At 44.4% G+C, this 57,671-nt stretch carries 60 protein-coding genes, 1 riboswitch and 1 other annotated feature (2 of these 62 running past the window's edge); of the genes, 20 read left to right on the top strand and 40 right to left on the bottom strand.

The annotated features are described in order from the left end of the window. On the top strand, positions 1-579 hold the 3' portion of the coding sequence (locus R7E42_RS09485; RefSeq protein WP_005378126.1) for an oligopeptide/dipeptide ABC transporter ATP-binding protein. The gene continues 417 nt to the left of window position 1, outside the view; 579 of the gene's 996 nt are visible here — the last part of the coding sequence; its start codon lies off the left edge, out of view; its stop codon occupies positions 577-579. Then, positions 576-1,367: an ATP-binding cassette domain-containing protein gene (locus tag R7E42_RS09480; protein ID WP_005393308.1), complete on the top strand. Its 792-nt coding sequence runs from the start codon at positions 576-578 to the stop codon at positions 1,365-1,367. Before R7E42_RS09485 ends, R7E42_RS09480 begins: the two co-directional genes overlap by 4 nt. 82 nt (positions 1,368-1,449) lie before the next feature. Here R7E42_RS09480 and R7E42_RS09475 read toward each other — a convergent pair whose 3' ends face one another. Both R7E42_RS09475 and R7E42_RS09470 read right to left on the bottom strand, forming a co-directional pair. Continuing rightward, on the bottom strand, positions 1,450-1,839 hold the full coding sequence (locus R7E42_RS09475; RefSeq protein ID WP_062730703.1) for a DUF2750 domain-containing protein: 390 nt from the start codon (positions 1,837-1,839) through the stop codon (positions 1,450-1,452). Between the two features lie 68 nt (positions 1,840-1,907). Further along, complete coding sequence (locus R7E42_RS09470; RefSeq protein WP_318072600.1) at positions 1,908-2,813, bottom strand: manganese-dependent inorganic pyrophosphatase; 906 nt, start codon at positions 2,811-2,813, stop codon at positions 1,908-1,910. 186 nt (positions 2,814-2,999) lie between these two features. On the opposite strand from R7E42_RS09470, the gene R7E42_RS09465 reads away from it, so the two are divergent. Then, on the top strand, positions 3,000-4,214 hold the full coding sequence (locus R7E42_RS09465) for a putative manganese transporter (RefSeq protein WP_064368040.1): 1,215 nt from the start codon (positions 3,000-3,002) through the stop codon (positions 4,212-4,214). Positions 4,215-4,291: 77 nt separating this feature from the next. Here the strand turns inward: R7E42_RS09465 and R7E42_RS09460 are convergent, their stop codons facing one another. From R7E42_RS09460 to torE, 4 genes are all read right to left on the bottom strand, one after another. Further along, entirely contained in the window at positions 4,292-6,031 is a 1,740-nt protein-coding gene (locus tag R7E42_RS09460; protein WP_318072599.1) for a glycoside hydrolase family 36 protein, read from the bottom strand. A 198-nt stretch (positions 6,032-6,229) separates the two neighbouring features. Continuing rightward, positions 6,230-8,692: a trimethylamine-N-oxide reductase TorA gene (gene torA, locus R7E42_RS09455; protein ID WP_318072598.1), complete on the bottom strand. Its 2,463-nt coding sequence runs from the start codon at positions 8,690-8,692 to the stop codon at positions 6,230-6,232. A 26-nt stretch (positions 8,693-8,718) separates the two neighbouring features. Further along, positions 8,719-9,903 (bottom strand): pentaheme c-type cytochrome TorC, encoded by a 1,185-nt coding sequence (torC, locus tag R7E42_RS09450; RefSeq protein WP_005378139.1) that lies wholly within the window; start codon positions 9,901-9,903, stop codon positions 8,719-8,721. Between the two features lie 50 nt (positions 9,904-9,953). Continuing rightward, positions 9,954-10,133 carry a trimethylamine N-oxide reductase system protein TorE gene (torE, locus tag R7E42_RS09445; RefSeq protein ID WP_005378141.1) on the bottom strand — a complete coding sequence of 60 codons (180 nt, stop codon included), beginning with the start codon at positions 10,131-10,133 and terminating at the stop codon, positions 9,954-9,956. Between the two features lie 462 nt (positions 10,134-10,595). Here torE and R7E42_RS09440 point away from each other — a divergent pair, with 462 nt between their 5' ends. Beyond that, positions 10,596-11,408, top strand: a complete 813-nt coding sequence (locus R7E42_RS09440) for an ABC transporter permease (protein ID WP_256901045.1) — start codon at positions 10,596-10,598, stop codon at positions 11,406-11,408. A 354-nt stretch (positions 11,409-11,762) separates the two neighbouring features. Beyond that, positions 11,763-11,900 (top strand): hypothetical protein, encoded by a 138-nt coding sequence (locus R7E42_RS09435; protein WP_005378145.1) that lies wholly within the window; start codon positions 11,763-11,765, stop codon positions 11,898-11,900. An 85-nt stretch (positions 11,901-11,985) separates the two neighbouring features. Here R7E42_RS09435 and focA read toward each other — a convergent pair whose 3' ends face one another. Then, a complete protein-coding gene (gene focA / locus R7E42_RS09430) occupies positions 11,986-12,846 on the bottom strand; it encodes a formate transporter FocA (RefSeq protein ID WP_005378146.1) in 861 nt (286 codons plus the stop codon). Between the two features lie 299 nt (positions 12,847-13,145). Between focA and R7E42_RS09425 the strand changes: the two genes are divergently transcribed. Continuing rightward, positions 13,146-13,379: a TIGR02647 family protein gene (locus R7E42_RS09425; protein WP_005387662.1), complete on the top strand. Its 234-nt coding sequence runs from the start codon at positions 13,146-13,148 to the stop codon at positions 13,377-13,379. Positions 13,380-13,422: 43 nt separating this feature from the next. Here the strand turns inward: R7E42_RS09425 and R7E42_RS09420 are convergent, their stop codons facing one another. Further along, entirely contained in the window at positions 13,423-13,869 is a 447-nt protein-coding gene (locus R7E42_RS09420) for a PACE efflux transporter (protein ID WP_042522041.1), read from the bottom strand. An 89-nt stretch (positions 13,870-13,958) separates the two neighbouring features. On the opposite strand from R7E42_RS09420, the gene R7E42_RS09415 reads away from it, so the two are divergent. Genes R7E42_RS09415 through R7E42_RS09405 form a run of 3 tightly spaced genes read left to right on the top strand, consistent with a single transcriptional unit; the run spans position 13,959 to position 16,318 of the window. Further along, complete coding sequence (locus R7E42_RS09415) at positions 13,959-14,837, top strand: LysR family transcriptional regulator (RefSeq protein WP_256901043.1); 879 nt, start codon at positions 13,959-13,961, stop codon at positions 14,835-14,837. An 18-nt stretch (positions 14,838-14,855) separates the two neighbouring features. Then, positions 14,856-15,683, top strand: coding sequence for an NAD-dependent epimerase/dehydratase family protein (locus tag R7E42_RS09410; RefSeq protein WP_017634682.1), 828 nt, complete (start codon positions 14,856-14,858; stop codon positions 15,681-15,683). Then, positions 15,680-16,318 carry a YdcF family protein gene (locus tag R7E42_RS09405; RefSeq protein ID WP_005389814.1) on the top strand — a complete coding sequence of 213 codons (639 nt, stop codon included), beginning with the start codon at positions 15,680-15,682 and terminating at the stop codon, positions 16,316-16,318. Before R7E42_RS09410 ends, R7E42_RS09405 begins: the two co-directional genes overlap by 4 nt. A 60-nt stretch (positions 16,319-16,378) precedes the next feature. Here the strand turns inward: R7E42_RS09405 and R7E42_RS09400 are convergent, their stop codons facing one another. Together R7E42_RS09400 and cysS are read right to left on the bottom strand one after the other, a co-directional pair. Further along, complete coding sequence (locus R7E42_RS09400; protein ID WP_042522050.1) at positions 16,379-16,957, bottom strand: thymidine kinase; 579 nt, start codon at positions 16,955-16,957, stop codon at positions 16,379-16,381. A gap of 87 nt (positions 16,958-17,044) precedes the next feature. After that, positions 17,045-18,427: a cysteine--tRNA ligase gene (cysS, locus tag R7E42_RS09395; RefSeq protein ID WP_318072597.1), complete on the bottom strand. Its 1,383-nt coding sequence runs from the start codon at positions 18,425-18,427 to the stop codon at positions 17,045-17,047. Between the two features lie 202 nt (positions 18,428-18,629). Between cysS and R7E42_RS09390 the strand changes: the two genes are divergently transcribed. The 4 genes from R7E42_RS09390 (at position 18,630) to R7E42_RS09375 (ending at position 21,838) form a co-directional block, all read left to right on the top strand. Continuing rightward, positions 18,630-19,124, top strand: coding sequence for a peptidylprolyl isomerase (locus R7E42_RS09390; RefSeq protein ID WP_005378156.1), 495 nt, complete (start codon positions 18,630-18,632; stop codon positions 19,122-19,124). Positions 19,125-19,184: 60 nt separating this feature from the next. Then, positions 19,185-19,922: a UDP-2,3-diacylglucosamine diphosphatase gene (gene lpxH, locus R7E42_RS09385; RefSeq protein ID WP_005378157.1), complete on the top strand. Its 738-nt coding sequence runs from the start codon at positions 19,185-19,187 to the stop codon at positions 19,920-19,922. 98 nt (positions 19,923-20,020) lie between these two features. Next, complete coding sequence (locus tag R7E42_RS09380; RefSeq protein ID WP_017821720.1) at positions 20,021-21,235, top strand: EAL and HDOD domain-containing protein; 1,215 nt, start codon at positions 20,021-20,023, stop codon at positions 21,233-21,235. A gap of 87 nt (positions 21,236-21,322) precedes the next feature. After that, positions 21,323-21,838 (top strand): YchJ family protein, encoded by a 516-nt coding sequence (locus R7E42_RS09375; RefSeq protein ID WP_031812834.1) that lies wholly within the window; start codon positions 21,323-21,325, stop codon positions 21,836-21,838. Positions 21,839-22,113: 275 nt separating this feature from the next. Here R7E42_RS09375 and hisIE read toward each other — a convergent pair whose 3' ends face one another. The 8 genes from hisIE to hisG form a co-directional block, all read right to left on the bottom strand. Next, on the bottom strand, positions 22,114-22,749 hold the full coding sequence (gene hisIE, locus R7E42_RS09370; protein ID WP_053307441.1) for a bifunctional phosphoribosyl-AMP cyclohydrolase/phosphoribosyl-ATP diphosphatase HisIE: 636 nt from the start codon (positions 22,747-22,749) through the stop codon (positions 22,114-22,116). After that, positions 22,746-23,519: an imidazole glycerol phosphate synthase subunit HisF gene (gene hisF / locus R7E42_RS09365; RefSeq protein ID WP_004749837.1), complete on the bottom strand. Its 774-nt coding sequence runs from the start codon at positions 23,517-23,519 to the stop codon at positions 22,746-22,748. The genes hisIE and hisF overlap by 4 nt, the downstream gene beginning before the upstream one ends. Then, positions 23,501-24,238: a 1-(5-phosphoribosyl)-5-[(5-phosphoribosylamino)methylideneamino]imidazole-4-carboxamide isomerase gene (gene hisA, locus R7E42_RS09360; RefSeq protein WP_318072596.1), complete on the bottom strand. Its 738-nt coding sequence runs from the start codon at positions 24,236-24,238 to the stop codon at positions 23,501-23,503. Before hisA ends, hisF begins: the two co-directional genes overlap by 19 nt. A gap of 12 nt (positions 24,239-24,250) precedes the next feature. Further along, positions 24,251-24,865, bottom strand: coding sequence for an imidazole glycerol phosphate synthase subunit HisH (gene hisH, locus R7E42_RS09355; protein ID WP_017821716.1), 615 nt, complete (start codon positions 24,863-24,865; stop codon positions 24,251-24,253). 26 nt (positions 24,866-24,891) lie between these two features. Continuing rightward, positions 24,892-25,965 carry a bifunctional histidinol-phosphatase/imidazoleglycerol-phosphate dehydratase HisB gene (hisB, locus tag R7E42_RS09350; RefSeq protein WP_053307443.1) on the bottom strand — a complete coding sequence of 358 codons (1,074 nt, stop codon included), beginning with the start codon at positions 25,963-25,965 and terminating at the stop codon, positions 24,892-24,894. 71 nt (positions 25,966-26,036) lie between these two features. Further along, positions 26,037-27,077 (bottom strand): histidinol-phosphate transaminase, encoded by a 1,041-nt coding sequence (gene hisC, locus R7E42_RS09345; RefSeq protein ID WP_053307444.1) that lies wholly within the window; start codon positions 27,075-27,077, stop codon positions 26,037-26,039. 18 nt (positions 27,078-27,095) lie between these two features. Further along, positions 27,096-28,388 (bottom strand): histidinol dehydrogenase, encoded by a 1,293-nt coding sequence (hisD, locus tag R7E42_RS09340; RefSeq protein WP_033905089.1) that lies wholly within the window; start codon positions 28,386-28,388, stop codon positions 27,096-27,098. 5 nt (positions 28,389-28,393) lie between these two features. Further along, positions 28,394-29,290, bottom strand: a complete 897-nt coding sequence (hisG, locus tag R7E42_RS09335; RefSeq protein WP_005378180.1) for an ATP phosphoribosyltransferase — start codon at positions 29,288-29,290, stop codon at positions 28,394-28,396. Between the two features lie 53 nt (positions 29,291-29,343). Then, positions 29,344-29,481: a sequence feature (His leader region), on the bottom strand. 369 nt (positions 29,482-29,850) lie between these two features. On the opposite strand from hisG, the gene R7E42_RS09330 reads away from it, so the two are divergent. Further along, positions 29,851-30,804, top strand: a complete 954-nt coding sequence (locus R7E42_RS09330) for a sigma-54 interaction domain-containing protein (protein ID WP_005388056.1) — start codon at positions 29,851-29,853, stop codon at positions 30,802-30,804. Between the two features lie 324 nt (positions 30,805-31,128). Here the strand turns inward: R7E42_RS09330 and tet(35) are convergent, their stop codons facing one another. Beyond that, entirely contained in the window at positions 31,129-32,730 is a 1,602-nt protein-coding gene (gene tet(35) / locus R7E42_RS09325; protein WP_005378182.1) for a tetracycline efflux Na+/H+ antiporter family transporter Tet(35), read from the bottom strand. Positions 32,731-32,839: 109 nt separating this feature from the next. After that, positions 32,840-33,022: riboswitch (Lysine riboswitch) on the bottom strand. A gap of 582 nt (positions 33,023-33,604) precedes the next feature. Between tet(35) and R7E42_RS09320 the strand changes: the two genes are divergently transcribed. Beyond that, the gene (locus R7E42_RS09320) at positions 33,605-34,012 is read left to right on the top strand and encodes an H-NS family nucleoid-associated regulatory protein (RefSeq protein WP_005378185.1); all 408 of its coding nucleotides are present in this window, start codon (positions 33,605-33,607) and stop codon (positions 34,010-34,012) included. Positions 34,013-34,139: 127 nt separating this feature from the next. Here R7E42_RS09320 and R7E42_RS09315 read toward each other — a convergent pair whose 3' ends face one another. Then, positions 34,140-35,444, bottom strand: coding sequence for an inosine/guanosine kinase (locus R7E42_RS09315; RefSeq protein WP_005378187.1), 1,305 nt, complete (start codon positions 35,442-35,444; stop codon positions 34,140-34,142). A gap of 117 nt (positions 35,445-35,561) precedes the next feature. Next, positions 35,562-35,831, bottom strand: coding sequence for a hypothetical protein (locus R7E42_RS09310; RefSeq protein ID WP_005378190.1), 270 nt, complete (start codon positions 35,829-35,831; stop codon positions 35,562-35,564). A gap of 188 nt (positions 35,832-36,019) precedes the next feature. Between R7E42_RS09310 and mnmA the strand changes: the two genes are divergently transcribed. The 3 genes from mnmA (at position 36,020) to purB (ending at position 39,296) form a co-directional block, all read left to right on the top strand. Further along, complete coding sequence (gene mnmA / locus R7E42_RS09305) at positions 36,020-37,144, top strand: tRNA 2-thiouridine(34) synthase MnmA (RefSeq protein ID WP_005378192.1); 1,125 nt, start codon at positions 36,020-36,022, stop codon at positions 37,142-37,144. 10 nt (positions 37,145-37,154) lie between these two features. Beyond that, positions 37,155-37,772 (top strand): high frequency lysogenization protein HflD, encoded by a 618-nt coding sequence (gene hflD, locus R7E42_RS09300; RefSeq protein ID WP_318072595.1) that lies wholly within the window; start codon positions 37,155-37,157, stop codon positions 37,770-37,772. 153 nt (positions 37,773-37,925) lie between these two features. After that, positions 37,926-39,296, top strand: a complete 1,371-nt coding sequence (gene purB / locus R7E42_RS09295; RefSeq protein WP_031781168.1) for an adenylosuccinate lyase — start codon at positions 37,926-37,928, stop codon at positions 39,294-39,296. A 133-nt stretch (positions 39,297-39,429) separates the two neighbouring features. On the opposite strand, the gene R7E42_RS09290 is transcribed toward purB, so the two are convergent. The 9 genes from R7E42_RS09290 to htpX form a co-directional block, all read right to left on the bottom strand. Beyond that, positions 39,430-39,963, bottom strand: a complete 534-nt coding sequence (locus R7E42_RS09290; RefSeq protein WP_005378200.1) for a DUF3833 domain-containing protein — start codon at positions 39,961-39,963, stop codon at positions 39,430-39,432. Further along, positions 39,963-40,556, bottom strand: a complete 594-nt coding sequence (locus R7E42_RS09285) for a chalcone isomerase family protein (protein ID WP_053349498.1) — start codon at positions 40,554-40,556, stop codon at positions 39,963-39,965. Before R7E42_RS09285 ends, R7E42_RS09290 begins: the two co-directional genes overlap by 1 nt. Further along, positions 40,516-41,028 (bottom strand): DUF2878 domain-containing protein, encoded by a 513-nt coding sequence (locus R7E42_RS09280; protein WP_005388078.1) that lies wholly within the window; start codon positions 41,026-41,028, stop codon positions 40,516-40,518. The genes R7E42_RS09285 and R7E42_RS09280 overlap by 41 nt, the downstream gene beginning before the upstream one ends. 6 nt (positions 41,029-41,034) lie before the next feature. Then, complete coding sequence (locus R7E42_RS09275) at positions 41,035-42,291, bottom strand: SAM-dependent methyltransferase (RefSeq protein WP_005388080.1); 1,257 nt, start codon at positions 42,289-42,291, stop codon at positions 41,035-41,037. Further along, a complete protein-coding gene (locus R7E42_RS09270; protein ID WP_213912169.1) occupies positions 42,285-43,103 on the bottom strand; it encodes a DUF1365 domain-containing protein in 819 nt (272 codons plus the stop codon). Before R7E42_RS09270 ends, R7E42_RS09275 begins: the two co-directional genes overlap by 7 nt. Position 43,104: 1 nt before the next feature. Beyond that, positions 43,105-44,415 carry an NAD(P)/FAD-dependent oxidoreductase gene (locus R7E42_RS09265; protein ID WP_151514671.1) on the bottom strand — a complete coding sequence of 437 codons (1,311 nt, stop codon included), beginning with the start codon at positions 44,413-44,415 and terminating at the stop codon, positions 43,105-43,107. A gap of 12 nt (positions 44,416-44,427) precedes the next feature. After that, positions 44,428-45,153: an SDR family oxidoreductase gene (locus tag R7E42_RS09260; RefSeq protein WP_047100788.1), complete on the bottom strand. Its 726-nt coding sequence runs from the start codon at positions 45,151-45,153 to the stop codon at positions 44,428-44,430. Beyond that, on the bottom strand, positions 45,150-45,569 hold the full coding sequence (locus R7E42_RS09255) for a nuclear transport factor 2 family protein (protein WP_005378211.1): 420 nt from the start codon (positions 45,567-45,569) through the stop codon (positions 45,150-45,152). Before R7E42_RS09255 ends, R7E42_RS09260 begins: the two co-directional genes overlap by 4 nt. Positions 45,570-45,778: 209 nt before the next feature. Next, positions 45,779-46,648 carry a protease HtpX gene (htpX, locus tag R7E42_RS09250; protein WP_005388085.1) on the bottom strand — a complete coding sequence of 290 codons (870 nt, stop codon included), beginning with the start codon at positions 46,646-46,648 and terminating at the stop codon, positions 45,779-45,781. Positions 46,649-47,121: 473 nt separating this feature from the next. On the opposite strand from htpX, the gene R7E42_RS09245 reads away from it, so the two are divergent. Then, the gene (locus tag R7E42_RS09245; protein ID WP_054575128.1) at positions 47,122-47,325 is read left to right on the top strand and encodes a hypothetical protein; all 204 of its coding nucleotides are present in this window, start codon (positions 47,122-47,124) and stop codon (positions 47,323-47,325) included. 82 nt (positions 47,326-47,407) lie between these two features. Here the strand turns inward: R7E42_RS09245 and bioD are convergent, their stop codons facing one another. The 4 genes from bioD to bioB are packed head-to-tail and all read right to left on the bottom strand — an operon-like array spanning position 47,408 to position 51,102. Further along, a complete protein-coding gene (bioD, locus tag R7E42_RS09240; RefSeq protein WP_005378217.1) occupies positions 47,408-48,094 on the bottom strand; it encodes a dethiobiotin synthase in 687 nt (228 codons plus the stop codon). After that, positions 48,091-48,912, bottom strand: coding sequence for a malonyl-ACP O-methyltransferase BioC (gene bioC, locus R7E42_RS09235; protein ID WP_005388087.1), 822 nt, complete (start codon positions 48,910-48,912; stop codon positions 48,091-48,093). The genes bioD and bioC overlap by 4 nt, the downstream gene beginning before the upstream one ends. Beyond that, on the bottom strand, positions 48,912-50,063 hold the full coding sequence (gene bioF, locus R7E42_RS09230) for an 8-amino-7-oxononanoate synthase (protein ID WP_198556796.1): 1,152 nt from the start codon (positions 50,061-50,063) through the stop codon (positions 48,912-48,914). The genes bioC and bioF overlap by 1 nt, the downstream gene beginning before the upstream one ends. Then, positions 50,050-51,102, bottom strand: coding sequence for a biotin synthase BioB (gene bioB / locus R7E42_RS09225; RefSeq protein ID WP_151514668.1), 1,053 nt, complete (start codon positions 51,100-51,102; stop codon positions 50,050-50,052). Before bioB ends, bioF begins: the two co-directional genes overlap by 14 nt. Positions 51,103-51,232: 130 nt before the next feature. Here bioB and bioA point away from each other — a divergent pair, with 130 nt between their 5' ends. Next, complete coding sequence (gene bioA / locus R7E42_RS09220) at positions 51,233-52,513, top strand: adenosylmethionine--8-amino-7-oxononanoate transaminase (RefSeq protein WP_318072594.1); 1,281 nt, start codon at positions 51,233-51,235, stop codon at positions 52,511-52,513. A 69-nt stretch (positions 52,514-52,582) separates the two neighbouring features. Here the strand turns inward: bioA and R7E42_RS09215 are convergent, their stop codons facing one another. From R7E42_RS09215 to lolA, 6 genes are all read right to left on the bottom strand, one after another. Then, positions 52,583-52,849: a DksA/TraR family C4-type zinc finger protein gene (locus tag R7E42_RS09215; RefSeq protein WP_318072593.1), complete on the bottom strand. Its 267-nt coding sequence runs from the start codon at positions 52,847-52,849 to the stop codon at positions 52,583-52,585. Positions 52,850-52,986: 137 nt separating this feature from the next. Continuing rightward, positions 52,987-53,427, bottom strand: a complete 441-nt coding sequence (locus R7E42_RS09210; RefSeq protein ID WP_213874688.1) for a hypothetical protein — start codon at positions 53,425-53,427, stop codon at positions 52,987-52,989. After that, positions 53,421-53,993, bottom strand: coding sequence for an ATPase (locus R7E42_RS09205; protein WP_318072592.1), 573 nt, complete (start codon positions 53,991-53,993; stop codon positions 53,421-53,423). The genes R7E42_RS09210 and R7E42_RS09205 overlap by 7 nt, the downstream gene beginning before the upstream one ends. Before the next feature lie 365 nt (positions 53,994-54,358). Then, positions 54,359-55,666, bottom strand: a complete 1,308-nt coding sequence (gene serS / locus R7E42_RS09200; RefSeq protein WP_213874686.1) for a serine--tRNA ligase — start codon at positions 55,664-55,666, stop codon at positions 54,359-54,361. 91 nt (positions 55,667-55,757) lie between these two features. Next, positions 55,758-57,113 carry a replication-associated recombination protein A gene (locus tag R7E42_RS09195; protein ID WP_038889531.1) on the bottom strand — a complete coding sequence of 452 codons (1,356 nt, stop codon included), beginning with the start codon at positions 57,111-57,113 and terminating at the stop codon, positions 55,758-55,760. After that, positions 57,114-57,671, bottom strand: partial view of an outer membrane lipoprotein chaperone LolA gene (gene lolA, locus R7E42_RS09190; protein ID WP_005388103.1) — the 3' portion only. Its footprint extends 69 nt past the window's final position; the window shows 558 of its 627 coding nt (coding positions 70-627); its start codon lies beyond the right edge, outside the window; the stop codon is at positions 57,114-57,116.

Genomic DNA, 57,671 nt, shown 5'->3' with positions numbered 1-57,671 from the left:
TTGCATAAAGTGGGTATTAAAGATCACAAGCGTTTAATGGGTAGCTACCCTTATGAACTGACTGATGGTGAGTGTCAAAAAGTCATGATTGCCATGGCGATTGCGACCAAACCTAAATTGCTGATCGCAGATGAGCCAACCAACGACTTAGACCCGATTACTCAATCGCAAATTTTGCGTCTGTTGAGCCGCATGAACCAACTTAATAACACAACCATTTTGCTTATCGGCCACGACTTAGCGACCATAACACAGTGGGCAGGGCGTATTACGGTAATGTATTGTGGTCAGTCGGTGGAGTCTGCCGATACCAGTAAAATCATTGCGGCACCCAAGCACCCGTACACCGATGCCTTGCTTAAAGCGATGCCTGACTTTAATGATTGGGTACCACACAAGCAAAAACTCCAATCCCTACCGGGCTCGATTCCGCCATTGCAGCATCTGCCTATCGGTTGTCGCCTCGGACCACGTTGCCCATATGCGCAGAAACAATGTGTAGAAATTCCACACACCAGACGAATTAAGAATCATAAATTTAACTGCCACTTTCCATTGAACACGGAGAAAAAGTCATGAGTGCGTTACTTGAAGTCGATAATTTATCGAAGCAATTTGTTACGCGCTCCCGTCTGTTCAAACGTCAGGTTAATGAGGCAGTTAAACCGGTAAGCTTTACTTTAGAGCCAGGACAAACTATTGGTTTTATTGGTCAAAACGGGTCAGGGAAATCCACACTAGCTCGTATGCTTGCTGGCGTTGTTGAACCAAGCTCCGGAGAGATCCGTGTGAATGGCGAACGATTGGAGCACAAAGATTACGCGACACGCTGCAAGCTCATCCGCATGATTTTCCAAGATCCAAACACATCGTTAAACCCACGAATCCAGATTGGTCGTATTTTAGAAGGTCCGCTAAAGCGAAATACCAACATGCCGCCAGATGCACGCATGCAGCGTGTAAAGAACACCCTGCTCCGCGTAGGATTGCTGCCTGAGCACGCCTATTTTTATCCACAAATGCTAGCTGCCGGTCAAAAACAGCGCGTGTGTTTGGCTCGTGCACTTATTCTTCAACCTTCCATCATTGTCGCTGATGAGGCGTTAAACGGTTTGGATATGGCAATGCGCTCGCAGATCATTAACTTATTCCTCGAGTTGCAAGAAGAGATGGGATTGTCATTTGTGTACGTGTCTCAGCATATTGGCATTGTTAAGCATATTACTGATAAAGTGATGGTGATGCATGAAGGTGAAGTGGTCGAGTTTGGCGAGACCAACCAAGTATTGACTCATCCCGAGCATCCTATTACTCAACGACTAGTCGAAAGCCACTTTTATAAAGCGCCAAGCCATCAAACAAAATAGCTTATCAAAGATGTAATCGTGCAAATGTAAAGAAGCCTGCTTTAACGCAGGCTTCTTTATTGCATGGGTACTAATCAAAAAACTAACGGCGGCTCGCTTGTTTGCGCAGTTCAAAATCAAACTCGTCAGGAAACAATACGACCCCTTCTTCATTTTGATTTGGGAATACAACAATCGATAGCTCGTCATCCTCTAGACCAGAGGTCCAACGGCTGTGCCACTTGTTTAGAGAGATCGCTTCTGGCTCGCAATCTTCCCAATCACCATTCGCCCATTGCAAAGCGAACTCTTCGTTTGGCCATACTGGTACACAATCATCATCTTCTGTATTTAACATGACACAGCCATGTTCGTCTTTCAGAATCCAAACCTTACGATTCGCCACAATCTCTTTTACGCAGTACTTTAAACGTTGCTCTTCGTTGTAGCGATTAATGGTATCCATCAGCTCTTGGGTCAGTTGCTCAGACATATTCGTCTCCTATTTCCCATAGAAAAATGCCCGCAGCTAGGCGGGCATTTAAAGTATATGCTAGAAAATTAAGCTAGCTCAGTTTGAAGCCAAGGCCAACCTTGCTTCTTACGGCTTAGCGTGTTTTCCATCATTAGCATGCCGTCTTTTTCGTGCTTAACAAGCTTCTCAGCCCACTCACCTTTGTATAGAAGACGAGTTTGAGCAGTCGTGATGTCTGTTAGCATTACAGCAGCGAACGCTAGGTTATCTTTCTCACAACGAGATTCTAGGTCTGCTTCTAGTGCTTCGATCATACCGTCAACTTGCTCAAGAGTTGCAAGTTCAACTTGACCAACCACTACGTCACGACCGTTGAATGGGTAACCTTTAAGGTCTTTCTCAACAAGCTCAGCCGCTGATAGACCTTCGATGTTTGTTTTAGCAATTAGAAGATCTTTAGTGAACGCGTCAACATCTTGTACGTCTGCGATTGCCGCTAGTTCAGCAACGGCATCTTTGTCTTTTTGTGTACAAGTTGGAGAAGCAAAACCTACTGTGTCAGATAGAATTGCTGACATCATTAGCTTAGCAATTTGTGGAGTAATCGCGTGACTTTCAATCTTGAACATGTTGAATAGAACAGTGTTGGTACAACCAACAGGCCAGATCCATGCTTCCATTGGGTTTACTGTCATCACGTCACCTAGACGGTGGTGGTCAACAATACCCGCAATTTCAGCTTCTGCGATATCGTCTGGTGCTTGTGCTAGATCTGAGTAATCTACTAGCCAAACGGTCTCACCCGCAACTGATGTGCGAAGCTCAGGAACTTCAGCGCCAGCAACTTCTAGGATGTGCTGAGTTTCACGGTTGATTTCGCCTTGGCGAATTGGCATAGCTTCAACGCCACGCGCTTTTAGAAGTTCAGTTGCAACGAGTGCACTACAAATACTGTCACTGTCTGGGTTCTTATGACCTACAACTAGAATCATGTTTCTTCCTATTCAAGTCAATTTTATACGCCGCCTAATACAGTTAATTAGGGCGTGTTTGCTCACAAAGGCCGATACTTTACCTGATTTCAGAGAGTTTGACACGAAGAAAAGTTCACAATGCTATTGCGAATAAATCTCATTTACATATAATGATAATTATTCCTATTTGCATTTGAGTAAACGATGAACGCGACCCAATTATTACACTCTGCACAACAGTTGTTTCAGCCTACTCAGTTTCGTTTAGCTTATAAGCGATTGCTGATCCCTATCGTCATGCTCATTTTGCTAGGCAATGAAAATACACGTGACGTAGCCGTACAGACGCTATCCGACTCATTCTGGGCAGTGTCATGCTATGTTGCTGCCACATTGGCTATTTATCATTATCTTTCAAACTTTATGTCGAAAACCAATCGAATTACCGAGCTCTACCATCGCTCGCGTAATCATCAGGTTTTCTTTGCTTCTTTATTGGGTGCTTTGCCTGGCTGTGGTGGCGCTATTGTTGTGACAACGCAATTTATTAGTGGCCGAGTGGGATTTGGTGCGATTGTCGCGGTACTTACTTCAACAATGGGTGACGCTGCCTTTTTACTTCTTGCCGCCAAGCCAAGTGTTGGATTAGGCGTGGTTGTATTAGGCATTATCGTGGGTACTCTTTCAGGGTTAGTCGTTAATGCTTTTCATGCTGATAACTTTCTGCGACCAGAACCAAAAGAAGCACCTCAGACACATGCTTGTTGCCAACACCAGACAGACCGACACACACCCCTTGAACAACGTGCAATCAATCTACAAGGCGCATTTTGGAAATGGCTTATTGTGCCTGCTAGTGTCGTTGCTGTGTTAATGTCTTTCCAAATAGATATTAATCAGCTGTTGTCTTTGCAGACCAATACCATTGAATGGCTAGGCGCTATCTTCGCGGTGATCACAATGTCGTTGTGGGCGATGACAAAAGAGCTCGGCGATTATCAGTCAACAGTCTCTGAAGATGAAAAAATTGTGGATTCGCACCCAATTCAAAAAGCGGCTCAAGACACAAACTTCGTCAGTGCTTGGGTGATCGTGGCGTTTCTGGCGTTTGAACTGACGACCTATTTTTCTGGACTCGACCTTGTAGAAACCTTTTCTCATTGGGGAATTTGGATGCCATTAGCTGGCCTAGCCATTGGTATGTTGCCTGGTTGTGGACCGCAAATTTTAGTCACTAGCCTATACATTTCTGGTGCAGCGCCACTTTCTGCGCAACTGGCCAATGCGATTTCTAACGATGGTGACGCCCTATTCCCCGCCATTGCAATGGCACCGAAAGCTGCTTTGGTCGCGACAATTTATTCGTCCATTCCTGCGTTTATTGTTGGATACGGGTATTACTTTTTATTCGAGTTCTAACGTCCAGAGCATCAAAACGAGAAAGGAGCCGCAATAGGCTCCTTTCTTGATCTCGGTATTGGGCGATTTACTTCACGCTATGCTGTAACGATCGCTTTCGCATTGAGCCCTTTATCAACGCTCACCATTAACAACTGGCAAGGTTCTTGGTTTAGCTTTTCCCCTGTCCAGTAATCATACCAGTCCACCGGTTGATCAGACGTCAGCGTAAATTCCATCGCTCCGTAACTCGCATAATTAAACAAACAATGGAGGTCATTCTTCGTCGTTAGTTTTAAAAACGCGTGATTTAAACTCAAAGCGGTAAACTTTGCAGATTGCTGGTTACGTTGTTGACGTAACATGAGCTTAGCCAGTGTCTTCTTAGCAAACGGCGTAATCTCAGGGAGTGGGTCGCCAGACAGCAGCAAACCACCACTCGCTAATAACACCGTGCGATGAAATTCATACTCTTCTCTGGATGCAGATTGATTAGCTAATGAAGTGAATGTCGCGCAATCCGGATCAATTTGCCACAGTTTTCGGTGCTGCCAACTACGGTAAAAGGTTTCTCTGGCTATCTGCTCGAATCGACGACTATGACGCTCTACATCGTCAGAAACACGCATTGCATCCACAAGTCCCAGAGATGGCCACATTGGCGCGTTACAGCCTAACAGCCATGCATCCCCTGCCCCTTTAGCGATCGCTTCCATACCCATGCGGTAGGCTTCTACACCGGTGACACCCGATTGGCTTCGTTTACCTTTTAACGTGCCCCAGTAGTTTGCGTCTAATTTGAATAGCTCAACGCCCCACTCTTGACGCATAACAGAGACCACATGAGTTAGGTGATCTTGCACTTCAGGGTTTGAAGTATCGAGAATGTACCAAGGCGTGCATCGCCAACCACCGTATGTGACATCTTCTGCTTTAAGTAAGCCACCATCCTTGTGGCGAACAAACCAATCTGGATGCTGTTTGAAGATCTCCGACTCAGGCTGTGCAATGAAAGGCGCCATCCAAATTGCCGGCTTTTTTCCTTTTGCACGGATGTTATGAATGAGCTCTTTTACGCCACCAGAAAACTTATCTGATGGGGTTAACCAATCGCCCATAAAGGCTTGATAGCCATCATCCAGAAGTACCCACTCTAGGTCTTCGAGCTTATCTTGCATACAATCTACGTTCTGCATGATGTTTTGTTCTGTCACGTCTGCGTAGTACGCGTACCACGAACACCAACCAACAGGCGCATCTTGTGTCACACCTTGGCGAACAGGATGATGCTCTGCAATCATCTCGCCATAGGTTTGATAAAGCTCGGACAGTGATTGACCGCAGAGTACCGCCACGGACTCAAGTTGATTACTTTCCCAATCCGCCACTTGAGTCAACTCACCATCAATTGCGGCTGATAAAACCCAATGCCCATCACGCAGTACAACATCAAAATAGCCTGCAAAGCGATGACATGATGTGAAGCCAAATAATGTGTAGCCAGCCGAGCCTTCCACCACTAAATAGTTGTAATAACGCTTAGGGGCATCTTTAGGATAGATTCGATAAGAAGGATTATTGTCTGGGCAGCGACCAATATCAACGGGGTGATTGATCGTTCCCGCCGTTTGCGCCAACATTTGAAAACCATCCCCAATTACGTTGGCCTCGTGCTCGTACAAAAACGGCATTTCGAATAACACTTCACGGTCGGTAAAGGTTTTATTGTGAAGACCAGCAAAAGAAAAATGTAATTGATTACCCTCGACTTCAACTTGGAAGTCATTGTTATTCACAGTGATCTCAGTGTGATTTGCTAATTGAATGCTCTGAGCCATAAAGAGTCTACTCACTTAATTATTATTGTTTAGCTTGGCGCATTATCTCCTGCTTGTCTCACCCAATTCGTTACTATCATCACGAATACCAGTCTCGCTTAACGTTATGAAGTTACTATTGAGACAACGCTCACTGAAATTTTGATAAAAAAATACCAGCTCTGAGGCTGGTATTTCGATTTATGCAAACTGCACTAATTAAGCAACTTCAATCGGACCACCAAATGAAGTGACTGGCGGCACTTTACCTGTGAACTTCTCGAAGTCTACGATACATGTGTTCGCAGAAGTCGCCTGTGCAAGCTCAGAAGAACCGATGTCTTGCGTCAGCGTGTTAGGATCACCGTAGGTACAGATTGCGCCCTCTTTCTCGTTTAGAGGACCGTACCATGCACCTTCTTCGATACGAACAACGCCACGTGGGTAGCTGTCAGTCAAAACAGCACCAGCTAACAGCTGACCACGACCGTTGAATACACGTACCAAATCACCATCTTTGATGCCTTTTGCTTTGGCATCCGCTGGGTTGATGTAAACCGGCTCACGACCTTGTACCGCGTAAGTCGCGCGGAACTCTTCAGACTCACACATCTGAGAGTGCAGACGCTTATCAGGGTGGCAAGACTGCAACCAGAATGGGTATTTATCTGAACCAGGACCACCGTGTGAACGCTCTGATTTTTCGAACCACATTGGGTGCTCTTGACAGTGTTCGTAACCGTAACGGCCGATCTTGCGTGATGTAATCTCGATGAAGCCAGACGGTGTACCTAGTGGGTTAAGTTCAGGGTCTTTACGGAAGTCCGCATGACGAACCCAAGGTTTACCTTCACCGAAGTCTAGTACGCTCTTCTCCCAGAACTCGTTGAATTCTGGCATTTCAAACTTACCTTCGTTCGCTTTTTTACAATCGTTGTAAAGGCTTTCGATCCATTCCATCTCGCTCATACCACGAGTGTATTCTTCGCTGCGACCAAAACGCTGAGTTAGTTCACTCATGATTTGGAAATCAGGCTTAGATTGGAACAATGGATCAACGAGGCGATGCATCGCAATCAGACCTTTGTTCGAGTATGAACCGTATACGTCGATGTCGTTACGTTCCCATTGCGTACACGCCGGTAGAACGATATCTGAGAAACGACATGTCGCAGTCCAAGCAAACTCGATCGTTACAACCGTTTGAAGTTTGCGGAACGCTTTCTTCATGCGGTTACGATCTTGATGGTGGTGCCATGGGTTACAACCCGAGATAACCATCATCTTGAAGTCTGGCAGTTTCACTTTACCGCCGTTGTAGTTGATCTCTTTGCCAGGTTCTAGCAGACAGTCGATCCAACGTGCAACTGGGATAGTACGACTGTAACCGTTAAAGTCGTTGTTGTCCCACTTCGGTTTCATACCTTGGTCAAGGTTACGAGGGAAACCACCAGGGCCCGCGAAACCAGTAGAAGGCACACCGATACTTGAGTAATGGTGACCGTAAGAGATACCACCGCCAGGTAGACCGATTTGACCAACCATTGCAGCAACCACAGCCGCTGCCCAGTATGGCTGCTCACCGTGCTCTTGACGCTGGATACACCAACCCATCAGGATCTGTGTACGACCGCTGACTAGCATGCGTGCGAATTCACGGATCTTGTCCGCTTTCACACCACAAATCGCTGCTGCCCATTCAGGCGTCTTCTCTACTTTGTCTTTTGTCTTACCTTGAACGTATTGAATGAACTCTTCAAAGCCGAGACAGTAAGTATCAATGAATTTCTTATCGTACAGGTTTTCGTTGTACAACACGTGTGCCACAGCGAGCATGAACGCTACGTCTGTCAGCGGGTTGATGTACAAGTGATCGTTCTCTAAGTAGCGCTGAGTTTTGTTCTTCACTGGGTCTACAGATAGAACGTTGATCTCACCTTTCGCCACTTTTTCTTTTAGTTGTGCAAGGTACTTAAACGACTCATGCGTTTCACAGTTCCAACCTACTTGAAGGTTTTTCACTGGGTCGTTAGCCCAAAGAACGATGTTGTCAGAGTTTTCTAGGATCTCAGACCAAGACGTACCTTGTGCGTACACTTCGGTTGAACCTAGCACGTACGGCATAATGGTTTGACCTGCACCCGTCGAGTAGTCACCTACTTTAGTGATGAAGTTGCCATGCATACCTACTGCACGTTGCATGTGCGCAGTACAGTTGTTAAATGAACCCGTTTGGTTCCAACCTGTTTGACCTGCATGCAGCGCCCATGGGCCGTAGTCTTTTTGAATACGTTCTAGCTCACGGTAGAACAAGTCTAGCGCTTCATCCCAAGTTACTCGGATGAAACGGTTGTTACCGCGAGTATCCGCGCTGTATTTATGTTTCTTCAACCAATCTAGACGAACCATTGGGTAACGAACACGTGAAGGGCTGTAGATAATACCCTTAATGCCGTTCAACATTTCTGTTGGGTTTTTGTCTAGCTCTAGCGGCTTGATCTCTTGAACTTTACCCGCGTAGATGTGGGCGCGGAACGCGCCCCAATGAGAACCGGTTACTTTCCAAGTACCTGTCGTCTCAACGGCATTTGCTGAGGCGGACGCCAATAAGCTAGGACCAATTACTGACGCTGCACTTGTGGTTGCTACACCTTTAAGAAAACTTCTTCGTGTAATAGCCATTTAAAATTACTCCAATCCGACGCTTATTAGTGGTGACCTTCAGCATAATCTGAAGAGTGTTTCTGTAGATACTTCAAGATCAGTGCTTCACTGTCTGTATCTAGGTTAACGAACGCCAACATACCGTCGAACATACCTGGCCAGGTGTTCGCGTCGAAGTGCGCTTCCGCAGGTTGAGTGTGACATACAGAACAATTGGTCTTGTAGGCTTCACGAGATTTTTCCCAAACAGGATTGATGTCGTTCAGCATAGACTCTTTCTTAATCCATACTTTCGCCGCTACTTTTTCCCAAGGAAGGCCTGTTAACTCATCCACTTTTTTCTCACCAGTCGTCACAATATTGCTGTCTGTTGCTGCTTCTTTCATCAGAGACGCAGTCGCAATGTTCTTACCGAAGTCTTCTTGAATTACACGACCAAAACCTTTTGCTTTGCGCCAACCGTCAATTTCTATCTCAACAAACTCGCCTTTGTCTTCAAGAACTTTAACGGTCGATGCAGGATTAAGAAGACCAGCTTCTTTACTGCCTTGCGCATCAAAGTAAATTGGTAGGTGACGAACGCTCACGAGTTGCTGACCAACGCCGTAATCCGTGTTAGAAGTCATACCCTCTAGATCACCCACGATACCGCCAATGCTGTCCATGCCTGCTGGTAGGTTGTGCGCAATACCCTTGTGACAGTCAACACAGCTTTGATCTTTCTCAGCGGCTTGCTTCATTTGGATACGAGCGGTTGGAGACATTTGCTCGAAATCCATCGATTCGTAGTTGTGACAGTTTTTACACTCCAGAGATTTGTTTGCCGAGAAACGATCCCATTCGTGTTTAGCAAGTTCGATACGACGCTCTTCGAACACACCCGGTTCGTCGTAGTTGCCAAATACTTGTGCAAATACTTCTTTAGAAGCTTGCATCTTACGAGCGATCTTATCTGTCCAGTTATGTGGAACGTGACAATCAGGGCAGGTAGCACGAACACCAGAGTGGTTTTTCCAGTGCACCGTTTCTTGTAGCTCAACGTATACGTTGTCACGCATTGTGTGACAACTAATACAGAATTCTTCTGTGTTGGTTGCTTCTAGAGCGGTGTTAAAGCCACCCCAAAAGATAACACCAGCAATAAAGCCGCCCATAGTCAGCACACCTAGGCTGATATGTACAGCTGGGCGCGTCATGGTACGCCACAGTTTAATGATTAATGATTTCATTATTTGCTCTCTTAAAATCTTTTCAAAAGTGTGGTTATGAGCTCACTGGCTTACATGCCGTGTGCGCCTGGAGGCCCAAAGAAGAAGACTTGCAACATCCAAACGATGAACCCGTAGCCGCCAACAAAGGCCACACTCAGAATTGGGAAGAGAACAACTGCAATGAAGAGGAACGACTTCCACTCCAGGGAGCGTTTTTCACCACTCTCAATTTTATTAACATCACTCATACATTTGCCTATTTTGTATCTAGTGTTATTGAAAAGCCCGCGTAACCAAGCTTAAGTTTTTTACAATCTCTAATGGAAAATGTTAGACCATACTAATAGTAGGGTTCAATCAAATAAGCGACCTCAGACCTTGTAATTCAACACTTTTTTGAGCTCATCCAGAGATATGATGGATTGATGTTATTTATTAAAAAACATGAACAGATGTGACAAAATAAGTCTTTTAAGGAGTTGTTAAATAACCAACATTTAAGAAACATCGATCACATTTAAATCGTAATTACCATGCCATAAATCGACTTAAAAACTCCGAAAAAGATAACCGTTTGTAAACAAAATGCTGCGTATTAATGTCGAAAATAGCACTCAAGATTTACTTTAAGAACAGCAAAAAGTGCACGTAGTGGTTCATATAAAGGAGAGGCTTAGATACAATTATTCGCGTACTTTCAAGGAGCGATTATGGATAACGTGGTGGATATAAGCTGGGTCAAACTGGCACTGTTTGGTTTGATTTTATTGGTCCCCTTCTTTATCAATGCCCGCTACAAATTAGGGATAGCAAAAGACACCATAATCAGTGTTATCCGAATGACACTTCAGCTCATATTGATTGGCGTGTATTTAGAATATCTTTTTCAATTAAACAGCTTACTTGTCAATATACTTTGGCTTGCCATCATGCTACTGATTGGTGCCAGCTCAATTGCGGGAAAAGCTCGCTTACCTAAAAAGCCACTTATGCTTCCTCTACTAACGGGCCTTACCTGTGGTCTAATACCACTTCTGATAGCAATTACAGCAGGCTTAGTGCAACCATCCCCTATTTACAATGCGCAGTACATGATCCCACTTGCTGGTATGTTATTGGGTAACAGCTTGAGTAGTAATATCATCGCTCTTCAGAATTTGTTTACGGCTTTTGAGCAGAGACAAACAGAATATGAGGCTGCAATCTCACTTGGAGCCTCTCCTCGCTACGCATCCTTCCCCTTCATTCAGGAGGCTCTTAGAAAGTCCCTTGCCCCGACTTTAGCTTCTATGGCCACTACAGGGCTGGTTACCTTACCGGGTATGATGACCGGTCAAATTCTAGGTGGCGCGAGCCCGATGGTTGCGATTAAATACCAGTTAGTAATTATGCTGGCTATTTTCGTCATGTTGAGTGCCTCCGTAACCATAACGTTAGAAATGACATTGCGCTGGGTACAAACCAAAGAAGGCCGAATAAAGATAAAAATCGAGCAACCCGAATCGACCAAAACTCACGGTTAGTTGGCGCTTGTGGGTAAAGCCCGTTAAACAACTCATGTTGCCAAGTCGAACGTACTTATAACTGAATAACTCAACTATTCTTCGAGCACTCATCAAGACGCTTTCAGATGAAAAGTCAGGCAGAATTCTTTTTGATATAAGCCTCTAATTTTATGAAATTTTCTTTGCAAGTTTAGATACGCACGACCTTTGATACAGGTTATCCACAGAAAATGTGGATAAGCCCCCAAAACCCATACGCAACCAGAAACATAGCAACATAAGTGATCAATCGAATCGTCATGCATTGATCACGTGACTGACATGTTCTAATTTTAAAGTAAAGGCAGTGACCACAAACTTGGAGAGACGTACATGGATGTCTTAATGATCAAAGAAAATTACGATGAACTCCTGTCCGATGCACCTCTGGATTGGCTCGTTCAAGAACCAAAGGAAGTAACTTCTCATTGGCTCCCAACCGATTTTGGCATCAACGAAGAGTTGATTTAGCATGACTCGACTTATTTGACACTTGCAGAGACAAGTAAAAAGAAAGGCGAACCATCTGGTTCGCCTTTCTTGTGATCTTCTAAACTTATCGCAAATGGTTATCTTCATCGCGTAGATAAATCATCCAATACCACATGCCAACAAATACGCCACCACCAATAATGTTTCCTATCGTAACAGGAATTAGGTTGTTTACGATGAACCCCATCATGTTTAAGTCCGCGTAGTTTGCAATATCTGCCCCTGTCATTTGCCAAAACGCTTCTGGCGCAAAGTACTTAATACCAATCGCCATAGGTACTTGGAACATGTTCGCAATACAGTGCTCAAAACCTGCCGACACGAACATAGCCACAGGCAAAATCATGACCGCTATTTTATCTGTCAATGTTCGCCCACTAAACGTCATCCAAACTGCAATACAAACTAGTACGTTACACATAATGCCAAGCGCAACAGCGGCAAAGAAACCATGATGTAATTTGTGTTGGGAGATCGCCATCGCGTTAAGACCAACTTGGCCATGATCAAACATATATTGCTTGGTAACTAGCATACAGGCCACGAGCAAAATGGCCCCAACCATATTGCCAAAGTAAACCACCAACCAGTTTTTGATAAGTGCTTGCCAAGAGATTTTTCCACTCGCACGCGCAACTAGTGTCAGTACAGAGCTAGTGAAAAGCTCGCCGCCAGTAACCACCACCAAAATCAAACCAAGGCTAAATGCCAGACCACCAATGAGTCGTGTAATGCCCCAAGGCAGCTCGCCTGCGCCTGTCGTTACTGTGGTATAGAAGATGAAAGCAATACCAATATGAAGCCCCGCAGAAATGGCGAGCAGAAAAGATTTGATTGGAGCTTTCGTTGCTTTGCCTACCCCCACTTCAGCCGCGCGTTCCGCAGCTTGTGGCGGTAATAGTGAGTCAAACTGATTAAAGTTCATTCTGGTGTAACATTTAGAAACATTTAAAGAGGCGCGGATAATCGCTCTATTTCCCTATTTTTTCAAGTGCTATTTGGCGTGTTTACTAAAATCGTTGTTATTGGGAGATCAAGCAATAAATAGCGCCTATCATTCGCTACCGTAAGTATCATTGATACTTAACAAGTATTCGACCTTTCGAACAAAGATCCTGCGTTATATCAGCCTGATAGCGCCATACTTAACACTTCTTGTCGTTGAATGTTGCCCAACGCTACTTTTCAGACTAGCTTGGTAAAAAAAGCGCAAAGGAATCATTTATGAAATATTCAGCTGAACATATCGCCGAATTGAATCTACTTCTTCAGTTCGACCTAAGTAGTGCTGCAACTGGTATTAAAGTTCATACAGACGCGTCAGAAGAAATGCAGGCAGCCGTTGCTCGTCTATATAAGAAGCAACTTTGTACACAGCCTGACGGTGGTTATCTAACAGACGAAGGCATTGAAGTTGCAGAACATGCAGATAAGATTTTAAGAGTTTTGTCTGTGTAATTTGAACAAAAAACGCCACCGAACTCGGTGGCGTTTTTTAGTCCTATATTTTTCCTGTCGATGCCTGTGGCAATAATCGCTTTTTCATTTTGCTAAATGGTTGAACCTTGTCATACAACCAGTTAAAACCAGTGGCATAAAATAGGAAGAAAACGAGGAAGCCGGCTTCCAGCATTAGAGCTTGAAGAAGCGTAATTTCTAAGAACCAGGCAATCACAGGTAGAGAGATAAAGATTAATCCTCCCTCGAAACCAATAGTGTGTCCAAGCCGCATCGCTAAACTTCGCTCAGCTCGATTGTCACCAAACCACTTATCAAAGTACAAGTTGTAGATGTAGTTCCATATCACGGTATACATGCTCAACCCGACCCCAACCAACGCAAGATCACTAGAGCCCTTTCCAGTGATCAATGAAGCCGCTGGTACAATAATCGCGAGTGCGATTAACTCAAAAAGTACTGCATGAAAAATTCGTTCGTTACGAGTCATATTTCTCTATCCAAATAGTTCTACTCAATGCTTAGAACTTTATCTATTATTTAGATAATCAAAAGTTAGATACCATCGGTTTAAGCGATATGTTTACCATCGAACAACTGCAAGCTTTCATTGCTACATCAGAAGCAGGATCATTTTCAGGAGCAGCTAGAAAACTGGGGCGAGCTCAATCTGTAGTGAGCCAGCACATCATGAATATGGAGATCGACTGTGGCGTTGAGCTTTTCGATCGATCAGGCAGGTACCCTAAATTAACTGAGAATGGCCTCGCGCTCATACCTTATGCACAAGCAACAATCAGCCAACTCGACCGCCTAAACAATAGGGCATCACAGCTCTTTTCCACGCCAACGAACAAATTAGTCTTAGCTATTGATGAAGGGATTCCTCTGACTCGCTTGCCGGATGTGCTAAAGAAGTTAGAGCAACGCTTTCCACACTTACAAGTTGAATGCTTAACGGCATCAAGCCCTGATATCATTGAATTGGTTAAGTCGGAACGCGCCACGACTGGGATTATTTTGAGTGATTTACAAATGCCAAGACACATCGATTTCACCAATCTTGGCAATATTGCATTTGATGTCTATGTCTCTTCAACACATCCTTTAGCAAAGCAGCAAATCACTCACATTGATCAACTAAAACAACATCGTCAATTGGTCATACGATCCAAAAGTGCAGAGCCATGTGGTCTCAATCAAGCATTTAGCCCAGATATCTGGTACGCTGATAACTACTATATTTTGTTGGAATTGGCGAATAAAGGGTTTGGTTGGTGCTTTCTACCACAGCATTTAGTCGCGTATTCACCTAATACATTAAAAAAAGTTGGGGATGATTTCACAAAACTGGCTTGGCAAGTCAATGTTGACCTTATTCAGCACCAGAAATGGCATTCAGATCCCCTCCATCAACAAGCCAAAGCAGAACTGCTCAACCTATTCGGGCAGACATAAGTAAGTAGGAAGACCCAAATGGCAAATACATTGATCGTAGGTGCAGGCTGGCTCGGAACTCCGCTAGCAGAAACATTGATGAAAGATGGACACTATGTTGTTGTCACTCGTCGTAGCCAAACTCGATTAAAAGAGTTACCCACCTCATTAACTCACTCCGCATTGTTCGATTTCAATCAATTGAACGCCACAGCACGGCTAGATGAGCTGCTCAAACAGCATCAAATTACGCACGTTATCGGTGCTTTTCCTCCAGGATTTCGTAAAGGACGCGGTCAAGAATATGCACAGCAATGGCAAATACTTGCCAACGCAGCTAAGCAAAACAACGTTGAAAAACTTCTCATGATCAGCTCTACAACGGTTTACCCTAACCTTGCTTCCGATATGGAAGAAGCTGACGCGTCAATCTCTTTAGCAGCCGAAAGCCCTTATTTCTCTGACAATGCACGTATTATGCTTCAAGCAGAGCAGCATGTTATCGACTCGAATATTAGCTTTGTTATTCTACGTTGTAGCGGATTAATCGGGCCAGATAGACACCCATCTCGCTTTGCAGCAAGGCTTCAACAAGTTAGTCGTAAAGCACCAGCTAATATGCTTCATCAAGATGATGCTGTCTCGGCTGCGAAATTTGCCTTAGGCAATTTAAGCAACCAAGTCATTAATGTTACGACACCTCATACTGTCAGCAAGGCTGAGTTCTACCAAGCTGCCATAAACAAAATCGGAAGTGAGATACCTCTTCCACCCGTCACAGAGCAAGCTGACAAGCGTATTCTTGCTGACAAACTACTCTCACTTGGTTATCGATTTCACTTCAATTCAACTTTGGATGCGCTATGAGACTCTATAGACATATAGAAACGCTTTGGGATTACATGCAACTTAAACATGAACTGAAGCCTGCGGACTGTTTGTTTGTGATGTGCAGTAATGATGTGCGTGTAGCGGAGCACGCTGCCAAGCTCTACCACCAAAAGTTGGCACCTTTGATTGTATTTTCAGGGGGTGAAGGTCGCTTCACAGATGGACTGTTTGAAAAAAGCGAGGCAGAAACCTTTGCCGAGATTGCAAAGTTGTCGGGCGTTCCAAGCGAAGCAATTTTGCTCGAGACTAAATCCACAAACAGCGGAGAAAACGTCCGCTTTACTGAGCAACGATTAAAAGAGGAAGGAAAACAATGTTCCTCGTTTATTCTGGTACAAAAACCGTTTATGGAGCGTAGAGCAATCGCGACATTTGAAAAACAGTGGCAGTCACCCTACACTCAGCTCCAAGTAAGCTCTGCGGCTCTTCCATTTTTTGAATACATTAATGAAGACATGCCATTAATGATGGTGCTAGAAGCACTAATGGAAGATTTCTCTCGCGTAAAAAGCTATCCAGAGAAAGGATTTCAAACCGAGCAGAACATCCCTCAGCAAGTCGAATCTTCTTACCAGGTTTTACTCGAGCGGTTTGGTTTTGACTTAGTCTAACTTTTTCTAACCGACAACAAAAAGCCACCAAGTTCGGTGGCTTTTCTGTATCAATACGGCTTATTTACCGAGTGCTTCTTTGTAATGTTGGCGGCATACGGAGACATACTTATCGTTACCGCCGATCGCAACTTGATCGCCTTCTTTAATTGCCACGCCGTGTTCATCGGTACGAATAACCATATTCGCTTTGCGGCCGCAATGGCAGATTGTTTTGAGCTCAACCAGCTTGTCCGCCCAAGATAATAGATACTTACTGCCTTCAAAAAGTTCGCCTAGAAAATCGGTGCGAAGGCCGTAACACAATACTGGAATATGCAACTTATCAACGACTTCAGTAAGTTGATAAACTTGTTCTTTCGACAAGAACTGACACTCATCAACAAGAATACAGTGACGTTTTTCAACCTCATTCAGATCTGCGATCTCTTGATACAAATTGGTATCCTGACGAAATAAATGTGCGTCAGATTGAAGACCAATACGAGAGCTCACTTTACCGACACCAAAACGATCATCTAGCGCAGCCGTAAAAATAACTGGCGTCATGCCGCGTTCTTGATAGTTGAAAGAGGATTGAAGAAGCGTTGTTGATTTACCCGCATTCATTGCTGAGTAATAGAAATACATCTGAGCCACAGAGCATTACCTAAAGTTAAAGTTTTAATTTATGGAAATGGAAAATAAAAGGGCTGAATTATCAGCCCTTTAAAAATGAAAATTCAATTACTTACGACGCCACGTTGTGCCTTCTGGACCATCTTCCAGAACAATGCCCATTTCGGTCAGCTTGTCACGAGCCATATCTGCATTCGCCCAATCTTTCGAAGCACGAGAGTCGTTACGCAGCTTGATCAGAGCTTCGATTTCAGCCACTTCATCATCGTTACCCGCACCACCTTTTAGGAAGGCTTCAGGATCTTGGTGAAGAATACCGATCACGTCAGCTAGTTCACGCATTAGCGCACCGAGTTCGCTCGCTTTCTCTAGGTTTTCTGTCTTCAGACGGTTAACTTCTCGCGCCATGTCGAACAGTACTGAGTAAGCTTCTGGTGTGTTGAAGTCATCGTTCATCGCTGCAGTGAAGCGAGATACGTATTCTTCACCACCAGCAGGCGCAGCGTTTAGGTCTAAACCACGTAGAGATGTGTACAGGCGCTCAAGCGAAGCACGTGCTTGGTTTAGGTTATCTTCGCTGTAGTTTAACTGGCTACGGTAGTGACCAGACATTAGGAAGTAACGCACTGTTTCAGCATCGTAGTGACCAAGAACGTCACGGATAGTAAAGAAGTTACCTAGAGATTTAGACATCTTCTCACGGTCTACCATTACCATGCCGCTGTGCATCCATGTGTTCACGTATTGTGTATCGTGTGCACAGCATGATTGTGCGATTTCATTTTCATGGTGTGGGAACTGAAGGTCAGAACCACCGCCGTGAATGTCGAAGTGGTTACCTAGGATTGAAGAGTTCATTGCTGAACACTCAATGTGCCAACCTGGACGACCAGGACCCCATGGTGACTCCCACGTTGGTTCACCCGGCTTTGACATCTTCCAAAGTACAAAGTCTAGAGGGCTGCGTTTTGCTGTTTCGATATCAACGCGCGCGCCAGCTTGAAGCTGATCAAGGTCTTGCTTAGAAAGCTTGCCGTATTCGTTGAATTTACCTACTTCAAACATTACGTCACCGTTATCTGCAACGTATGCAAAACCGCGCTCGATTAGCTTCTCAACCAATTCGATGATTTCAGCAATAAACTGTGTCGCACGAGGTTCAACGTCCGGACGTTTCATGTTCAGCGCATCAAAATCAGCGTGCATTTCACCAATCAAACGCTCAGTCAATGAATCGCAAGACTCACCATTTTCTGCGGCACGTTTGATGATCTTATCGTCGATATCTGTGATGTTACGTACAAACGTCAGATCGTAGCCCAAGTAGCGAAGGTAACGTGATACAACGTCAAAAGAGACGAAAGTACGACCGTGACCAATGTGACAGAGATCGTAGATGGTAACTCCACAGACATACATACCGACTTTGCCAGCTGTAATTGGTTTGAATTCCTCTTTCTGTCTTGTGAGTGTGTTATATATCTTTAACATGATCTCTATCTATGATTGTGAATGAATAAAAGAAGATGAGTATATCAACTCCAACCTAGTTAGGTAATAGCAATTAACCGATAAAACGATAATCGGCTAAACTTCAAGCACAAAACGAAGAATTTCCTCTTCCTGAGTTTTTAAAGCACTAGAACTTAGGCTAGAATCTCGGGCTCAACACAACACAGTAAAGGAAAGTAGCATGATCACCCTTCACACTAATTTTGGTGACATCAAGATTCAACTAAACGAAGAGAAAGCGCCAGAGACAAGCGCAAACTTCCTTCAGTACTGCCGCGACGGTTTCTACGACAACACGCTTTTCCACCGTGTTATTGACGGCTTCATGATCCAAGGTGGTGGTATGGAGTCTGGTCTACGTGAAAAAGCGACTCGTGCACCTATCAAGAACGAAGCAAACAACGGCCTAAGCAACAAAGTGGGTACACTTGCTATGGCACGTACTATGGAGCCGCATTCAGCAAGCTCTCAGTTCTTCATCAACGTAAACAACAACACATTCCTAGACTTCCGTAGCGAAAGCCTAGATGGTTGGGGTTACTGTGTGTTCGGTGAAGTAATCGAAGGCATGGACATCGTAAATAAGATCAAAGGCGTTAGCACTGGTTCTTACGGCATGCACCAAGACGTACCTCTAGAAGACGTAGTAATCACTGGTACAACAATTGAAGAGTAATTCTTAGGAATTATTTTTAAAAGATAAGTTAATGGGGAGGCATAGCTTCCCCTTATTTCTATGACGACATTATTTATTTCCGATCTTCACCTTACCCCATCACGTCCTGATATCACGGAATGTTTTGTGACGTTCATGCGAACAGAAGCAACAAAAGCTGATGCACTTTATGTACTCGGCGATCTGTTTGAGTTCTGGATTGGTGACGATGACAACACCCCTTTTGCAGACCAAATCCGTGCAGAATTTAAAGCACTGACGGATGCGGGTGTGCCAACTTTTTTCATCCAAGGCAATCGAGATTTTTTACTCGGCAAACGCTTTTGCAAAGAAACCGGTATGACATTACTCGACGATGTCTGCACGATTGATCTTTATGGTCAAAAAGCCGTAATCCTACATGGCGATACGCTCTGCATTGACGATGTGAAATACCAAGAGTTTAGAAAAACCGTTCACAAGCCATGGCTACAATGGTTGTTTAACCGTATTCCTTGGTTCATTAAGAAGAAAATTGTCTCAAAAGTTCAATCCGATATTCGTGATGATAAAATGAGCAAGTCATTAGATATCATGGACGTTAACCAAAATGAGGTCGAGAAAGTGATGTCTCAGAACTGCGTCAACATAATGATTCATGGTCACACACATCGCCCGAACACACATTTTTTTGACGTCGATGGCATTAAAAAGACCCGAATTGTTTTAGGGGATTGGTATACGCAAGGCTCAGTTTTAAAAGTAAATTCTGATAGTTTTGACCTGCAAACGAGACCGTTCATACAGAATTTGCGTTAAGCATGTAGAGCGTGTAGAAGATTCACGCTCAAGTCGTAGATATTTTGTAAAAAATCGCTATTATCATAATACTAAGTTAAACAGAACGAAGTACCTAATTGAAGTATTCTTACGTAGCTCGCCAACCGATTCTGGATAGAGAAAAACGAACCATAGGTTACGAACTCCTCTTTCGAGACGGCCCTAAAAATACCTTCCCTGAAGTAGAACCAGAGCTGGCTACTAGTCGACTGCTATCCGATCATTTTTTGTCGACGCATTACAACACATTAGGAAACAAACTTGGCTTTGTTAACTTTCCGCATCAAAGCTTGGTGAACTTGGTCCCAACTTTGTTTCCTAAAGAATCTCTCGTCATTGAAGTCCTTGAAGACTGCCAACCGACAGAAGAACTGTTAGAAGCCATCAAGCACCTTCATGAGTGCGGGTACAAAATTGCTCTGGATGATTTTGTTCCGACGAAAGCTTGGAAGCGTTTTCTTCCATACGTTTCCATGATCAAGTTTGATATTAGACTTGTGCCGATCAAGAAAGCTGCCATTTTTATTCAGGCGTTGAGCCCATTTAAAATCGACTTTCTTGCGGAAAAGGTAGAGACCTATGAAGAGTTTGAGCAAGCTCTAGAAGCCGGTTTTAACTATTTTCAAGGGTATTTTTTTAGCAAACCTGAGATGATCCAGAAAAAACGGTTGAACCCCGCGTTTCTTACCGTCATCCAACTTTGTAAAGAGATTGCAGATAAGCCCATCGACTTCAATGAGGTTGAACGTCTGTTTTCGATTGATGTGACGCTGTCATACAAGCTGCTTACTTACGTAAATTCAGGATATACATTAACGACTAAGATCAAATCGTTCAGACAGGCGCTTATTTATCTGGGTGAAGAGCGACTACGACGCTTTATTTCCTTAGTTGCAATTGCCTCCGTTCAAGAAGATAAACCTGACTCTCTTTACTCTTTAGCGATTCAGCGTGCACGAATGTGTGAACTGCTACTTAGTCAAATGAACACTAGGTATGACCCTGGGCAGGCTTTTTTGACAGGCATGTTTTCTTTGCTCGGATCTTTGCTCGATCAACCGCTCTCGGATGTCATTGAAGATATCCCCGTTGACGAAGATATAAAACTCGCATTAACCAGTCGAAAAGGCGTACTTGGTCACTTACTTTCGATGACGATCGCCTACGAACAAGCGGACTGGGAGTTAGCCGAGCGATATTGCACCGTTCTTAAATTAACCGAACCTCAATTAGCAGACGCTTTTAATCAATCGACGGAATGGGCTCAAGAACTGCTGTCTCAAACGCCCTAAACGGCTATAATGCCCCAAAGAATACCTGCGACCTCACTTATGTGGGGTTGTTTGTTTTTACCGCTTAATTAATCGAGATTTCATTTTATGGCTTCTTCTTGTCCTTGCGGCTCTAACCGCACCTACCAACAGTGTTGTGAAATTGCCCACAATAACCACGCTGACGTCACCACTCCGGAGCAGCTAATGCGCTCTCGTTACAGCGCGCATGTGTTAGGTCTAGTGGATTACGTGGTGAACACATACCACCCAAGCTGTAATGCAGAAGAGCAACGTGAAGGCATTGCCCAATCTATCGACAGCGATTGGTGCAAGCTTGAAGTTGTAAAAACAGAAGCTGGCAGTAATGACAATGAAGGCTTTGTAGAGTTTAGCGCTTATTTTGATGAAGACGGCAAACGCTACTGTATGACAGAGCGTTCTCGTTTCGTGAAAGAAAATGGGCTTTGGTACTACATTGACGGCACGTTTCCAGAAGAAGAGCTAGAAGAAGAACCAGAACAAGATCCTCGCCTAAACCAACCAGTGAGTAGCCTAAAAGTAGGTCGTAACGACCCGTGTATCTGTGGAAGCGGTAAGAAATTTAAGAAGTGTTGTGGGTAAGATCATCCACTCCTAGCTTATTGAGCTCGATTTAATTGGATTCTTGACTTCGCCTAGGTTCGTTGGAGTGACGTGAATATATGTACCTATTTGAAGTAAATAACTCTACTGCAAGTACCATTAGAAAATATACCGTCATTCTGAACAGCGAGGGACGAGCGTGATTCAGAATCTAATCGCCACCAGCACTGTTGCCGGTTTTTGCCCCGAATCAAGAACACTAAAGTAAAAAGCCCCTAGGCTCGAGAGCATAGGGGCTTTCACTTATCGCAAGCTTACTTATGACGCTCTTTCAGTTTGTTCACTACGTCATTCATCGATAAGCCTTGGTCTTGAAGCAATACCATTAAGTGATAAATCAAATCTGCAGATTCACACACTAACTCCGCCTTATCGCCCGACGTCGCCGCAAGCGCGACTTCAACGCCTTCTTCGCCCACTTTTTGCGAAATACGCTTGGTGCCACGGGCATAAAGACTGGCAGTATAAGAGGAATCTGGGTCGGCACTCTTGCGGGCAGCCAATAGCTGCTCAAGTTGATGAAGCCACACCATTTGTGACTCCTCTTGAGGGTCCACATCCCAGCAAGTTGTGTTACCCAAGTGACACGTAGGACCAATGGGATTCACTTTCACCAGTAGCGTATCGTTGTCGCAATCGAGCTGAATGTTCACTAGTTGCAATACGTTGCCGGAGGTCTCACCTTTCGTCCAAAGACGCTGCTTGGTACGAGAGAAAAACGTCACTTGACCTGTTTCGCCCGTTTTTGCCAACGCATCTTGGTTCATATAACCCATCATAAGCACTTGGCTTGATTGGAAATCTTGTACGATAGCAGGTACCAGACCATCCACCTTTTCCCAGTTGATTCGCTCAACTAGCGAACTTACTTCGGCGGCTTTCACACTCATAGTCGTACCTCAATGCCTTGTTGTTTCAAATACTGCTTTAGTTCACCAATATTGATGACTTGTTTGTGGAATACCGATGCGGCAAGCGCGCCATCCACATTTGCTTTTTGGTATGCTTCCGCAAAGTGCTCCATAGCACCTGCCCCACCCGATGCAATCAATGGCACGTTACACACTTCACGCACCATGTTAAGTTGTTCAATATCGTAACCGTTACGTACGCCGTCTTGGTTCATCATGTTCAGTACGATTTCACCAGCGCCACGCTTTTGTACTTCTTGCACCCAATCACGTGTTTCCCATTGAGTTGCTTTGGTGCGTTCTTCATCGCCAGTAAACTGGTAAACCTGATACTTGCCTGTCTCTTTGTCGTAGTATGAATCGATACCAACGACGATACATTGCACACCAAACTTATCAGCAAGGTCAGTAATCAGTTGCGGGTTAGCCAATGCAGGTGAGTTAATAGACACTTTGTCTGCACCAAACTCAAGAATGCGCGCTGCATCTTCCGCTGATTTAATACCACCAGCGACACAGAAGGGAATATCAATCACTTCAGCAACGCGAGCGACCCAACTTTTGTCAACGACACGCCCATCACTTGAAGCGGTAATATCGTAGAACACAAGCTCGTCAGCGCCTTCTTCCGCATAACGCTGCGCCAGAGGAACGATGTCGCCAATGATTTCGTGGTTGCGGAACTGGACGCCCTTCACCACTTGTCCATCACGAACATCAAGACATGGAATTATTCGCTTTGCCAGCATGCAAATGCCTCCTCTGCTGTGAATTTACCATCTAACAGCGCACGACCAACAATCACACCAGCCACACCGCTGCCTTTTAGCGCTTCGATATCTGCTAATGAGCCAATGCCACCTGAAGATTGAAACTGCACTTGTGGGCACTGTTTACATAGGTCGACATAAAGCTCTACGTTTGAGCCTTCTAGCGTACCGTCACGAGAAATGTCCGTACAAAGCACGTGCTGCAAACCTACCGTCAGGTAATCGTTGATCAGAGCTTCGATAGTCACGCCTGAATCTTCTTGCCAACCAGAAATCGCTACTTTACGTGTGCCGTCTTGATCGATGTTGATGTCTAGCGCGAGAACGATTTTCTCTGCACCGTATTTTTCCATCCAACCTTTCACAAGCTCTGGCTGTTTTACTGCTGTTGAGCCAACGACAACACGCTGAGCCCCCGCTTCTAGCAGCTCAATCACGTCTTGCTCTGTGCGCACTCCGCCACCGATTTGGATGTTCGCTGGCGTGCTTGCTAGTAGCTTTGCAATTAAATCAAGTTGACGTGCTGTCGTGTCTTTCGCGCCAGTTAAATCCACCAAGTGCAGCCAGTTAGCACCAGCTTGGTGGTACAAGTTGAACTGCTCTGCTGGGTCGACTTTGTACTCAGTTACTTGGCCGTAATCACCTTGATAAAGGCGAACCACCTGTCCTTCAATTAAATCAAGAGCTGGAATAATCACACTAAATCCCTTTTATAATTCTAAGAAGTTTTGAATAAGCTTCGCGCCCGCTTTTGAAGAACGCTCAGGGTGGAATTGCACGCCGTAATAGTTACCGCTTTGTACTGCTGCTGTGAACGGGTTGCCGTATTCACATTCCGCAATCGTGTAATCCCCAACAGGCATCGCAAAGCTGTGCACGAAGTAGAAATACTCTCCTTCTTCAATATCTTTGAAAAGTGGATTACCTGCTTTTGCAGAGACCGTGTTCCACCCCATATGCGGCAACGGCAAATCGCCAGTTTGTAGTAGCTTCACTTCGCCATCACAAAGTCCAAGACACTCAACTAACTCGTCGGCTTTCTGCCCTTTCTCTTGAGACACTTTGCCCAACAGTTGCATGCCTAAACAGATACCTAGTAATGGCTTTTCTACCTGTTTTACCAAGCTGATCAGATCGCGCTCTTCTAGGTTCTTCATCGCTTCGCTGGCGGTTCCCACACCCGGTAGGAATAGCTTATCTGCGGATAATACGACTTGCGGATCTTTTGAAATCGTTACGTCATAGCCTAGGCGTTCAATGGCAAACTTCACCGAAGAAACGTTGGCACAGCCAGTATCGATAATGACAACTTTCTGTTCTGTCACTGTTTTTCTCCTTGCTAACGTTAGCCTTAAAGCACGCCTTTACTACTTGGTAGCTCAGTGCCTTCTACTTTGATTGCTTGGCGTAACGTACGACCAAACGCTTTAAATAGACTTTCAATGATGTGGTGATCATTGTTGCCCGCAGAAGAAAGGTGCAACGTACACGCTAATGTGTCAGTCAGAGAGCGGAAGAAGTGAACCACCATCTCTGTTGAAAGATCACCCACTTGCTCACGACTAAACTGCGCGTCGAACTTAAGGTAAGGACGACCTGATAGGTCTAGTGCGCATTGCGCCAAACACTCATCCATTGGCAAGCTAAAGCCAAAGCGACCAATACCACGCTTGTCACCCAGTGCTTCTTTCAACGCTTGACCCAACGCAAGAGCGGTATCTTCTACTGTGTGGTGATCATCAATGTGCAGGTCACCTTCCACTTTGCACACCATTTGGAATCCACCGTGCGTCGCAATTTGATCCAGCATGTGGTCAAAAAAGCCAAGACCTGTAGAAATATCGTTACCGCCTTGCTCGTCAAGATTAACGAATACTTTAATGTCTGTTTCTTTTGTGGTGCGAACCACTTCAGCAACGCGAGCCTTCACCGTGAGATCTTTTAGGATCTGTTTCCAACCCATGGTTTCTGGGTTGTATTGAATGCCACGAATTGCCATGTTTTCTGCAAGTTGAAGATCGGTTTGACGATCGCCAATCACAACAGAGTTTTGAAAATCCACTTTGCCACCTTGAAGGTACTCTTTTACCAAGCCCAATTTAGGCTTACGGCAAGAGCAGTTATCTTCATCGAAGTGAGGACAAATCAGCACATCATCAAACTTCACACCTTGAGATTCAAAGATCTCCATCATCATGTTGTGTGGTGCATCAAAATCAGCTTGTGGGTAACTGTCGGTACCCAAACCATCTTGATTCGTGACCATCACTAGACGGTATCCTGCATCCTGCAACGACAACAGGCTTGGGATAACAAATGGCTCCAGTTTTAGTTTATCTAAACGGTCTACTTGAAAATCAATCGGCGGCTCAACAATTAAGGTGCCATCACGGTCGATAAAGAGGATTTTTTTTTGTTTGCTCACTCGGGAACTTCCTTATTGCTATTCTTTTGGCGCTCCCGCTATTGAGCGAGAGCGATAAATTCTGTCTCTATTTATGCGTAGTAGTTTCTGATAAATCCAAGCGTTTTTTCGCACTCGTCACGGTTACCCACACTGATACGCACACAGTTTTCAATTGGCGAGTTACGCAAAATAATGCCCGTATCCCAAGCCGCTTTGAAAAGGTCATCGCCATCTGGGAATTTCACCAATAGGTAGTTCCCCCACCCTTCAAACACTTCCAAGCCCGGAATCATTGAAAGGCCAACTTGCAAGTAAGCACGGTTTGCATTCAAATCGAGAACTTGAAACTTCGCTCGCGCTAAACCAGCTTCCGAAAGCGCCTGAGTCGCAATTTCTGCCACTGGAACTGGGACTGGGTAAGGTGCGATAACTTTAAGAAGTACATTAATCAGCTCTTCGTTCGCAAGCGTAAATCCACAACGCAGACCTGCAAGCGCAAAAGCTTTCGACAGAGTACGCAGAATTGCAAGGTTCGGGTATTGCGCCAGTAGGTCTACCGTTGACGCTTCTGGACAAAAATCGATGTACGCTTCATCCATCACCACAATTGCACGGTCTTTTGTCATCTCAAGCAGAGACACAATGTCTTCACGCTTAACCAAGTTACCCGTTGGGTTGTTTGGCGAACATACAAAAACCAGCTTCACGTTATCCAGATTAGCTTCGATGCCTGCAAGATCGAGTTGCCAATCTGAGGTTAGCGGCACGGTTTTGCGCTCAACACCAATGGTTTCAGCGCTGATGGCGTACATACCGTAAGTCGGTGGGCAGTAAAGAATCGCATCTTCACCCGGCTCACAGAATGCACGAATTAACAACTCAATACCTTCATCCGCACCACGAGATGTTAATGTTTGCTCTGGTTTCACACCCGCATAGGCTGCGTAAGCAGAAATCAGTTCTTTAGGCTGACATTCGCTGTAACGATTAAGACGAGCAAAGTCTGTTTTGTATTCATTGTTAAATGGTGATTCGTTGGCATTTAGCCATACGTCACCCGTACCACCGATTCGGCGAGCCGACATATAAGGGGTAAGCTGTTGGACTTGTTGACGCGCTAGCTTTTCCATCTCATTACTCTCTTATTCTTACTTACTTGCTAATTTTTCTACGCGGATAGTAACAGCACGTTTGTGAGCGTCCAGACCTTCTGCTTCAGCCATCGTGACTACCGTTGGTGCAAGGTTCTTTAAACCATCAGCAGAAAGCTCCTGAACCGTCATTCGTTTAGAGAAATCCGCCAAACCTAAGCTTGAATAAGTACGTGTGTAACCGTAAGTAGGAAGGACGTGGTTAGTCCCCGATGCGTAATCTCCCGCAGATTCAGGCGACCAATCCCCAAGGAAGATAGAGCCTGCATTATCAAGTAGAGGTAGAAGCTCACGAGGGTTCTTAGTCTGAACAATCAAGTGCTCAGGACCGTAGTAATTGGAAATAGAAACTGACTGCGTCATCGACTCGGAAATAATGATCAAGCTTGATGCCAGAGCCTTTTCTGCGATGTCTGCACGAGATAGCTCCTTAAGCTGACGTTGAACCGCATCCGTCACTTGATCAGCAATCACAGGAGAAGGAGTCACAAGTACCACTTGAGAATCAGGACCGTGTTCTGCTTGGCTCAAAAGATCCGCAGCGATAAAGTCTGCATCTGCGGTTTCATCGGCAATCACAAGAACTTCTGATGGACCTGCTGGCATATCAATCGCCGCACCACGGAAATCATTACTTACCTGACGTTTTGCTTCGGTCACGTAAGCGTTGCCCGGACCAAAGATCTTATCTACTTTCGATACAGTCTCGGTGCCATAAGCCATTGCAGCAACTGCTTGTCCACCACCGACGTTATACACCTCATCAATGCCACACAGTTTCGCGACATAAAGGATCTCATCAGCGATTGGGGGTGGAGAACAAAGAACGACTTTACGACAACCTGCAATTTTTGCAGGAACGCCGAGCATCAAAACAGTCGATGGCAAAGGCGCACTGCCACCAGGAATGTACAAACCCACTTTTTGAATTGGGCGTGTTACTTGTTCACAAAGGACACCTGGCTGGGTTTCCACCTTGATCGGTTGCGGCTTTTGCGCTTTGTGGAACTTAGAAATATTGGCGTAAGCTTGCTCTAGTGCGCTCTTCATTGACTCTGACAAACGCTCTGACGCTGCCTTAATTTCCTGAGAAGAAACACGAATGGATTCAGGCTTAACACGGTCAAACTTTTCGGTCAGCTCAATAAGAGCAGAGTCACCTTCTTCTCGAACTTTAGCAATAACTTCGGCCACAGCAGTGGTGATATTGGCACCTTCTGCAATAGCAGGGCGCTCCAAAATAGAGTCTTGCTGATTCTCACTTAATGATTGCCAAACGACTGTTCTCATGATGCTTACTCCATCATTTTTTCAATTGGTAGAACGAGAATTGAACTTGCGCCCAACTCTTTCAGCTGTTCCATTGTTTCCCAGAACAGGTTTTCAGAACTCACCAAGTGAACAGCCATTTTCTGCTTATCTGCAGAAAGAGGAAGAACAGTTGGGTCTTCAGCACCTGGCAGTAGCGCTTTAATTTGATCTAACTTCTCTGCTGGGGCGTGAAGCATAATGTACTTAGATTCTTTCGCTTGCTGCACGCCTTGCATGCGAGTTAACAGCTTTTCGATTAGCGCCACTTTGTCTGCGTCGAACTCACCTGTGCGTTGAATCAATGTCGCTTTTGATTTAAAGATAATTTCAGCTTCTTTAAGGCCGTTCGCTTCCAGTGTTGCACCTGTAGAAACCAAATCAGCGATAGCATCAGCGAGACCCGCGCGAGGGGCAACTTCTACAGAGCCTGTCAGCATACATGTAGAGAATGGAACGCCGGCTTCATCCATGTACGCTTTTAGAAGTTGAGGATACGTTGTAGCAATACGCTTGCCAGCTAAGTCTTGTGGACCGTTGTACTCTTCGTCCTTGTCGATTGCGATAGATAAACGACAGCCACCAAAATCAAGTCGACGAAGCTGAACAAACTCGCAGGGTTCACCTAATGCTTTGCGGTCAAGGCGAACTTCTTCTAGTTCATTTTCGCCAATAAAGCCAAGGTCAACCACGCCATCCATAATTAAACCTGGGATGTCGTCGTCACGAACCAAGAGTAAATCAATTGGCATATTTTCAGAATGGACAACTAAACGCTCGCCCATTACGTTGAACTTTACGCCGCACTGTTTTAGTAGAGCTTGACTCTCTTTGCTAAGACGACCTTTTTTCTGAATTGCGATTCTTAAACGTTGTGTTTGCATTGCTTTGTCCCTATGCAAGATTTTGATATCTAAGTATTTTTCAAACTAATAAAACTAAAAAACCCTCGGGAGATTGAAGTCTCCCGAGGGTTTAAAATCTGCTTTTACTTTGATTTTACCTCCGGGAGTTTCCTGCCTCCCGGGTATGCGTACATCGCCCGAAAGACTAGATTGGGTGATGATGGTGATGAATGTTCATTACAAAATTACGCATACTTATTTAAGGCTCTTTTTGAGTTGCTTTGTTAGTAACCACACTAACTAAGGATTCTATATTTTTCAATACTCAATTGAATATTTTCTAAATATTTTTCACAAGATATTGATTTAAATGAAATTAAATTCTTTTCCATATTGAATACTCTGGTAGAAAGAACACCTCCAATCAGCTCTACTCTGACGAAGAAAACGAAGAATAGTATGAATATTCACCAAAACAACTATTTAGACCGTACCCAACCCATTAATTGACACTTTTCTCAATAAAGAGACAGCAACTCACGTTTGAGACAATTCATTCAAAACTATTATTAGAGCGGGGCAAAAAATAGTGATTAACAATGAAACTGCGTAACGGTAGTAATAAACAAGCTGTAGATTTCGACGATACGGCACTATACCCGTTGATCGGCAATAGTGCCTGTATCCAAGAACTTCGTACTGCAATACAAAAGTACGCTCAATGTGATGCTGAAGTCCTCATTCAGGGTGAAACTGGTGTTGGGAAAGGTCTTTGCGCTCGCCTTATTCATCAATTGTCGAACAGACACTCAGCACCTTTTGTGGAAGTCAACTGTGGAGCCATTCCAAGTGGTCTTATTGCATCCGAGCTTTTCGGCCATGAAAAAGGAGCATTTACAGGCGCAATCTCAGAGCGTATAGGTTTTATTCAAAAGGCACATAAAGGCACCCTATTTCTTGATGAAATTGGTGACATGCCACCAGACCTACAAATCCACCTCCTTCACTTTTTGGAGAGTAAACAAATCCATAAAGTCGGAGCGGATAAATTCATTGACGTGGACTGTAGGGTCATTGCAGCAAGCCACGTGGATTTGAAAAATGAAGTCGTACAAGGAGGATTTCGTGAAGATCTATTCTATCGGCTTAATATATTGCCATTAACTATCCCTCCACTGAGAAAGCGTGGAAAAGACATTATTATTTTATCTGAACACTTCCTAGCAGATCTGTCTCATGGTCAGGTACAAAAAATGTCTGATAAGGTAAAAGCCAAGCTCCTCAAACATCGTTGGCCAGGCAACGTAAGAGAACTGCGTAATGTCATCCAACGAGCAATTGTGATGTGTGAAGATCACACGCTTCTCGTCGCTGACTTGGGCCTTGATAACAATGAGAGGCAATTGCTCCCTTCTGTGGACCAAATTGATCTCGACTACCTACTGCAAGCTATCGAAGAAAATAAACACAATATGAGTGCGGCTGCACGTCACCTCGGCATTTCAAGAACAACGCTTTATCGATTAATAAAGAAATACAACTTAAATGTTTAAATACTGTATAGGTGTAACGTAACACTGTGTAACAGGTAACTCTTTAGATATCATTTAGTTAACTCTGCATCGCAACCATGCGTATTTTGCTGTATTAAAAATCAAAAGCTTAAAATGGGCATAGTCTTTGCTTAGAACTAAGAAGAAGATGGATTGCTTTTCCATTACAGCCCATCAAGGAGAGCTCGGTACACAAACAATTCGCTCTTAACACGAGACTTTTATCCCCAAAAACGCGATTGCCCCCCTCACCTAAGTCGCGTTAAAAAAAAGCTCCGCTAAATTAGCGGAGCTTCCCTCTGTAACGAATCTATTCAAAACAACTTACGCACTCTGGCAAGACGCTATTTTAGACTTTGAAAGCCATGACAAAATAGCGCAAACGATAACGAATGTTATCGACGCTGCAATGAACGAGAACGCAATTGAAGCAGTCATACCAAGGGCAATAAAGCCGACGCATGAAACAAGCGCGACTGATAATGCATAAGGTAACTGTGTTGATACGTGGTCAATGTGGTTACAACGTGCACCCGTCGATGACAAGATAGTCGTATCTGAGATTGGTGAACAATGGTCACCGAATACCGCACCAGCTAAAACCGCACTCAGCATCGGTAGCATTAGCGCTACGTCTGTTGCGCCAGCCATGTCTCCAGCGATTGGAAGCATGATGCCGAACGTACCCCATGAAGTACCTGTTGAGAACGCCATCAGGCCAGACAACAAGAATAGGATAACTGGGAGCCAATGAGGGTTGATATTGCCCTGCGCCATTGTCGAAAGGTAAGTACCAGTCTTCATATCACCGATAACAGAACCAATGGTCCAGGCAAATACTAAGATTAGAATCGCACCAAACATAGACTTAGCACCAATCCAAAGTGTACGTGCGATCTCAGCCATTGGTAGACCTTGCTTCACAACAGTAAACAGTGCAACTGCTAAGCCAAGCAAGCTACCGTAGATTAGTGATGTACCTACATCTGTATTTTCAAAAGCACCAAGAAGCGCAAACTCCTTACCATCAGCAGCCAATGCTTGGCCACCCGTGTAAAGCATTGAAGCGATAGTCGCGATAATCAGCGTCACGATAGGAAGTATCAAATCTGACACTTTACCCTTTTCACTTTCACGGATATCTAGCTCTTCGTTTAGGTCATGCGCTTCTTGCGAGTCATTTTCTTTGTCTTTATCAAAGCCACGACCTTGCGATGCAGAGATCTCATGCTCACGCATTTTACCAATATCAAGACCAAACCACGCAACAGCGAACACCATTAGCAGCGCAAAAACGGCGTAGAAGTTCATTGGAATAAGACGAACATATGCGCCAAGAGCCGAATACTCTGTGATCCCATGTGAGACTAAGATCCCGCCAATAATAGTAATAATGTAAGCACCCCAGCTAGAAGCAGGCATAATTACACACATTGGAGCAGCGGTTGAGTCTAGAATGTACGCAAGCTTAGCGCGAGACACATAAAAGCGATCGGTTACTGGGCGAGAGATCGCACCAACAGCAAGGCTATTAAAGTAATCATCGACAAAAATGAATACGCCTAAAAAGGCGGCAAGAAGTTTGGAGCCGCGTTTACTCTTAACTCGAGATTGTGCCCATTCAGCAAAAGCACGAGTACCGCCAGATAGCGTTAATAAAGCTGTTGTCATACCTAATAAGATTAGGAAGCCAACAATGCTCATATTCCAAGTGTTAATTCCGCCATCTTCAATAAAGACAGAAGAAACTTGAGAACTGACGTAACCTGCGGTGTCGCTGATAGACCAGCTATTAAGTAGCACCGCACCTAGCACGATACCTACACCCAGGGAAACTAATACACGTCGAGTCAAAATCGCCAAAGTCAAAGCGACAATAGGTGGCAATAATGAAACAGGAGAACTAGAAAAATCTATTAAATTCATGATCTTCAAAAACCAAAGTTTGGCTAGAGATCTACTGCAGACAAGTCACGTAGCATACGATACGTGCTCATGTTGAACTTAGCGACAGGGAAGCGAACACTCCACCCAACCCTACAGTAGCGCTCCATAGTTTAATGTGAATATATACTATGGCAGTGTTGTTCCTTTCAGATACAACCCCAGCAAGTAACTTTGATGAGTTACTTACTTCGGCAATCTTCGCCTTCCACTATTATTCATTGGCATCACCCCAATAATAGCTACTCTTCGAGACCGCGCCTCTACGGCAACAACAAACAATTAACCACTAACTGTACAAATTAACAACAAATTGTCTGCAATATTGCATCAGGTGGCAGCCATTGTACTTATGATGAGAGTCAATGCAACACATCAAACTAAATTAAACAAATAAATAGTGGCTGAGATAATTTATAAACCTTGCCTACTTCCATAAGTTTTGTGCAACTGAAATCACATCAATCATGTTATTTATGAAACATTATTACTACCTTAGAAATATCATGGTTTATCTTATATCAATAAATTAAGGATATATGACACACCATTAAAGATGGATGCTTCATATTTTTAAGTAATAACTCAAATTTTTTTATAAAAAACCAAGCTGTCACTCTCTCTATACAATAATGATTGTTGATTTTAGTTCTCATCTAATAATGATTTATTTCGAGTGTAATAATATTAATTGCTTTAAAAAATAGTCAAATTTAAACAAAATCTTGATTTAGCATTTGCACATAAGGAAAAGATAAAGTTAAATATAAGGACTCTTTGTTTATTTATAGATTGGCATTATTTAATCGTAACGATAAAAAGTGCCCAACACATTAACCTTTTAATAGGAATCGTTATGTCAGAGCTGACTAAAACCCTTCTAAATATCCGTAGCCTTCGTGCATTTTCTCGTGAGCTGACTCTAGAACAATTGGAAGAAGCTCTAGATAAACTCACTACTGTCGTAGATGAGCGTCGTGAAGCAGAAGAAGCAGAACGCGCAGCACAAGCAGAGCAAGAAGCTAAGCTTGCAGAGATTGCTGAGAAAATCGCTCAAGACGGTATTGACGTGGAAGCACTTATTACTGCGCTATCTGGCGAAACTAAGACGAAAGGCAAAGCGAAGCGCGCACCTCGCCCTGCTAAATACAAATACACAGATTCAAACGGTAATGAGAAAACTTGGACTGGCCAAGGTCGTACACCTTCGGCGATTCAAGAGCAACTTGATGCAGGTAAATCTCTGGATGAGTTCCTAATCTAGATCCGTGCTATTTTTAAAAGGCTCCCATAGGGAGCCTTTTTTATTTAAACCATTACAAATAAAAAAGGCACATTTCTTAATGCGCCTTTTACTTTAGTTACAGAATAGTTAATTAAACCGCTTCGTATTAACGTTCCCAGTATGCTTCTTCTAGGCTATCTTCTCGCTCAGGAAGTCCGCGCGACAATCGTGGTGAATGTTGCACGAGAACTTCGTAGCTCGCACGGTTTGCGTATTTGCAGACTTGAGAAAAAGAAGAGTAAGTTAAATACTCGTTACTGTGCTTGCTTGAATTAGGCACATTTTCTTTATGGTATTTATTTGCTGCCATATCATGAAGAACAGCAGATAACGCGGCATCACCTGCGCCATTTGTATTCTTAATTTTTTCTGGACCACCCATATATGGCGAGATATGCGAGTACACTTTTATTGGCGTCTCGCATGAGTCTTTTTTCGCCGGACGACTAAATTCATAACGATTAAATTCAGCAATTGACCCTGGAAGTAATGGCAAAGAAGTTTCGCGCTTCGCGCTATCTTCCGTATACCCAGCCATAAATAGACCTACAGGACCCGCCGTGCACAATACTAGATCAGCCCACTCCAATGTTTTATCAGACGCAGCAAGTGGATCAGATTCCCCCGTCAGTGCTTCTGCTTCATCTTCATTCATCGCAACGACTGAAACGTTATCTCGAATGAATTCTTGCCAATATTTAGGGTCATCTTGAATAACAAACTTTGTGCCTAAAGTCAGAACAACAGGCACATCATTCTTTTTCGCGTACTCAATCGCTTTCATTGTTGCTTCCGGCATTGGGTCGCCGTCTTTGCAACGTACTAGATATGACGTCAGTACAAGTGCTGATGCATTTTTAAAGATTTTCTCTGGAATGCTATCAGGATGGAGTTGGTTCATTTGCCCTTCGCTGATAGCAAAAGTACGTTCACCGTCTTCTGTGATAAGAGCAAAACAACGGCCAATTGCACCATCTACACCTTGTAGGTAGTTCAAGTCCATGCGGCTTGATGTATTACAAAGATAACGGTAACCGTAGCTGCCAATCTTAATATCCTGGCTCATCACTCCAAGTAGTGTGGAGCGGTCATCCGCTAGCACGGAGTAGTTATGTAGCGTGTTACCAATTGTACCGCCCGCATACTCATTGGTAATCAAGTTCTCTTCTTTCAGTTGCTGGTATAACTCTTCTGCTCTTTCGTCATCGATAACCAAAGAGTGACCTTTACTCAGACCGTACTTTTCAATCACATCCGTTGTAACTTTTGCTTCAATATCAACCAAGGTTTGGTCAATACCAATGATGTGAGTGCGCGTCATCTTCTTGCTTTCTTGTGCTTGGCTCACCAGCGGGTCACGAGCATGAACAGGAAAATAGTGCTTCGATTTGCGTTGTCCAGGAAATTTCATATTGTCAGTCTGAGTAAGGGGATGAAAAGGAGAGCGGATTCTATACCGCTAATAATAAAGCAGCAATAAAAGCGATTATAGCAAACGTTTGCTGACTACTTTTTTCTTTTAGGTGGCTTATTCACCTTCCATAAAGCTGAGATCTGGTAGTTGCTCAAGGTGCTCGCTATAACGCTTTAGGTTGAACTCACCTTCATTCTTCATCACATCAAAAATCTCAATTGACATCGCACATGCCATCATCGCAACCGCATCTTCACGTGGTGTGCCAGTCATCATTAAACGCATAAGGGTTTCTTTTACTTTAAGCGGGTTGCCATCTTCGAGCTGATTTTCAACAATTTCAATCAACTCACTTTCTTGCATAAATTGGTTTTCTTCTGTCATTTGATGTTTCCTCTTGGATTTTGGCCAACTATGCCATATATACCTCTTCTATACTTGCGAAATTACTCGTTCGAATCTTTTTTGAAGAAAAATTCAGCGAAACGAATTGTGATTTCGATCTCGGATCTGTCACCGGTCTGTGGATTCTGATAGAATCTGCATCCCGTTTATTTAAGTGGTGTTTAGTAATGTCTGATAACAGCCAAAAGAAAGTCATCGTCGGTATGTCCGGCGGCGTTGATTCATCTGTTTCCGCGTATCTTCTAAAGCAGCAAGGCTACCAAGTAGAAGGCCTTTTCATGAAGAACTGGGAAGAAGATGACAACGAAGAATATTGTACAGCGGCAGAAGATCTTGCTGACGCTCAGGCAGTATGTGACAAGCTAGGCATCCACCTACACACTATCAACTTTGCTGCCGAATACTGGGATAACGTATTTGAGTACTTCCTTGCTGAATACAAAGCTGGCCGTACTCCGAACCCTGACATTCTTTGTAACAAAGAAATCAAGTTCAAAGCATTCCTAGAATTCGCTGATGAAGTACTTGATGCTGATTACATTGCAATGGGCCACTATGTGCGTCGCTCTTTCCCAGAAAACGGTGAAAAACCACAAATGTTACGTGGTCTAGATGGCAACAAAGACCAGAGCTACTTCCTGTACACATTAAGCAACGAGCAAATCGCACGTAGCCTATTCCCTGTTGGTGACCTAGAGAAACCAGAAGTACGCCGCATTGCGGAAGAACAAGACCTAATTACTGCGAAGAAGAAAGATTCAACTGGTATTTGTTTCATCGGTGAACGCAAGTTTACGGAATTCCTAGGTCGCTACCTTCCAGCTCAGCCTGGTAATATCGAGACTCCAGAAGGCGAAGTGATTGGTCAACACCAAGGCCTGATGTACCACACACTTGGTCAGCGTAAAGGTCTACACATCGGTGGCCGTAAAGGCGGCGGTGGTAACGAGGACCCATGGTTCGTTGGTGAGAAAGATCTAGAACGTAACGTTTTGATTGCTGTTCAAGGTAAAGACCATCCAATGTTGAAATCAGAAGGTCTACTTGCATCACAACTTCACTGGGTAGATCGTGAGCCAATTCGCGATGTTATGAAGTGCACAGTGAAAACTCGTTACCGTCAGGAAGATATTCCTTGTACAATCATCCCTATCGATGATGAAAACATTAAAGTTATCTTTGACGAGCCACAAATTGCTGTAACTCCAGGTCAATCAGCAGTGTTCTACAAAGGTGACGTGTGCCTAGGTGGCGGCATCATCGAGCAACGCATTAAATATTCTCAAGCTTAGGAGTCGTTACGTGGCGAATACACTTTATGACCGTACTATCGCTTTTGCAGGTATCTGCCAAGCTGTTGCCTTAGTTCAACAGGTAGCGAGAAACGGACATTGTGATCAAGATGCCTTTGAAACGTCAATTAACGCCATTTTGAATACTAGCCCAGCGAACACCGTCGGTGTTTTCGGCCGCGAAGCCGACCTTAAGCTGGGTCTTGAATGCTTGGTGAAAGGGATTGATAGCACCCCATCGGGAAGTGAAGTCACTCGCTACATCATCAGCCTAATGGCATTAGAGCGCAAGCTATCGGGTCGTAACGATGCGATGTCACAACTTGGTGACCGCATTCAAATGGCTCAGCGTCAAACGGAACATTTTGAATTGCTAGATGATCAAATGATCAGCAACCTAGCAAGCATTTACTTGGATGTAGTCAGCCCTATTGGTCCTCGTATTCAAGTAACTGGTACTCCATCGGTACTGCAACAAACCTCTAACCAGCACAAAGTTCGTGCGCTGTTGTTATCTGGCATTCGTAGTGCAGTTCTTTGGCGTCAAGTTGGTGGTAAGCGTCGCCACCTAATCTTCGGGCGCAAGAAGATGGTAGAGCAAGCACAAATCCTTCTTGCTCGTCTGTAGTAAAATATCAAATAAGCAGCTCGCGTTTATCGCGAGCTCATTTTTTTCGACTAAAACAAATCTCGCGCAAACGTTTGCGCAATATTCGTGACAATTGCCACAGTTATTGGTATAAAGCTCACGAAATTTAGAAACCCAATTCAGGAGAACATCATGGAACTGTCAGCATTGACTGCTGTTTCACCAGTAGACGGCCGTTACGGAAGCAAGACAATTGCGTTACGCGAAATTTTCAGTGAATACGGTCTACTAAAGTACCGTACTATCGTTGAAATCCGCTGGCTACAAAAGCTTGCTGCTACTGCTGAAATTGCAGAAGTGCCAGCGTTTAGCGCAGAAGCAAACCAATTCCTAGACGACCTTGCTGCAAACTTCTCTGAAGAAGATGCACGCCGTATCAAAGAGATCGAGCGTACAACTAACCACGACGTAAAAGCGGTTGAGTACTTCCTAAAAGAGAAAGTAGCAGACGTTCCTGAACTGCACGCAGTAAACGAGTTCTTCCACTTCGCATGTACTTCTGAAGACATCAACAACACATCACACGCTCTAATGCTTAAAGAAGCGCGTGAGAACGTGATTCTTCCAGAAATCCGTAACCTAATCGACGCTATCAAAGCACTAGCAGTGGAATACCGCGACATTCCTCTTCTATCTCGTACACACGGTCAGCCTGCTTCTCCATCTACTATGGGTAAAGAAATGGCAAACGTGGCGTACCGTATGGAGCGTCAATTCAAGCAAATCGAAAACGTTGAGATCCTAGCGAAAATCAACGGTGCAGTAGGTAACTACAATGCACACCTTTCTGCTTACCCAGAGCTAGATTGGCACAAGTTCTCTGAAGAGTTCATCACAGAGTCTCTAGGCGTAACTTGGAACCCTTACACAACTCAAATCGAACCGCACGATTACATCGCTGAGCTGTTCGACGCTATCGCTCGTTTCAACACTATCCTGATTGACTTCGACCGTGACGTTTGGGGTTACATTGCACTAGGCCACTTCAAGCAAAAAACTATTGCAGGTGAGATCGGTTCTTCAACAATGCCTCACAAAGTTAACCCAATCGACTTTGAAAACTCAGAAGGTAACCTAGGTCTTGCGAACGCTGTATTCGGCCACCTAGCACAGAAACTGCCTATCTCTCGTTGGCAACGTGACCTAACTGACTCAACGGTTCTACGTAACCTTGGTGTTGGTGTTGGCTACGCTATCATCGCTTACACTTCTACGCTTAAAGGCATCAACAAGCTAGAAGTAAACCGTGAAGCGCTTCTTGCTGAACTAGACAAGAACTGGGAAGTACTAGCTGAGCCAGTACAAACAGTTATGCGTCGTTACGGCATCGAGAAGCCATACGAGAAGCTGAAAGAGCTAACTCGTGGTAAGCGTGTAGACGGCGAAGCAATGCGTAACTTCATCGACGGTCTTGAGCTTCCTGAGCACGAGAAAGCACGTCTGAAAGAGATGACGCCAGCGAACTATATCGGTCAAGCAATCGAGCTGACAGATAAGCTGTAATCCTCCTGTAACGACCAGATACCTAAAAGGTTGACGCGAAAGCGTCAACCTTTTTTAGTTAGGAGAGTTAGGTCGGGAGAAAATAATTTTAGTTATATGGCATGGATTATTAATTGAAGGTCAGCCCCATTTGTTATGGCTGCTTTTGGAAGAACAAGGTTATTGTTCCTACTTCCACACCAAACTTTTTTATTTTCGTTAGATTGAAAACGTGTCTGTCATCCTGACGATAAAGCCAATCATCAAAAGCAACCGTCACTGATGAATCCTCCATTTGTAGCTCAAAGTCATATTGCCACTGTAGCGCATTGCCCTGCTCTTCCCCTGTTGCTACACCTATAATATCGTCTGCCTTACCTTCATAACTACCGTCTTCTAATCTAGTGATAACCCAAATTCGCTGGTCCACCTCTCCGTCATCAAACACGAAGTCTTCCACCAGCGTCAGCGTATCACCTTCTACAGTACCCACTATATCGACTTCAAAGCGACGGGTTTGCTGTTCGGTATAATCTTGCACCATCCCCCACGCCTTTATGTCGCCTTCGAAATAACCGAATACGTCAAAAGTCGGTGTAGAAGAGCGGTAATTATCAATGTCTGCGGAACATGCCGAAAGAAAAACAGCTGCCACTAAAGTCGCTGATTTAAAAATTCGTTTAAGCACTATCTAACCTGCCCTATCAATTGTTTTCGGAGTTTCGGGAATTCTGTGTTGGGTGATAACCATATAGCTAAAAATGCATCGTTCATTCGTTCGTCTTCAATGATGCCAACGTTCTTTACTTGCACGTCCCCAACCTGCTTATAAAACAGCTGACCAGATTTTCCATCTGTTAGATAAGTAAGCTCGTCACCTTTTTGAATATCAGGAAACATACGATCGAGCTCGCTGATCCAAGTTTTTCGATATGAGTCAGTAAAACCCAATTTCGCCCACTGCTCATCCGTCACATCAAGCAGCTGTTGCTTACTGATGTCTCTCTTGTAATTAATTTCCAACGCAAGGGGATGTGGCGATACGTCATCGCTTACGATGAACTTTCCATCAGGCGCTTTTAATCTTGAGTGATAAATATCGAAGATGAACCAAGTAAGTTGGGCTTCTCCAACAGTTTTCCACCCCTTCCAATTCGCAATGTTGCTGGCAGCTTCGCTGTTTCCAACAGGTTGAGCTTGCAGAGCAAAAGAACCAGTTACTATTACCAACGCAAGCAACCTAGTCAGTCTCTGAGTTAAAACTCTCTTCAAGCTTTTCATTTCCGTACACCTTGAGTATCAAGAGCATCATGACGCACCATTCGACAAACAACATTGCCAGTGTAGCTCCAGTGCTAAATCCAAATTCAACGGCTTGGAGCTTATAGCCAGCAAAGTAGCTCGCTGTTCCTCCGAGTCCGCCTATTATTGATACGTAGGTTTTTGGGAAACGGTACAAAATTGACTTAAGTTGATAGGCATACCAAGAAAACAAAACCCACAAGCATAATAACCAGACTGGCAGCCATGGGGTTGGAAAGACAAATACCGAGAGTTGTTGATTGAGCGTATCAAGCACGAGCCCGCTCGTGACGATCACACCAATACTTTTGAGCGAAGATGCATCGCTTTTCAGACAGTATAGTAGGGTTGCCAAAGTAAGGAATAACGTCACCCATTGCCATTGATAGGTTCCAAGCACCGCTGCAAACCAGCAGAGTTGGAACCATGTCGAAGCAAGAAATACCTTCATAACGAACTACGGGCGTTGAAACGTCATGTGAACGGCACTGATCGTGCGAGCCAAAAAGCCACCTTCACAGTAGCTCAAATAGTAGCGCCACATACGCACAAAGCGGTCGTCGTAGCCAAATGAGCGCACTTCACCCTCTGCTCGATTAAAACGTAGGTGCCATTCATTCAGCGTCTTAGCGTAGTCCAAACCAATATCGAACAAGTCTCGCGTCACTAAGTCACTGTACTTTGTTGTAGCTTGGGTTAGTGAGGTTACCGACGGTAAAAAACCACCTGGGAAAATGTACTTCTGGATAAAGTCGACGTTGTTACTGTAGTAATCGTAACGCTGATCGGCAATCGTAATTGCTTGAATCGCCATCAAGCCACCGGACTTCAACAAAGACTCACAGACCTTAATGTACGAAGGCAGGAATTGTTTGCCCACAGCTTCAATCATTTCAATAGAAACGAGCTTGTCATAAGTGCCAGTTAAGTTACGGTAATCTTCTTTGAGTAGTGTGATTTTATCTTCTAAGCCACGCTCTTTGATTTTTTGCTCCGCGTACGCGTGTTGCTCTTCAGATATCGTTGTTGTGGTGACCTGACAGCCGTATTGTTCGGCCATGTAAATCGCCATAGCGCCCCACCCTGTGCCAATTTCAACAACATGATCAGTGGGCTTCAGCTCAAGTTGCTGACATAGACGATCCATTTTGTTGATTTGAGCCTGCTCTAGAGAGTCATCCGCATGATTGTAAAGCGCCGAAGAGTACAGCATATTGGTATCAAGGAACGCTTCGTATAGGTTGTTACCCAAGTCGTAATGCGCATGGATATTTTTACGTGAGTTCTCTTCAGAGTTTCTGTTTGACCAATGACTGAACTTGTACAGTATTTTAGTCAACCAACTGCCTTGCTCTTCGAGTTTATCTAGAGCACGCATGTTAAGGGCCATCAGTTTCATTAATGAGGTTAAATCGGGGCTATCCCACCACCCATCCATATAAGCCTCACCAGCAGCAATACTGCCGCCCTGCAAGATCCGTGAATAAAAGCCTGGATGTTTTACCTCTATAGTAGCGACAACAGGTTGACCACTGTACTCCCCATTTGGCGCACTAAAACGCTCGCTTCGCTCTGTCGTTTCCGTCTTAAAACTTTCAATAACTGTTAAACAGCCGATTTCCATTTTTTGCAGACATTGAAAAATAACTCCGCGAGCCGCTTTTTGCGTTGTCGTCAATTTACGCGGCAATGTCATAGAACTAGTATTTAACATGCAGAATTCTCCTTGTGCTTTTTATTTTTTTTGTCTGTTTTTTCAGTATCGGCTTCTATTTCTTCATGCGTTGAATATTTAGGATGAGAATAAAAAGGTGCGCCTTTCACCCAAAGTTTTAATGCGTGCCAATAAATACCAACCATTACTTTTACCGTTTGTATTGGTGTAACGATCAAACACCTCAATAAGGTTTTGCTTGAAAGTGGCTTGGCTTTCATAACCATGGTGGCATCAAAGTGTTTCTCTCCTTTGTGACATTCAAGATGAATATTCAACTTGTCTGTCAAAGGTTTAATTCTCCAGCGGTAGAGTTGGTCAATCGGGTTGAATGGTGAAACATGGAATGCTTTATCTTGTTCCCAACCAAACTTTTCTTCTTCTTTATCTGCTGACACCACGTAGTAATGTCGTTCATTCCAAGGAGTGTTACTCACCTCTGCGAGGAGATACTTCCATTCTCCTTCCGTGTTATAAACGTAGTAGAAATTAACGGGACTGAAATAAAGTCCTAGATAACGCAAGTGACAGACTGCGATTACCTTGCCGGTACAGCGAACACCTGTCAGTTCTTCAATTTTGCTGTGCACTGCCGACTTGACGCTACCTTCACCAATGTAATCACTGCGCTTGAAGCGAGCCCAATGCCACCAACGCGAACCAAAACCCCATACTTTTTTCTCTAAAGCATCGAGCTCGTCTACATCGATGGCGGGCATAAATAAAGAGTAGTTCAACTCATGATTCACCGGCGTGAATCGACGGTGACGAACGTTGCCTATAAACAATCGGCTGTTCATTTGGCTATCCATATCACGCTGCGCCTTTTTCGAAAGGAACTACATTTTGTTCGCGGTACTTTTCTTCTAGTTCTTTCACAACATCAAGCGCGCTACGCACGCCATCTTCATGAAAACCGTTGTACCAATAAGCGCCACAGAACCAGGTACTTTGTTTGCCCTGTATCTCGTCTTTGCGCTGCTGCGCTGCAATAGACTCAGTGGTGAATACTGGATGATGATAAGTGAACGAACGCAAGACTTTATTTGAGTTAATTTGCTCAGTACTGTTCAACGTTACACAAAACGTATGTTCTGATTGAATATGCTGAAGAATGTTCATGTTATAAGTGAGCGAAGGGAGGCGTTGCTGTTCCTCTTCACTGCCTTCCAATAGGTAGTTCCATGATGCCCATGCTGCCTTACGTTTTGGTAGTACGGCAGAGTCGGTATGAAGAACAACTTCATTTGCTTGGTATGTCATATCCCCCAAGATTTCCTGCTCAATTGGGCTGATATCCTCTAGCATTCTCATTGCTTGATCACTGTGACAAGCAAAGATAACGTCATCAAACCAATGCGTTTCTCCGCGAACTTGAACGCCAACCCCTTTTTCGTTGCGAACCACTTTTTCGACAGGACTATTAAGACGAATATTCTCGACAAAGCCTTTAGTCAATGGTGGAATGTATGAACGTGAACCACCTTTAATCACATACCATTGTGGCCGGTTAGTCACATCTAGCAGACCGTGGTTGAGGAAGAAACGTAAGAAGAACATAAGAGGGAATGCGCGCATGTCAGCTAAAGTCGACGACCAAATCGCAGCACCCATCGGTAAAATGTAGTTATCGGTAAAGAAAGCACTGAATTTGTGTTCGTCAAGGAACTCACCTAACGTCTGAGAGTGCGTGGACTGCTCGCTAGCGAAGCGCTTGGCAAGTTTATTGAAACGAAGTATCTCGAAGATAAATCGATAAAATTTAGGGTTTGCCCAGTTACGTTTTTGAGCAAACAATGTCGACACTGTGTGGCCGTTGTACTCTAGTCCGTTCCCATCATTTCTGACACTGAAGCTCATTTGAGTCGGCAGACCTTCAACGCCAATCTCGCTCATCATTTTAATGAAATTAGGGTACGTACGGTCGTTATAGACGATGAACCCAGTATCTATCGCGTATTCTTTACCATCAAGGCTCACATCAACGGTTGCAGTATGGCCACCGATGTAATCGTTCGCTTCAAACAGCGTTACATCATGTTCTTTATGCAAGTAATAACCACAAGTAAGGCCAGAGATTCCCGTTCCCACAATCGCTATCTTCTTTCTTCCTGCTGTTTTCATTTTTATTCCTTCTTATGATACGAGTTTAGCAGTTAGGCGAGCTTGCCAACTGTATGGAAGTAACGAGATAAAACGTAAAATACTGGTAAATCTCGCTGGGAAATAGATATAGGTCTTGTTGGCGGCTAACTGCTTCCTGATAGAGTCCGACGCTTGCTGAGTAGAAATGATCATTGGCATTTCGAAGTCGTTTTTGTCAGTCAACGGCGTTTCAACAAAACCAGGAAACACCGTTACCACTTTGATCCCTTTCTTTTTCAAGTCGACGGCGAGCGTGCGTGCAAAATAACTGACTGCCGCTTTGGATGCGCCGTAAGCTTCTGCACGAGGCAGTGCCACTTCTGATGCGATAGAGCCAACAATAACAATGCGGTGCCCTCTCTCTAAATGTACTTGGCAGCCTTCAACGCAGTTGGCAACACCGACAACATTTACGTTCATCACACGCGCCATGAGTTTCGCGTCGACCACTCCCTCATCCATGTACTCACAATCGCCTGCGTTAAAAACCCATGTGTTTGGCGTAAAGGGCAAGTTAGAGAGCGCCTGCTGAGTTTCCTCATAATTTGTCACATCAAACTGCAATGTATGAATTTTGGAAGAAACTGCCTCCAGTTCTGCAAGAACATCTTGATTCCGACCACAAGCAATCACATTCCATTCTGAGTTCGCGTAATCTAGGGCAAGCTGTCTTCCTATTCCGGAGGTGGCGCCTGTGATTAAGATGGTGTTGTTCATTGTCCTAACCTCTGCTTGATGGTTTTAACGACTGAACCAAGTAACGGTAAATGCTCATAGAGCATCTCTCCGAGATCAAAATAGTCTCGGTGATAAATGACCTGACCTTCGCTAAATTTGAGGTGCGAAACACCATTGACGAGAATAGGCGCACCCTTCTGAAGTTTGGGATGCTGAAGGTCCATTGTCCAAGTTAGGAAGCCTGTATCTCCAACTTGTTGATGCTCATGGATTACAAAATCACAACTGATGACGTTGGCATATAATGAGGTGAAATAATCCGAAAGTGCTGGCCATCCTTCTAAACGATGCGCTGCGTCCTCAAATACTACATCTTGGTGATATATATCCTTAAGCAGATGTAAGTTCGCTTTGTTGAGCTTTTGATAGATATTGCCAACAGACTGTATGTCCATTTTTTACTCCTACACGCCCATTAAGTTGTACAAAATTATTATATGTACAAGATAGTTCATTCCACCAAAGTTGTACAAAAATAATTTTGTATAACTTTATTTCTGTAAGTAGTACGTGATGAAGTTCGCACGCGATCAATCGGCGAAAAAAAAGGCTTGGTCAAAACCAAGCCTTTTCAGCAGATTAACAATTATTTAAGTAGGAACAATTAGTATTGCTGGCCTCGCAACGCTGCAATACGTTTATCTAGCGGAGGGTGGCTCATTAGTAGCTCAGTCAGCGACTGCTTGCCATTGATACCAAACGCCATCATGGTGCCATCCAGTTGAGATTCATGACTCACCTTCAAACGCTCTAGAGCCGCAATCATTTTTTCTTTGCCAACGAGGCGCGCAGCACCTGCGTCCGCGTGGAATTCGCGATGACGGCTATACCACATAGTCAAGAAGCTAGCTAGGAAACCAAATACCAGTTCAAGCACCATGGATACGCCAAAGTAAACCATCATGTTTGTACCTTGGCCTTCTTCATCATCGTTCGATGCCACGATATTGGCAATAAAGCGTGATAGGAAGATAACAAACGTGTTCACGACACCTTGCATCAACGTCATCGTGACCATATCACCATTTGCAATATGGCTCACTTCGTGTGCAAGTACTGCCTCTGCCTCATCACGAGTCATATTGTGTAAAAGACCAGTAGAAACTGCGACAAGAGAGTCATCTCGTTTTGCACCTGTCGCAAATGCATTGATATCTGGTGAATCATAAATAGCCACCGTTGGCATACCAATACCCACTTGTTGAGCTTGACGACCCACAGTTTCGACTAACCAATGCTCCGTTTCGTTGCGCGGGCTTTCAATGACCATACCACCAACCGAGCGTAGCGCCATACCCTTTGACATCATCAACGAAATAAATGCGCCACCAAAACCAAATACAGCAGCCATTACAAGTAAACCTGACAGACTGCCTGGTTGCATTCCAGTTACAGCGTAAACAATATTCAGAACAACACTAAGCACTAGCACGACAGCTAGGTTAGTTGCTAGGAATAACATAATTCGCTTCATTACTTTTCTCCGAGGAAGCTTATCGTTTTTTTAAAACGGATTGTTATAAGGAACAAATGGTAATCGCTATAAAAGCCAATTCCGTTGATTTTCATGTTCCGTGCGTTATAGATATAGTCTATCCGCGATAAAAACAAGGTTAAGCAATAAATTGCAACATTTGTTTTCGAGACTGAAATATTTGATTCAAGCGATTTCAAAACATGCTTTGGTAGGAGCTGGAACCTCCGTTCATATACATTTATCAAAATGATGAAATAAGCTCTGACCTACCCATCATCTATTGATAGATGATCTTGGTGTTAAATCTATCACCTCTTAGCAACTTAGCTAGAAATTTTTTAATAGACCAAAAACAGTACGTTAGCTCTGCTATAGACTTTGGTCTTATTGTGCGGCTACATGGACATGCTAAATTCGAATGAGATGAACAAAACAGAGCCACTCTAAGTACATTGCAAAAAGTGCATTGGGTGAGTTCAAAAACTCCATGTATTGAGGGAAAAACCATGGTAGAAACTAACGACTATCAAATGGCTATTGATTTACTACGTTGTCACCTAGGCATCTCAGAGGACGAGGCAAAGCAACAACTTGGTATTTCAACCGATCATCATATGTCTCAGCGTGTTGCAGAAACACAACAAGCATTGATGGGGCTCAGCCAAGATAAGTAATCTGACTTTTTAGGTTACACCAACAAGAAAGGGCTGCATTGCGCAGCCCTTTGGGTTTTTTAGTCTTTTATCCTAAACACCATTAGTCAGTGTTTAGCAACGGCTCTACATTAATGTACTTGCCTAGCTCTTTGCGTTTAGCACTTGGAATATATGGAATTTCCCCAAGCTTAGGTGCATCGATACGTGCTTCTAGCATCTCGATAATGTCAGCGTAGTGCTCTGTGCCTGGGTTGACGCGGTTTGCCACCCAGCCAACAAGATTCAAACCATCCGCTTTAATACTCTCCGCTGTGAGTAAAGCGTGGCTCAAACAGCCTAATTTAATGCCAACCACCAGTACAACAGGTAACTGCTCTTCTTTTACCCATGTAGATAAACAGTCCGTATCGGATACTGGCACACGCCAACCTCCAGCACCTTCAACGAGAACAACATCGGCTTGCTGCTTATGTTGAGCCAGTTTTTGACTCAGAACATCGTAACTTATTTCGACATGTTCATGCTTCGCTGCAATGTGGGGAGAAGCAGGCAACTCTAAAGCGTATGGGTTCACATCATCATAGGCCACATCGAGTGTTGCGGCGTCTTGTAAGTGTAAAGCATCAGAGTTACGCCATCCCGCTTCAGTCTTGTCACTCCCTGCTGCCACTGGCTTATAACCAATAGTGTTTAGTCCTTTTGCTGCGATCGCTTGCAAAATGGCTTTAGACGCTACCGTCTTTCCAACATCAGTATCCGTACCAGCAATAAAAAAAGCATCAATCATAGATGTATTACTCCAAAACAAACCTGATAACTTGCAGGTAGAAGACCTTGATCGTTTTTAAACGCTTGGTACGCATGCTCAACTTTTAACAAAGTCTCGCGACTAGTTAAACCGTGTGAGCGCCCGCTTACGTGATTTGCACCTATACCTTTGAGGTCACGCATAACTGAAAATGCAGAGTCGTACCAAACTGTGATGGTGGTCAAGTCTAGTTGATGGCTGTCACATCGAGATTGCGCTAACGCAATTTTTACCTGATTGAGCGTTAGAAAGTTATTGACGTGTTGATATGCATCAATTTTTTCCCATGATGCACGCAGCTCATACAGTGATCCATCAACCAGTGTAGAGAACCACGCTTTCCCACCATTTTTTAGCACGCGGCGCACTTCTTTTAGTGGGTAACTTAAATCTGTACACCATTGCAGCGCTAAACTTGAAAACACGTAATCGAAGCTATCATCGTCAAATGGTAAGTTTTCAGCATCAGCAACTTGGTAATGCATTCGTACTGCACCACAACGCTGCTCTGCTTTATCTAACATGGCTTGAGAGATATCGCCACAGACTACTTCCGCACCACGTTGTTGAAGTAGTTGGGAGAAATAACCCGTGCCACAACCTAAATCCAACACACGTTTTCCCGTCAAGTTTTCAGGAAGTTTATCAAGCAGCTGATGCCCGACATCACGTTGAAAAGCCGCGTGTTTGTCGTACGTTTCTGCTGCTTTACCAAACGAAGAGGCAATCGCGTCTTTATCTTGATGGAAACTCTCTAACGCGAGCGTTTGCGCTAATGCGGTAGTTGCATTATCCATTACAGCGCTCCTAATGCTTGCTTCAATGCCATTGAAAGCGTTTTAACTTGTTCGTTGGTGTGATTGGCAGTGAGTGTGATTCGAAGACGAGACGTCCCTTTAGGCACCGTCGGTGGTCGAATAGCGGTAACCCAAATACCGTTTTGGCGACAAGCACCTGCTACTCGCAAAGCCAATTCAGATTCACCAATCAAAAAGGGCTTAATCGAAGTTTGAGTCTCAACAAACCCCTCAAGGTCGCTAAGACTATCTCGATACACTTCACTAAGCTCAGAGAGCTTTTCACGTCGCCAAGACTGCTCTTGAACCATCGAGACTGCATGAGTCAACGCATACGCTTGTGCTGGTGGTATCGCCGTGGAATACACATGGTGACGAGCAAACTGAGTTAAAAAGTCCCCCGTTGCGTGGTCACATAAAATAGCCGCGCCAGACATACCAAACGCTTTACCGAAGGTAACGACCAATAACTCAGGCTTAACCGCGGCAAGCTCGCAAGAGCCACCACCGGATTGACCAAGAACGCCAATACCATGAGCGTCATCGACAGCAAACCAAGCATCATGACTGCGAGTGACTTCAGCTATATCGCTGAGCGGCGCACAGTCACCGTCCATGCTGAATACTCCTTCAGTCACAACTAGATGGTTGCCTTCGCTATTCAACAGCGATTTTAGATGCTCGATGTCATTGTGCTTGAAACGCTTCATCTTAGCTGGTGACAACGCCCCCGCTTCCATCAATGAAGCATGATTCAAACGGTCTTGGATCAATACATCTGACTTTTCTAACAAGGTGAACAACAAGGCTTGATTAGCACTGAATCCAGAACCAAACAGAATTGCTCTGTCGTAGCCCAACCATTCAGTTAGTGCGGCTTCTAAATTGCTGTGTGCTGCACTAAAGCCAGTGACCATTGGCGATGCTCCACTGCCACTGCCGTATACGCTTAAACCTTGCTGCCAAGCCCGAACAAGCGCTTGGTCATTGGCTAAGCCCAAATAATCATTACTTGAGAAGTTGATGTAGCGTCTGCCTTCGTGTTCCAAAACGGACTGGTTACCGGCAAACACCACATTCATAGAACGATTCAACCCTTGCGTTTTACGCTCAGCAAGGGCGGACTCGATACGAGATTTAAACGCTGGCATCGTAGAAAAGGTCGTCTTTTGTCGGACGGGCAGCAACGCGCTCTACGACGCGATCGAGTAACTCGTTTTCTTCGATTTCATCAGGCTTTTGAGACACCTCTTGACTGTTAATGCCGAGCTTATTGAACAGCATCATGTCTTTGTCTTCAGAAGGGTTTGGCGTTGTCAGAAGCTTGCAGCCGTAGAAGACGGAGTTTGCACCCGCCATAAAACACAGCGCTTGCATTTGTTCGTTCATGTTTTCACGGCCAGCGGATAAACGAACGGCTGATTGAGGCATCATGATTCGTGCAATCGCAATCAGGCGAATGAAATCGAAAGGCTCAACATCATCCACTTCTTCCAGTGGTGTCCCCTTTACCTTCACGAGCATGTTGATTGGAACGCTTTCAGGGTGTACCGGCAAGTTAGCCAATTCAACCAACAAACCTGCTCGGTCGTTAGCACTTTCACCCATACCGATGATGCCACCGGAACAGATCTTCATGCCAGCATCACGAACATGAGACAAAGTATCTAAACGGTCTTGATAAGTACGTGTGGTAATGATGTTGCCGTAAAATTCAGGAGACGTATCTAGGTTGTGGTTGTAGTAATCCAAACCTGCGGTTGCCAGTTGTTTTGCTTGATCTGGCGTCAACATGCCTAATGTCATACACGTTTCTAAACCCATGCTCTTCACGCCTTTGATCATGTCGGTCAAATGCGGCATGTCACGCTCTTTTGGATTTTTCCATGCTGCGCCCATACAGAATCGAGTAGAACCAGCATTTTTGGCTTTTTGCGCAGCATCGAGTACGCGTTCTACTTCCATCAGACGCTCTTTCTCGATGTCTGTGGTGTAACGAGCACTCTGAGGACAGTACTTACAATCTTCTGGACAAGCACCTGTCTTAATCGACAGAAGCGTGCTTACTTGAACATGGTTGGTTTGTTGATATTGACGATGTACAAGCTGCGCTTCGAATAGGAGATCCATGAATGGTTTTTCCATGAGATCGCGCACTTCAGCATGCGTCCAGTTATGACGAACTTCCACGTGTATTCCTTTAGTCACTTTTGTTGTTGTGTTGACAGTCTACTGAGTCTCGATAAACTGTCAACACAACACAAAATAATAAAGTTTACATCTGTTTATTTTTTAATCTTAACTGTTATTGGAATCGCACATGGATCTCGCCTTCGACCGCCAGCATATCTGGCATCCTTACACTTCGACATTGACACCTCTGACCTGCTACCCAGTGGCATCAGCAAGTGGTGTTCACATTAAATTGGAAGACGGTACTGAGCTTGTCGATGGCATGTCTTCTTGGTGGTCGGCGATCCACGGCTATAACCATCCGCACTTAAATCAAGCCGCTCACCAGCAAATCGATCAGGTCTCTCACGTGATGTTTGGCGGGATTACCCACCAGCCAGCAATCAGTTTGTGTAAGAAGTTGCTATCCCTAGCCCCAAGTAATCTTGAACATGTATTCCTTGCCGATTCGGGCTCCGTTGCCGTAGAAGTCAGCTTAAAAATGGCACTGCAATATTGGCATGCAAAAGGCGAACGCCGACCGAAGTTTCTTACTTTGCGACACGGTTATCACGGCGACACCTTTGCGGCGATGTCGGTTACCGATCCTGATAACTCAATGCACTCTCTTTACAAAGGCTTTTTGCCTGAGCATATCTTTGCGGAGTCACCAACTTGTGGTTATTGGGATGAATGGAAGCCAGAAGACCTTACTGACTTCGAGCACAAGATTGAGACTCACCATAAAGAACTTGCTGCGGTGATCCTAGAGCCTATCGTTCAAGGCGCAGGCGGCATGCGCATCTACCATCCAGAATTTCTTAGAGGCGTGCGTAGGCTTTGCGACAAATACGGTTTGTTATTGATTGCAGATGAGATCGCTACCGGTTTTGGACGCACAGGCAAATTGTTTGCCTGCGAACATGCAGATATTCAACCAGACATTCTGTGTGTTGGGAAAGCACTTACTGGCGGCTACATGACCCTCTCTGCGACCCTCGCGAGCAAACATGTTGCGGATACTGTTTGTGGTGGTGATGCTGGTTGTTTTATGCACGGTCCAACCTTTATGGGGAATCCACTCGCCTGTGCTGTTGCCACTGCAAGTTTGGAATTGATTGAACAAGGTAACTGGCAACAGCAAACCCAACAAATCGAAGCGTTGTTTTCTGAGTTACTGCCAAAACTTGAAGAACACGAATTGGTAAAAAACACCCGTTGGTTAGGTGCCATTGGCGTCGTGGAGACGTATCGCCCTGTGAATATGGAAACCATCCAAGCCTTGTTTGTTGAACACGGAGTTTGGATTCGTCCATTTGGCAAACTGATTTATATGATGCCGCCGTTCATCAGCAAGCCAGAAGATATTGAAAAGTTAGTGAATGCGATTGATGCTGCGTTACAACGTAAAGACTGCTTCGCTTCATAGTTCAATTCAATACGAAAACGGTTTGAGTATGAGACTCAAACCGTCTCGTTATTTATTAGAGCAGTAAAGTTATCGGAGTTGACTGTCTTTACTCGCTCGTCTATTGAACAATGCTTGGCGTTGAGACACCAACTCGATTGTTGACTGACATTCGATACACAAACGAACGCCTTTCATAGCAAAACGACGTGCTTTTGGGATCTCATCACCACACTCATCGCAATAATGGGCGCTTTCACCCCTTGTGATACTGCCACGAACACGGGAAATCTCGTCGTCTATTGTGTTTTGAATTTGTTGGCTGACGCTATCGTCATTTGCCCACCCTACGGCCATAAGCCCTCCTCGTTACTTGAATGAGAAAATCTACTTACCGTGGTAAGGTGGATGATTATATCGATTACAAATAACAAGATAATTAGGGTAAATAAGAAAACACTATTACGCTTTGGTAATAATTACTCTGCAATCGATTATTCGGCACTCTCATGGAAAAGCAATGCAAGGTTACTCATACTCCCTTCCTCGCATTCAAAATACTGCGTTTGCTCAGGCCCTCTCAAAGTAACACTGAGTATCTTCTCAACCTCATCGAACTCCTCGCTAAAGTATTCACTGACTAATATGACGCGCTCACCAATACTAAATTCCAGTGACTTCTCATCTACCAACGCTCGATGGTAATGTTTGACATGATAATCTTTAGGCTTAATGCGCGGTAAAACGGGGCTTTGATTCACAATGGACTTATTAACGATAAGCTCGCCTTTGCCTTGCTCTATCGAAATACTAAAGTTCATAGCTTGGTTTACTGAACATTCAAAGACTTTTCTGGGCGAGGTGCTAGCAACGGCAAACGTGCTCATCATAGCAACACTTAAACCCCAAGTGACCGCCAATCGTTTCATTACCATTTAGCCAACACTGTAAATAGGGCTTGTTCAGACATACGGGTTAATACATATCCGTGTGAAGATGAGTACGAGCCACTGAGTACACTATTCTCTTTCTCAATAACGATATCCTCGATGCCGTCAGCATTGTAATCACCTTTTTCTACAATCGTAACGACTTGAAAGCCATCGGTCGCGTCGAAGTACTCTGCTCTCACTTCACTGGAGACATGAGTTCTTTGGATAAGGTCTGCTTCATCCCACGTTGATAGTGCTTTTGCTTTCTCCGCACTTTCGTTAGAAATAACAAAAGCAAGCGCACTTGGAGCCAAACTAGGAAAGCTATCATCTAACTTAAATTTCGATATATATGAGCGCTTGGAGGCTGCTAACTTTGCCATCTCACTCCATGTTTGACACTGAGTTAAATACGCTTTAAACACGCCGTATTCATAAGCTTTAGCCGCAGTAAAACCCGCAGAATTTGCAATCGCTAAGTCTTTGCAATTAGACACCGATTTCGTATCGCCAGACGCATTTGCCAACTCAAGCCCATATCCCCAGTCGAGTGAATTACGCAGCTGCATACTTTCTTTGGATGGTTGTGCTAATTCGCGCGCAAAAAAGCGTTCGGTTCGCTCACTATCTAAGTATTGAGGTTGAATAAGTTCACTTGCGATAACCCTCCCGAAAACAAGCAAGGTAAGCGCAAAAATAACACGTAATAAAAGATGATTTACTGGCATAACGTTTAACAACAAAGACAAATTAGGACGTTAGCTTGTCACGTGAAAAACCGCTTAGAAAAATATCATTTATCTCCTACTGCCAGATTCTGGGCGAGCTCGTCACTAATGCGTGTGCTAATTACATAACAACGTATTTTCACTCGACGCAGATACCAAAAAACCCAGCACTAAGGCTGGGTTTTGGTGTTCTAGTGGTTAATGAATTAACCGATGTGCGTTGCGCCCGCCATGTACTTCTGAAGTGCTGTAGGGATTGCAATGCGACCGTCTGCTTCTTGGTTGTTTTCTAGGATAGCAACCATTGTACGACCTACAGCAAGACCAGAACCGTTTAGCGTGTGTACAAGCTCAGGTTTCTTCTCGCCTTTACGACGGAAACGCGCTTGCATACGACGAGCTTGGAAGTCCCACATGTTAGAACATGAAGAGATTTCACGGTAAGTTTCTTGAGCAGGAACCCACACTTCTAGGTCGTAAGTCTTACGAGCGCCGAAGCCCATGTCTCCTGTACATAGAACCACTTTACGGTAAGGAAGCTCTAGAAGTTGTAGAACTTTCTCAGCGTGACCTGTTAGCTCTTCTAGTGCGTTCATTGAATCTTCTGGCTTAGTGATTTGTACTAGCTCAACTTTGTCGAACTGGTGCATACGAATCAGACCACGAGTGTCACGACCGTAAGAACCCGCTTCTGAACGGAAACATGGCGTGTGAGCTGTCATCTTAATTGGTAGATCCGCTTCGTCAGAAATCGTGTCACGAACTAGGTTCGTTACAGGTACTTCAGCAGTAGGGATTAGAGACAGTTTACGTGGCTCTTCGTCGTTTACTTTTTCCGCTAGAGGCTCTGTGTGGAAAAGGTCTTTACCGAACTTAGGAAGCTGACCAGTACCGAATAGGCTGTCAGAGTTTACTAGGTAAGGTACGTACATTTCTGTGTAGCCGTGCTCTTCAGTGTGAAGATCTAGCATAAACTGAGCGATTGCACGGTGTAGACGAGCGAATTGGCCTTTCATCACGATGAAACGTGCGCCAGTGATCTTAACTGCACTTGCGAAGTCTAGACCGTCGCCCATTTCGCCTAGGTCAACGTGATCTTTCAGTTCGAAGTCGTAAGACTTTGGCTCACCCCAACGAGAGATTTCAACGTTGTCGTTTTCATCTTTGCCATCTGGCACTTCGTCTGCTGGGATGTTTGGTACAGAAAGCGTGAATTCGTCTAGTTGAGCCATTACTTGCTCAAGTTCAACTTTCTTCGCATCAAGATCGCTACCTAGCGTACCGATTTGTTTCTTGATCTCTTCTGCGCCTTCTTTGTCGCCAGCCGCCATTTTTTGGCCGATTTGCTTGGAGATGGAGTTACGCGTGGATTGTAAATTTTCTACTTCTACTTGAATGGACTTACGTTGTTCTTCAAGTTTACGAATAGTATCTACGTCTAGCTTAAAGCCACGACGCGCCAGTTTAGCAGCTGTTTCATCCAGCTCTGTACGAAGTAATTTAGAATCCAGCATTGTTAATCCTATGCTTTTTGTTGTGAAATCACGCGCACTTTCCAAGCGTACGCGTTAAAAAAATTTACTGCACAAATGTATCCAAAAACGCCTACTTTTCATAGCGCTTTTGTGGGCTATTTGCGTCTAAAGTAGCCAAGTAATCTAACTTTTCGCCGATTTTGGTCTCTAGACCACGATTTGTAGGCTGATAGTACCTACGATCGCCCATTTCAGGTGGCAAATATTGCTCACCCGCAGCGTAAGCGCCAGGCTCATCGTGAGCATAACGATACTCTGCACCGTAACCCATGTCTTTCATCAAACTGGTTGGTGCATTTCGAAGGTGATGCGGCACTTCATATTCAGGTAAGTTATGAGCGTCCGTGAGCGCTTGTTTCCACGCCACGTATACCGCATTACTTTTTGGCGCACACGCTAAGTACACGATCGCCTGTGCAATCGCACGTTCACCTTCTGCTGGACCAACGCGCGTAAAACAGTCCCACGCGGAGAGTGCCACTTGCATGGCTCTAGGGTCCGCATTGCCGACATCTTCCGATGCTATCGCAAGTAATCGACGGGCAATGTAAAGAGGATCACATCCCGCTGCAATCATACGTGCAGCCCAGTAAAGCGCCGCATCCGGGTTTGAACCACGAATGGATTTGTGGACCGCAGAGATTAAGTCGTACCAGATATCACCTTTGTTATCAAAGCGAGAGACTTTCTCCCCTGCTACTTCCGCAAGCAACTTAAGCGTGATCTCTTTTTCACCTTGCGCATTGTCTTCTGCCATGTCGTAGAGCAGCTCAAGATAATTGAGAGACATGCGTGCATCACCGTTGACCAGTTCTGCTAGGCGGTCTAATACGTTATCAGCGAAGTGTGCGGGTGTATTGCCCAAGCCACGCTCTTTGTCACTGATCGCTTGATTCAGCGCCAGTGAGATTTCATCTTTATCGAGAGACGTTAGCTTGTAGACACGTGCACGTGACAGCAATGCGTTGTTTAACTCAAACGATGGGTTTTCTGTCGTCGCACCAATAAAGGTAACCGTGCCATCTTCGATATGCGGCAAAAAAGCGTCTTGTTGAGATTTGTTGAAGCGATGCACCTCATCCACAAATAAGATGGTGCGGCGGCCCGCCATTTTGTTCTCACGTGCTTTCTCGATTGCAGCACGGATTTCTTTCACACCAGACGTTACGGCAGACACACGCTCTACTTCAGCATTGGCGTAGTTTGCAGCCACTTCCGCTAATGTCGTTTTGCCTGTGCCTGGTGGTCCCCAAAGGATCATAGAGTGAATGTGGCCCGCCTCTAGCGCACGGCGCAGTGGCTTACCAGGGCCTAAAATGTGCTGCTGTCCAATATATTGCTCGATCGTTTCCGGTCTCATACGAGCAGCAAGGGGACGAAAATCTTCGTCCCCCGAGAAATCTAATGTGTAATTACTCACTACCAATTAATTCCTTTGGTCATCCACTTCCACACCTTTTGGAATTGTGAATGTGAATCTGTCTGCTTTTGGTTTACCCAGCTTCACGTTGTTAAAGGTGAACAAACCTTTTTGGCCGTCTTGCTCAACCACATTGAAGCCTTTCACCACACCTTTGGCATCAATATTAATCTGGAATTGACCTTGTGTGGAGTCTACTGCGGTAGGAATGAGAGTAAACTGGTCACCTTTTTGAGATATTTTGTAGTTATTCCAATCACTTGCTCGGTTACGCGTTAGCAAAACAAATGGCGTTTGCTCTGTTGCTTGCTCTTGCCAGTAGATGCTCACTTGCTCGATGAATGGGCTGTAGTACCACAATGTCTTACCGTCAGAGACCAATAGGTTCTCATCAGGAAATGTTGTACTCCAACGGAACAGGCTTGGGCGAGCGATTTCAACCGTACCTTCTCCTTCCATCACCGTTTCGCCTTCAGGGCTGATAACCTGCTGAGAGAAATCCGCACTAAAGCCATCATTCATAGAAAGGCGTTTGTTTAATTCATCTTTAGGAGATGCTGCGTG

Source organism: Vibrio sp. Vb1337 (assembly GCF_033338715.1).
Lineage (GTDB): Bacteria > Pseudomonadota > Gammaproteobacteria > Enterobacterales > Vibrionaceae > Vibrio > Vibrio alginolyticus.
This window is presented reverse-complemented; position numbering and strand designations above follow the sequence as displayed.

Coding starts and splice junctions, on each gene's coding strand:
- R7E42_RS09480 (WP_005393308.1), top strand. CDS start 576: ATGAGTGCGTTACTTGAAGTCGATAATTTATCGAAGCAATTTGTTACG.
- R7E42_RS09475 (WP_062730703.1), bottom strand. CDS start 1,839: ATGTCTGAGCAACTGACCCAAGAGCTGATGGATACCATTAATCGCTAC.
- R7E42_RS09470 (WP_318072600.1), bottom strand. CDS start 2,813: ATGATTCTAGTTGTAGGTCATAAGAACCCAGACAGTGACAGTATTTGT.
- R7E42_RS09465 (WP_064368040.1), top strand. CDS start 3,000: ATGAACGCGACCCAATTATTACACTCTGCACAACAGTTGTTTCAGCCT.
- R7E42_RS09460 (WP_318072599.1), bottom strand. CDS start 6,031: ATGGCTCAGAGCATTCAATTAGCAAATCACACTGAGATCACTGTGAAT.
- torA (WP_318072598.1), bottom strand. CDS start 8,692: ATGGCTATTACACGAAGAAGTTTTCTTAAAGGTGTAGCAACCACAAGT.
- torC (WP_005378139.1), bottom strand. CDS start 9,903: ATGAAATCATTAATCATTAAACTGTGGCGTACCATGACGCGCCCAGCT.
- torE (WP_005378141.1), bottom strand. CDS start 10,133: ATGAGTGATGTTAATAAAATTGAGAGTGGTGAAAAACGCTCCCTGGAG.
- R7E42_RS09440 (WP_256901045.1), top strand. CDS start 10,596: ATGGATAACGTGGTGGATATAAGCTGGGTCAAACTGGCACTGTTTGGT.
- R7E42_RS09435 (WP_005378145.1), top strand. CDS start 11,763: ATGGATGTCTTAATGATCAAAGAAAATTACGATGAACTCCTGTCCGAT.
- focA (WP_005378146.1), bottom strand. CDS start 12,846: ATGAACTTTAATCAGTTTGACTCACTATTACCGCCACAAGCTGCGGAA.
- R7E42_RS09425 (WP_005387662.1), top strand. CDS start 13,146: ATGAAATATTCAGCTGAACATATCGCCGAATTGAATCTACTTCTTCAG.
- R7E42_RS09420 (WP_042522041.1), bottom strand. CDS start 13,869: ATGACTCGTAACGAACGAATTTTTCATGCAGTACTTTTTGAGTTAATC.
- R7E42_RS09415 (WP_256901043.1), top strand. CDS start 13,959: ATGTTTACCATCGAACAACTGCAAGCTTTCATTGCTACATCAGAAGCA.
- R7E42_RS09410 (WP_017634682.1), top strand. CDS start 14,856: ATGGCAAATACATTGATCGTAGGTGCAGGCTGGCTCGGAACTCCGCTA.
- R7E42_RS09405 (WP_005389814.1), top strand. CDS start 15,680: ATGAGACTCTATAGACATATAGAAACGCTTTGGGATTACATGCAACTT.
- cysS (WP_318072597.1), bottom strand. CDS start 18,427: ATGTTAAAGATATATAACACACTCACAAGACAGAAAGAGGAATTCAAA.
- R7E42_RS09390 (WP_005378156.1), top strand. CDS start 18,630: ATGATCACCCTTCACACTAATTTTGGTGACATCAAGATTCAACTAAAC.
- lpxH (WP_005378157.1), top strand. CDS start 19,185: ATGACGACATTATTTATTTCCGATCTTCACCTTACCCCATCACGTCCT.
- R7E42_RS09375 (WP_031812834.1), top strand. CDS start 21,323: ATGGCTTCTTCTTGTCCTTGCGGCTCTAACCGCACCTACCAACAGTGT.
- hisIE (WP_053307441.1), bottom strand. CDS start 22,749: ATGAGTGTGAAAGCCGCCGAAGTAAGTTCGCTAGTTGAGCGAATCAAC.
- hisF (WP_004749837.1), bottom strand. CDS start 23,519: ATGCTGGCAAAGCGAATAATTCCATGTCTTGATGTTCGTGATGGACAA.
- hisC (WP_053307444.1), bottom strand. CDS start 27,077: ATGGAAAAGCTAGCGCGTCAACAAGTCCAACAGCTTACCCCTTATATG.
- hisD (WP_033905089.1), bottom strand. CDS start 28,388: ATGAGAACAGTCGTTTGGCAATCATTAAGTGAGAATCAGCAAGACTCT.
- hisG (WP_005378180.1), bottom strand. CDS start 29,290: ATGCAAACACAACGTTTAAGAATCGCAATTCAGAAAAAAGGTCGTCTT.
- R7E42_RS09330 (WP_005388056.1), top strand. CDS start 29,851: ATGAAACTGCGTAACGGTAGTAATAAACAAGCTGTAGATTTCGACGAT.
- R7E42_RS09320 (WP_005378185.1), top strand. CDS start 33,605: ATGTCAGAGCTGACTAAAACCCTTCTAAATATCCGTAGCCTTCGTGCA.
- R7E42_RS09315 (WP_005378187.1), bottom strand. CDS start 35,444: ATGAAATTTCCTGGACAACGCAAATCGAAGCACTATTTTCCTGTTCAT.
- R7E42_RS09310 (WP_005378190.1), bottom strand. CDS start 35,831: ATGACAGAAGAAAACCAATTTATGCAAGAAAGTGAGTTGATTGAAATT.
- mnmA (WP_005378192.1), top strand. CDS start 36,020: ATGTCTGATAACAGCCAAAAGAAAGTCATCGTCGGTATGTCCGGCGGC.
- purB (WP_031781168.1), top strand. CDS start 37,926: ATGGAACTGTCAGCATTGACTGCTGTTTCACCAGTAGACGGCCGTTAC.
- R7E42_RS09285 (WP_053349498.1), bottom strand. CDS start 40,556: ATGAAAAGCTTGAAGAGAGTTTTAACTCAGAGACTGACTAGGTTGCTT.
- R7E42_RS09280 (WP_005388078.1), bottom strand. CDS start 41,028: ATGAAGGTATTTCTTGCTTCGACATGGTTCCAACTCTGCTGGTTTGCA.
- R7E42_RS09275 (WP_005388080.1), bottom strand. CDS start 42,291: ATGTTAAATACTAGTTCTATGACATTGCCGCGTAAATTGACGACAACG.
- R7E42_RS09270 (WP_213912169.1), bottom strand. CDS start 43,103: ATGGATAGCCAAATGAACAGCCGATTGTTTATAGGCAACGTTCGTCAC.
- R7E42_RS09265 (WP_151514671.1), bottom strand. CDS start 44,415: ATGAAAACAGCAGGAAGAAAGAAGATAGCGATTGTGGGAACGGGAATC.
- R7E42_RS09260 (WP_047100788.1), bottom strand. CDS start 45,153: ATGAACAACACCATCTTAATCACAGGCGCCACCTCCGGAATAGGAAGA.
- R7E42_RS09255 (WP_005378211.1), bottom strand. CDS start 45,569: ATGGACATACAGTCTGTTGGCAATATCTATCAAAAGCTCAACAAAGCG.
- htpX (WP_005388085.1), bottom strand. CDS start 46,648: ATGAAGCGAATTATGTTATTCCTAGCAACTAACCTAGCTGTCGTGCTA.
- bioD (WP_005378217.1), bottom strand. CDS start 48,094: ATGATTGATGCTTTTTTTATTGCTGGTACGGATACTGATGTTGGAAAG.
- bioC (WP_005388087.1), bottom strand. CDS start 48,912: ATGGATAATGCAACTACCGCATTAGCGCAAACGCTCGCGTTAGAGAGT.
- bioF (WP_198556796.1), bottom strand. CDS start 50,063: ATGCCAGCGTTTAAATCTCGTATCGAGTCCGCCCTTGCTGAGCGTAAA.
- bioA (WP_318072594.1), top strand. CDS start 51,233: ATGGATCTCGCCTTCGACCGCCAGCATATCTGGCATCCTTACACTTCG.
- R7E42_RS09215 (WP_318072593.1), bottom strand. CDS start 52,849: ATGGCCGTAGGGTGGGCAAATGACGATAGCGTCAGCCAACAAATTCAA.
- R7E42_RS09210 (WP_213874688.1), bottom strand. CDS start 53,427: ATGGTAATGAAACGATTGGCGGTCACTTGGGGTTTAAGTGTTGCTATG.
- R7E42_RS09205 (WP_318072592.1), bottom strand. CDS start 53,993: ATGCAGCTGCGTAATTCACTCGACTGGGGATATGGGCTTGAGTTGGCA.
- serS (WP_213874686.1), bottom strand. CDS start 55,666: ATGCTGGATTCTAAATTACTTCGTACAGAGCTGGATGAAACAGCTGCT.